The organism is Vibrio sp. 10N.286.51.B11 (assembly GCF_041469245.1).
GTDB classification, from domain to species: Bacteria; Pseudomonadota; Gammaproteobacteria; order Enterobacterales; family Vibrionaceae; genus Vibrio; species Vibrio crassostreae_C.
Genome location: NZ_JBFRKI010000007.1, coordinates 1 through 57671 on the forward strand (window position 1 = coordinate 1; position 57671 = coordinate 57671).

Here is a 57671-nt window from a genome sequence, read left to right on the forward strand (position 1 = left end):
CAGCGGAAGCGACGGTGACCCTGAAAGAGAGCAACGTGAACGAGGGCCCAGTAGCGATTGATGACACATATGAAACTCATAGTGAGACGCTGCTCTTCTCTGAGTCCTTTGAAAACATGACAAACACAGGTCGTTGGACAGTAGTAACTGGCGACGAACTGGGTGATTGGGAAGCAACAAATGGTCTAGAGATTCAGCGTGACGGTCTCATAGCTGAAGCGACAGACGGTGACTACCTCGCTGAGCTTGATGCTCATCAAAACACCGCGATCACAACAAGTATTAATACGTCAGACCAAGATAGCGTTCGTGTTGAATTTGATTACAACCCTCGACGAGACGGTAATTCATCTTCTGACATGACGTTTAAAGTCGGTGACACGTTAGTTACTGTTCACGCAGATGGATCTCTATCGGGTGCCGACGGACTTAATGTCCAAATAGGGCAACCTGACGCAAATGGTTGGTATAAGATCACGGCTGAGTTCGAAGTCCAAGGGGACGTTACGGACCTTACATTTGCAGGCGCTGGAGCTTCAGATAGCTACGGTGCGTTGTTAGATAACATTACAGTGACAGGTATTAATCAATCTAAACTTGTTACTGCTGAAGACACGTCTATCACGATTTCTTTTGATGAATTGTTAGCGAATGATACTGACATTGATGGTGATGAGCTCTCAATTGTTGTGGGTTCAATTACCTCCGCGACTAATGGTGAGCTGTTTGTCGACTACACAAACAATACAATTATATTCACACCGGATACCGACTATAACGGGGAGGCAACTTTTAAATATAAAGTGACCGATGGGAACGGTGGGGAAGATGAAGCAGAAGTTACGCTTAATATCACTCCTGTGAACGATGCACCAGTGCTGACAGGCGATCTGTTGGGTGAAGTGGATGAAGAAGGCAGCTATACCATTACGGCTGAGGATCTGGGCTACACGGACGTTGATGATACTGTCACAGGTGTGAACTTCACTGTCGGCAACGCGAGCAACGGCACAATTTTAGTCGGCGGTGTTCCGTCGAACCATTTCACTGTGGCGCAGTTGGCGGCGGGTGAAGTGACGTTCAAACATGACGGCAGCGAAACCAAGTCGGCGTCGTTCGATGTGAATGTTGAAGACGGCAACGAAGATGGTAGCACACCGGTAGACAGCACTTTCAACTTGACGGTGACGCCAGTGAATGATGCGCCGGAGCTGACAGGCGATCTGGCGGCGGAAGTGGACGAGGCAGGCAGCTACACGATCTCGGCAGCTGACTTGGGTTATACAGACGTTGACGATACAGACACAGGCGTGACCTTCACGGTCGGCAACGCGAGCAACGGCACAATCTTAGTGAACGGCGTCGCGTCAAGCAGCTTCACGGTGGCGCAGTTGGCGGCGGGTAAAGTGACGTTTAAACATGACGGCAGCGAAACCACGTCGGCGTCTTTCGATATTAACGTTGAAGACGGCAACGAAGATGGCAGCACACCGGTAGATAGCACGTTCAACTTGACGGTGACGCCAGTGAATGATGCGCCGGAGCTGACAGGCGATCTGTTGGGTGAAATGGATGAAGCAGGCAGCTACACCATCACGGCGGCAGATCTTGGCTACACGGACGTTGACGATACGGACACAGGCGTGAGCTTCACGGTCAGCAACGTGAGTAACGGCACAATCTTAGTGAACGGCGTCGCGTCGAGCAGCTTTACGGTGGCGCAGTTGGCGGCGGGTAAAGTGACGTTTAAACATGACGGCAGCGAAACCACGTCGGCGTCTTTCGATATTAACGTTGAAGACGGCAACGAAGATGGCAGCACACCGGTAGACAGCACGTTCAACTTGACGGTGACGCCAGTCAACGATGCGCCTGTAGCCATCAGTGATTCTTACAAAAACGTTCAAGAAACCATATTGCTCACTGAGTCATTCGAAAATATGGCAAACCCAGCGGGTTGGACGGTTGTTTCTAAAGACCCATCAGAGGTATGGGACTTTACTAATGGTATAGAGATTGAGCGAGACGGCTTAATTGTTGATGCTACCGACGGTGATTTTTACGCAGAGCTAGACCCACATAAAAACACGGTGATGACGACATCAATTGATACGTCGGATCAAGATTCTTTGAGGGTAGAGTTCGATTATAACCCTCGCCAAGACGGCAACTCGTCGTCTGATATGACTTTTACTGTTGGGAATACAACTATTACGCTGCATGCGGATGGAACAGTGACTGCACCAGAAGGCATTTCTGTAACACTAGATGGTCCGGATAACAAAGGTTGGTATCAAGTAAATGCAGAGTTTGATGTTAGTAGTGATGCTACTTTAATCGCTTTTGCTGGTGCGGGTAAATCTGATTCGCTTGGTGCGTTCATCGATAACATTACAGTTACCGGAATAGATGCACCCAAACTCATAACGGAAGAAGATCAGGCTCTTACTATTAGTGGTAGTGAGCTGCTAGCCAATGATTTCGATGTTGATGGGGATGACATAACCATATTTTCTGTCAACGCAACCGATGCTACAAACGGTTCTGTTCAGCTGATAGATGGCAATGTCGTGTTTGAACCTAACCAAGACTTCAATGGTGAAGCGACTTTCGAATACACCATTGTTGATACTCATGGTGAAAAAAGCACTACGACAGTGACCGTTAATGTCACACCAGTAAATGATGACCCTATCGCGAACGATGATTCAAGAGCGTTAGGTGATAACCTGATCGTCAATGGTAGCTTTGAAGACTATGAATCGGTATCAAATGCCGGATGGGGTTCTCGAATCGACCAACTAGATGGTTGGTCCTACGATGCAAGAACTGGTGCTTTAGATTCAGTTCAAGAAGGCTATGCTGTTGATGAAACAGACGGCGATCGTATGATTGATATGGAAGGTAACGGTGACAATGTAACCCTTACCCAACAAATTCAAGGTGTGGAAAGCGGTACCCTATACCAACTGTCTTTTGATACGGCAATGTACGAACGACTGCCGAGTGCTGAGCTTGAGGTTATTTGGAACGGTGAAGTTGTTGCTACGATCACCCCTGAAAGCAACATAATGCAAACTCAGTCATTGGAATTATTAGGTGGTAGTGGCGATGGTTCAAATACCCTTTCATTTAGAGAAGTTGGCACTGAAGGCGACAAGAGTGGGACTTATCTAGATAATATCAAATTTCAAGAAGTGATTAAAAACCTTCAGACACAAGAAGATATAACTCTCGATATTCCTAGTAGCGAGTTACTTTCGAATGATTCTGACGTTGATGGTGATACGTTAATTATTTTAGATAGTTTAGTGATTGATCCAACATACGGTCAGGTTGAGTTAGTTGAACTACAAGATGGTTCTCAAACCGTTCGTTACACTCCTGCGGATGACTTCAATGGTATCGCTACGTTTACTTACACAGTTTCTGACGGTAAAGGTGGTACTGATACCGCAGTGGTTACGATTAATGTCACTCCAGAAAATGATGCTCCAATATTTGTCAAAGATGGAGTGCCGATTGGCGATACTGATCAAATAAGTGTATCGACTAAAGAGGATAACTCTGTATCTGGTAAGGTTACTGCAACCGATATTGACGACACTGACCTGACTTACACGGTGAGCCAACCTACAAACGGTAGTGTTGAGATCGACCCTGAAACCGGCGAGTGGAAGTACACTCCGAACAACGAGTTTGATGGAGATGATTCATTTGTTGTTACCGTGTCAGACGGCAACGGTGGTACAGATACCGTTACAGTTAATGTCGATGTATTACCTGTAGCAGAACTGACTGTGACAGCTGGTCTACCAGTAACTGAAGGTGATGAGGCTTATCTATCATTTGACATCAATCTCGATGAGCTTGTCTCAGAGAACGTTGGTCTTGTTCTTACACTAGGGTCGGCAGGGGACTCTGCAACTAAAGGTGTCGATTACGAAGACACGATCTACGTTAAAGATGGACAAGATTATAAAGCGCTTTCAGAGCAAGAGCTTGCCGATCTTATTATTGCTAGCGGCTCTGATAGCTTAGAAGTCTTCATCAAGGTTCTTGATGATAAATTGCTAGAGGGTGAAGAAACTGTAACTCTAAAAGCTAGCTCAACTAGCGAGTTTGTTGAAAATGACAAACAGGACTCAGATATAGCTAGCATTGTCGATGAGGCAGACACAAACAAGGATACCGTTACAGTTGGCCTGACTGGTCCCGATTCAGTTATTGAAGGTGATAAGACAAGCCCATTTACGATTACGCTAAGTGAGCAAGTGCCTGAAGATAGTGTGGTTACTCTTCAGTACTCTTACACAAACGCGAGCAATGAAGATATTGTTGAAGTTATAACTGTAAACGTAGACGCAAATACAAATACAGCGACCTTTGAGATTCAAACTGAAGAAGACAACGAATACGAAGTTGGACAAGAGTTTAACGTTAGTGTTGTATCCGTAACCCAAGATGGTACCGATGTATTTGAGAAGCTAGATACGTCTAGTGCTGATAAAAATGTAGCTATTGACGATAGCCATGATAACCCGCCACAAGCTGAAGACTTCTCTATTTCTCTCAATGCAGATGGCTCTTCGCAAGTTATTTTCGATACCGGGATGGGGACTATCGAAGGTGATGGTACAGACCATATTTCTGATAATGAAGATGATAACGATAATGACGCAGATACAAATCTCGGCGTGATCATCACAGAGCTGCCTGATTCAGGAACTCTTTACTATGTCGATGGTAATAACAAGGTTGAAGTGGTAGTTGGGCAGACGTATGCAGATCCTAACAACATCGTTTATGAAGATGACCAAGAATCAACGGGCTTCTTCTTAGGTGTTGATGATACATCCACATTAGATAAAGGCCCTCATAGCACTGCAGAGTTCCATAACTGGGGTGATGAAGTAGATGCGTATACTCGCGAACTGAAGTTTGATAATGGTGATGTCGTCACCATTACCTCGGAAGGTCGAAATAACGTTGACGCTAAGCCTTTAGTGCAAAACAACAGTCAGCAAGGCCATATGGGTTTCGGTATTGCATCGACTAATCGCGGTATTCACCAAGACGAGGCGATCAACATTGATTTCTCTTCTCGTCCAGCGGACTCAGTAACGGTTGGTCTAAGTGGTTTGGGTGGTTGGTTTGCCCCAAATGCTGATGATAGTGTTCAATCAAGAGCTGAGATTACAGTCACCTTTGATTATGGTAATGGTGTCACAGAAGACAAAACCTTCCTTTATGATGACACCCACAATAATCAAAATGTCACGATTGTCGCTCCTGAAGGTGCTGAGATTGTTTCGGTGGAAGCAAGCACACAAGGACCAGGTAACTGGGAGCTGACTTCTCTTGAAGCTAAGGCGTCAGATTCATTCGAATATAAAGCGGTAGACAGTGATGGTAACGAAAGTGAAGTTAAGACAGTTACTATCGATAAGTCTGGTGACCTGAATGCGAATAACGATCCGCAAGGCTTCGAAGTTAAACTGGGTGAGTTCAGTGAAGACAACGACTCTCCATGGTCAGCCGAAGGCGCTGAGCTAAATGCTAGCTTCAATGGCCAAGATAAAGACTTCGCATACAGCGGCATTAAGATTGGTGTTGCCGGCAAAGTAGGTGGATTGGGTGCTCAGATTGAATATGATCGTGCAGAGCAGCAATCTGAGAAGTTTGAAATCAACTTAGATAGCCCTGCTACTCAGTTTACATTTTCAGTATCTAACTTGTTTAAAAACGAAGGTAATGACGGTGATTTCACTGATAACCATGAACAAGGCAGTTGGGTAGCGTACCTCAATGGCGTAGCGGTTGCAGGTGATACGTTTATTGCTGAAGACGGTAACAATAAAGGTACTTACGAAATAACACCGCTTGGTCCTGATGGTACTCCAATCGCGTTTGATACTGTGGTATTTGAAGCAACTGAGTATTCCAACCAAGCAACGAATGATAATGATGCGTCAGATTACTTCCTAACTGGTTTTAAAGCCTCTAGTGAAGGCGCGTATGCAGTGAATCAAGGCGGCATTCTTGAGATTCCAACATCGAAGCTTGCTGGCATTATCGGTTCTGAGCTTCTAAATAACGATATCGATTCAGATGGCGACAATCTACGTATTACCTATGTATACGGTGAAACGGAAGGTAATGCGTATATCAAAGACGGCATCGTATACTTTGATTTAACTGGCGATGATTTTGTCGGTGAAACAACGTTTAAATATCAGGTTACTGATGATAATGGCCAAATCGCGAGTGCTGAAGTTAATGTTATCGTCAACCCTTTACCGACTCCTTCTAGTGTTGCATCTGTAGACCTGCTAGCAGACTCAGTAGTTGAAGGTGATGATCTTGGCTTTAAAGTAATTCTGGATTCAAGTGCACTTGTTGAGTCTGTATTGGACGTTACTTTTGGTAAGAACACGGATGCTGCGAATGATTCGGGTGAAGAAAAAGATCTCGACTTGAGTCAGGTTCGTTTTACTAATGGCGTCACCTATGATCAGCAAAGTGGAAAACTGATTGTCCCAATTGGAGTGAAGGACTTTGCAATCTTGATTCCGACAATTGATGACAGTCTCCATGAGATCGCTGAAACCTACACCGTGACTGTTGATGGTGAATCTACAGTGGGCAGCATTACTGATAACGATGAAGCTCCAACTATCGATACAGTGAGCAACGCGGTTAATCCAAATAATGAACAAGTAATTGAAGGCGATGTAGCTGTCTTCACCGTGAACCTAGTTAACACAAGCAGTCAAGAGACTCAATTCGACTGGTCGTTAAACTCCGGTTCTGCCGAGCTCGGTGATAACAAAGATTTCACCGACAACGTAGAGTTCACTGAGGGAGTGACGCTTGTTAATGGTCAGCTTGTTGTGCCTGCGGGAGTAACGTCGTTTGACATCAAGGTACCAACTAACGAAGACGGCATTGATGAGTTAAATGAGAACTTCACGCTCGAAGTGGGTGGTAAGCAAGGTATTGCGACGATCATTGATAACGATGAAGCACCGCAAGCACAGGACTCACATGTCATTGGCGATGAGGCACAAGCCCAAGGTTCATCGATTACGTTTAAGTGGGCCGATTTCAATGTTTCTGACGCAGATTCTAGTGAATTGTCGATTGTTATCACTAGTGCTCCAGGTGCGGGTGATATGTATCTGTACAACGAATCTACTGATGAATGGGTTCTGTTAAATACTGAAACGATTGGTACAGGAGTATCAGTAAGCCAAGAGCAGATTGAACAAGGTTTCTTGATATTCAACCCAGTAAGCTATGAATCAAGTACATTAATGTCTGATGAAGAGAATGTAGCAACTGGCAATAATCAGCAAGATTATGCGGAGTTTAACTACCACAGTTCTGACGGCATCAACATCAGCTCTAGTACGACGATGTCGATTGATATTCGCCCTGATACGACACTTGCCAAGTTAGTTGTAGAAACACCAAATGTAGATTTAGATGAAGGTTTTAAGTTAGAGCAATGGGAAAACCTAGACTTTGATTACAACAATGGTAGCGGAGTGGCTCCAGACCTTGTTGAACAAGCAATCGAGTCTGCAGGTGTTGCCAACTCTTCAGAAGTTACACAGGCGCCAGACTTTGGCACTCAGAACTCTCCAGCTATCGAAAACATTTCGAGCAAACTTACTGGTTTAGTATTCCTAGTTGCTGGTGAGTCATACGTGTTTAGCGGTCATGCGGATGATTCATTTAGACTTGAAGTCGGTGGTGAAACCATGGCCTCTCAAACTTGGGGCGGAGGCGGTACCTATGAGTCTTCAGCCTTTGTACCATCGGCATCTGGTTGGTACACAATTACTGCATTCCACGACAACGAGGCTGGTCCAGGTAATGCCACTATCAGTGTCGCAGTTGGTGGTAATGAACCCGTAGACTTTAACACGGACAACTTCGATATTGTTCCGGATGTAAGTTCGCTTGAGGATAAAGTTAATATCGGGGCACAGGTTGAACATGAATCCTTAGAGGGTGGTTATTACCCAGCGTTCGATATTAATGAAGGGCTGGAAGATACCTTTATCAATGTCTCTAAGATAACTACGCAGCTTGTTGATACCGATGGTTCAGAGACGTTGAGACTCGTCGTGTCCGGTTTGCCTGAAGGTTCAATTGTTAAACTTGGAGATCAGGAGCTTGTTGTTAATGCTGATGGTGAAGTTGATATATCTGCTTGGTTAACATCAAATGGTACTGCCGAAACAGTGCTCGCTGATCTGATGATTCAGGTTGATGAGCCAGGCACTTATAACGTTAAGATTGAAGCGATTTCAGACGAAATTGTCGGAGATACCAGTGAGATTTCGAACGGGGCCTTCGACTTGATTGTTCATCCAGTGTCTGTTGGACCGGATGCTGAGAGTAAGGAAGCCTTTGGACAAGAAGATACTATTTTAGTGCTATCGATTGATGATTTTGGGATTGAGTCTGGCAACGATATAGTGATAACTCATCAACCACTCGATGGAGCGTTGGTGATTAACCTTGGTACTGTTCAAGAGCCAAATTGGCAGCCACTAAACTCGAGTCAGATTACATCGGCTCAATTAATTTCAGGCGTGATCGGCTTTAATCCAGATGCTAACGAATCTGGTTATGACGGCTTTAATGTTGATGGTTTAGGCAATAAATCGAATGACTACGCTGAAATTAAGTTCAAGGCTGTAAACGAGAATGGTACGTCAGAAGAGCATACGCTTACGGTAGATATTACGCCTGTGGCTGATGCCCCATTAGTAGCTGTTTCCATTGGGGATATTACCTTTTCCAACGGTATCGACGTATATCAAGAACTTGTTGGGTTCTCCCAGTTGACTACTACAGAGAAAAACACACTACTTACAGAACTTAAATTAGATGGTTTTGAGGAAGGCAGAGTACTTAACGCGGATATTCATGAGCACTTACATCAAGGCGGATCTAAGGACAAGCTTTATGTTGGTGACCAAAGTCAGGACTCGGACCACTATATAGGTGGTGCGGGCAACGATTGGTTCGTATCAGGCGCTGGAAATGACAAAATTGAAGGTGATGAAACTACCAGTGATATAGGTGTCGATGGGTATGACACTGTAATTTACTCAGGTCCAGTTTCTCAGTACATAATCACAGATCTAGGCGATCATGGTGGAGGTGTCGGCCACTGGCTAGTGCGAGATACGAAGGGGACCGATACACCTAATGATCAATATACTCCTTCTGATGAAAATGGAGACCACTTATATGAAATTGAACGATTGATTTTCTCTGATGCTATCGTTGAACTAAACAACATAGATGGAAGCTATCGTATTGTTCAACAACAGGAAATCCCTGTCGATATAACGGTTTCTTTGCAAGATACGGATGGCAGTGAAATCATTAAAGGTGATTCGGTTACGGTGAGTGGTATTCCGTCAGGGGCGAAACTGTATGTAGATGGAGTACTGCAAACGCCAGTCAATGGTACAAGTAATTACATACTTGCACTTGCTGTTGATGCAGCTGGAGTTGTGGGGACGGTAAGTGCTCAATTAGTATTCCCGGCGGATTATACTGGAAATCGTGATTTTGGTATTACAGTTGAAGCAGTTAGTGAAGAGCAATATGTTACGGGAGCGGACAAATTTGCAAGCTCTACGGCAACTGCAGAAATTGAGGTTCCTGAGCCCGTAACACCAACCACGATTAGTTCTTCTGGAGATGTCACCGACACGATTACCGTAGATGGAGCTGACCTTCAATGGCAGAAGCATCAATTCTCTGCTGGGAGTACAGAAAATGAGAGAACATCAACGTTTGATAATACAAACACCGATTACCTTGTTGATGTTGGCAAAGGTGGTGATTACGTTCAACTAGGAGGTGGAAACGACACGGTTTACCTTGGGGGGAGTGAGTCATTAGCCAAGAACCCTAAAGACGGTGCGGCTGAGCGTGATGATTTTGTATCGGAAGGCGATAGTTATAGACCAAGTATGAATAAGAATGACAGCATCGATATTGCTTTCACTGGTGACGGTAACGATACAGTTTACGGACAAGCAGGTATCGACGCTATCGATGGTGGTACTGGTAATGACTACTTAGATGGTGGGAGTGGTGATGACGCACTTAAAGGTGGAGTTGGTCAAGATACGCTGATTGGTGGTCTCGGAAACGATATCCTTATTGGTGGTGATGACGCTGATATATTCAAGTGGGTTGATGGTGATTTAGATGGAAGTACCGATCGAATCTCCGATTTTAGCATCGCGGAAGGAGATAAGGTTGATTTGTCTGACTTATTTGCTGATGCGCCAACTCAACAACAAGTCACTGAGTTGTTAGACAACATCGAGGTTGAAGGAGGCGAAGTTAACTCCGCCATGGTTGTAGAAAAAGATGGGCAGCAAGTTAAAATTGAATTTGATGGCCTCTCCGCTGCAGACTTGACGAATAGTTTGTCTGACATCCTAGTTATTAAAGACGATTGAGTTTGCTGATACTAATAAAAAACCGAGATTGAAGAATCTCGGTTTTTTATGAACTGTAACGCTGTTTCTTAGACTGGTAATTTGTATTTAAAGAACCTTACAAGCAAAACCTTTCAGGTAGAAACCTTCTGGGTAGGCTGTGTCTGTTAGATGATCGGCTGCTTGCTCGAAGCGCTCGACGAACTTAACCGTTCGGCCTGCATCTAATGCTGCATCAGCGATGATTTTTTGGAACAAATCAGTACCCATTAAGCCAGAGCAAGAGTAGGTGAGTAGAGTGCCGCCTGGTTTCAGGATTTGCATTGCAAGCATGTTAACGTCTTTATAGCCGTTGGCGCCTGAAGTTAGGTTATTCTTGCTTGAAACAAATTTTGGCGGATCCATAATCACTACGTCAAACTTAGTGCCTTGATCACGGTACTCACGAAGCAGTTTGAAAACGTCAGCGTTTAGGAATACAGCGCGCTTTTTCGAGATATCAAACTCATTAAGTTCAGCGTTGAATTTAGCGGTATCAAGAGCAAGTTGAGATACGTCAGCGTTGATAACACGCTTCGCGTCGCCTTTAAGTGCGTAAAGGCCAAAGCCACCTGTATATGAGAAACAGTTAAGGACATCTTTGCCTTTAACGTACTTCATCGATTCTTTGCGGCTATCACGTTGGTCCATGTAGAAGCCTGTTTTGTGGCCTTCCATAATGTTCACGCTGATTTTAACGCCATTTTCTTCAATCACGATAGATTTTGGTGGCTCTTCACCATGAAGAACGCCGACAACTTGTTCTAGGCCTTCTTTCTTACGAACTGCCACGTCTGAACGCTCGTAGATGTTGCAGTCAGGGAAGCACTCGATTAACGCTTCAACCAATACGCTTTTGTTAAACTCAGCGCCAGCACTTAGCAGTTGGCAAACAAGAAAGTCTTGGTATTTGTCGATTGTGATACCTGGTAAGCCATCAGACTCTGCGGCCGTTAGGCGGTAGCCCGTTAGACCATCACGTTCGATAATGTCTTCTCGTAAAGACTGTGCGTCTTGAATTCGTTTTACGAAGAACGCCTTGTTGATCTCTTCTTTTTCAAATGTCCAAACACGAGCTCGAATTTGAGATTCTGGTGAGTAAGCCGCTTTTGCAAGCCACTGACCATTTTGAGCATATACGTCTACAGTTTCACCTTGTTTTGGTTCGCCTTCGACCTTATCGATACCGCGTGAAAATACCCAAGGGTGTTTGCGGCGTAGTGATTTATCTCGGCCTTTAGCTAGATGAATTGAAGGAGTCATAATTTACTCTGTTTGTTGAATTTGAAGGAGGGGTATTGTCGGGGAAGTGCAGGTGAAAAGCAAATAAGAAAGGGCTGCAGAAGCAGCCCTAGTAATGATTAATCAACACATTGTGGTGGATATCAGTATTAAGCTTTAAGACCTGTCAGCAAACCTTCCATCGTATCGCTTTGTTTACGAAGTTGGTCAACATTGGAATTACTCTTACTGATCATCTCGCAGATACTGTCTGACTGATGACGAATCTCTTCAACACTCTGTGCAATGTTGTCAGCGACTACGCCTTGTTCTTCAGCCGCGGTAGCAATTTGAGTGCTGCTATCTGAAATAGACTGGTTTTTTTCCGCTAATGAACCGATCTCGACGTTCACTTCTGACATCAGTGTTTGGCCTTCGTTAGCATTGTTCACCGTGACTTCCATCAGCTTGGTCAGTGATTGACTGTTACGTTGTAATGATTCAATCATGCTTTGGATTTCAACCGTTGCTTGCTGAGTACGACCGGCAAGGGCACGAACTTCATCGGCAACAACAGCAAATCCACGACCTTGCTCGCCAGCACGTGCGGCTTCGATAGCGGCGTTCAACGCCAACAGGTTAGTCTGTTCAGAAATACCGTTGATGGTTGTGACTACTTCATCGATCTGCGCTGCGTTGGCATCCAGTTCTTCTACTGCTTGTGAAGCGGACTGGATCTCTTGAGATAGGCTAGAGATAGACTCCAGTGTATTTGAAACCTTGACTTGACCGCTCTGAGCAACGCCGCGAGCGTCCATCGTTTGTGAACTAGACTCATGAGCAAGGGTAGCGACTTCGCGAATGGTAGCCGCCATTTGTTCCGTTGCACTTGCCAAGCTATTCAGGTGTTCCTGTTGGTTACCTGAGATGTCTGAACTTTGTTGTGTTGACTGGTTCAAGTCCGAGCTGATTTGCTGCATGAGAGCGACAGACTCTTGGATTGATAGAACCATGTTTTGTTCACGCTCCGCAACTTTATCGATTGTAATCGCGATTTCACTGAACTCGTCACGAACTAAGAAGTAGTTCATGCGGCAAGTTAAGTCGCCATTCGCAAGCGTGTTCAGAGCTTTGTTCATAGAGAACATCGCACCGCCAATAAAGGTCATGATGTAGTAAACACCTAGTGCGATAAGCGTTAGGGTTACAGCGATGATAGAAACCTGAGTCGTCGATAGAGCAGACCAAAGGTTTTGGTCATGGTTAGCAACTAGGCTGAACGCTCCATTCATCACTGAAACAGAACCAGCACCGTAGCCTAAAGAGATGGTTTCAGAGCTGCTGACAAGCTGAGCTACTTGATCTTTAGTGAGTTGACCCGCTTCGATAAGCCCTTTCATCAAGAGCATTTCTTCTTGATAAAGGTGAGCAAGTAAAGAGTCCGCGGCACTATCTAAAACGAGAGTTAATATAACCAGGGCGAGAAGAGGCAATAAGAAGAGTAGATAGAACTTTTCTTGGATTTTTAGGTGAATGAGATATTTGTCAATCCAACGAAATGGGATTTCTTTCATAATCGTTATACTCGAAGTAAGTCCACCAATAAGCGGTGAATGAATAGAAACTCGACTATATCATTCATATAATTTATGAGGCAACGTTATGGAAAGTTCACAATATATTTTTGTCGTGTCAGGCGTAGTTCAATGTGTTGGGTTCCGTTACCACACCAGTAGGCAGGCGCAAGCTATGGGTCTCTCAGGTTATGCAAAGAACTTAAATGATGGTCGAGTTGAAGTGTTAGTTGTCGGAGAGAGTCAGCAAATTGAGAAGTTACATGCTTGGCTCTATATTGGCCCTTCGAGCGCAACAGTAGACAACGTTGTGATGCATCAAGTTAAAGATAGTGAGCGCCAAGACGTACGCATAGGGGCGTTTAAAATACTGTAGTTGTAGCACTACAGTATTTTATATTGAACGTAACTTAATGACCTAAAGCGGGTTAGGTTTTACAAGCACTTTGCTGGTTTAGGTAAACCGGCGAGCTTGGTCGCTTGTTTTGCAGGGCCTTTTTTGAATAACTTGAAAAGGTACTTACTATTGCCTTTTTCTGGGCCGTGAGCTTTTTCCATTGCTTTAACGAGCATGCGAACCGCTGGTGAGGTGTTGAACTCTTCGTAAAAGCTCCTTACAAAATGTACGACTTCTAAGTGTGCATCTGTAAGTTCAATCGCCTCGTCTTGAGCAAGAATTTCAATCATGCCTTCTTCCCATTGCGTGTAATCCAATAGGTAGCCTTGAGCGTCGGTTTCGATTTGCTTGCCGTTATATTCAAACATGTTTAATCCAGAATCCAATTAACTATGCGGATAGGGTACATGACCAAGTTTGTCTTTCTCAACAGAAATTGTAGCTATCCAATGAAATATCGTACTTATAGATACAAAAAAGCCCAAGAGGTAGGCTCTTGGGCTAGATATTCTTCAATGATGGGAACGATTAGTCGTCGCTGCCCATGATGCCTAGGATGCTTAGTAGGCTGATGAAGATGTTGTAGATCGATACGTACAAGCTGATCGTTGCAGAGATGTAGTTTGTTTCACCGCCACGAATGATGTTTTGCGTTGTAAGCAAGATAACACCAGTCGAGAACAGGATGAACATACCGCTCATTGCCAATGATAGTAGAGGCATTTGTAGGAAGATGTTTGCAACCATACCTACAAGTAGTACTACGAAACCCGCTAATAGCATGCCATTAAGGAACGACAGGTCACGCTTAGTTGTTAGTGCGTAAGCTGATGCGCCCATAAACGCCAGTGCTGTACCGCCAAGTGCAGTTAGGATGACATCACCCATGCCTGCGCCAACGTACATGTTTAAGATTGGACCGATGGTGTAGCCTAAGAAACCTGTAAATAGGAATGTGAAGACTAGACCCATGCTGTTGTCACGGTTCTTTTCTGTTAGGAAAAGTAGGCCGTAGAAGCCAACTAGCATGATAATAAGACCCGGGCGAGGAAGGTTCATCGCCATGGATACGCCTGCTACAACAGCAGACCAAAGTAGTGTCATAGACAGTAATGCGTAGGTGTTACGCAACACTTTATTGGTTTGCAGAGCACTTTCTTGAGATGCTGTGCGTGAAAACATAGGGCTGTTCATAATCTTCCTCGTAAGGTGACTTCAATAGTTATTAGTACATTTATGGGGGTGAAAGTTCGAAAAATCAAGTCTCTCATTCCTCTTGTATACGTAAAATAATAATCAAAATAGTCGGTTAAGTGTTTCTGAAGGTGTAACAAAGTATTTCTTAAAGTGCAGTTAAGGTTCGTTGTTCAATTTTAATCGCACTGAATCGCTGTTTATAATCTTGAAAAACTAATTATAACACTGAAAACAAAGAGGCGACCTAAGCCGCCTCTGTAGTTTATGCATCATAACACATTAGTGGTGTAAGATTTGGCTTAAGAAGTTCTGCGTTCTGTCTGATTGTGGGTTTTCAAAGAAATCGACAGGGTTGTTCTCTTCTATGATTTCACCGGCATCCATGAAGATAACGCGATCCGCGACCTCTTTAGCAAAGCCCATCTCGTGCGTTACACAAAGCATCGTCATGCCTTCTTCTGCAAGCTCAACCATTACGTCTAACACCTCACGAACCATTTCTGGATCGAGCGCCGACGTTGGCTCATCAAACAGCATCACTTGAGGGTTCATACACAAAGAGCGAGCGATAGCTACACGCTGCTGTTGACCACCTGAAAGCTGACCTGGGAACTTGTCCGCTTGCTCAGGGATTTTTACGCGCTCTAGGTACTTCATTGCAATCGCTTCGGCTTCTTCTTTTGGCATCTTTTTGACCCAGATTGGAGCCAGAGTACAGTTCTCTAATACCGTCAGATGTGGAAACAGATTGAAGTGTTGGAAACACATGCCGACATCTCTACGCACGGCTTCGATGTTCTTTAGGTCTTCCGTTAATTCATTACCTGAAACGAAGATATGACCTTTTTGGTGCTCTTCTAATCGGTTGATGCAGCGGATCATCGTTGATTTACCAGAGCCTGAAGGGCCACAGATAACGATTTTCTCGCCTTTTTTAACTTCTAAATTGATGTTCTTAAGTACGTGGAATTCACCGTACCACTTGTTCATGTCTTTCAACTCGATCATAAGACCTTGAGAGTTGTTTTCTGTCTGCTGCGTCATAATACGTCCTTGATCTTGTTAATTATCGTTTGTGACCGGTGTGAAGTCTGTTTTCTAGCCATATCGAATATCTCGACATGCCAAAACAAAACACCCAGAACACTAACGCGACAAATACATAACTTTCTGTTGAATACCCAAGCCATTCAGGGTCGGTATTCGCGGCTTGGCCAATTCCTAGTACATCAAACATACCAATAATCAAAACAAGACTGGTATCTTTAAACAAACCAATGAAGGTGTTCACAATTGAAGGAATCGTGATTTTAAGAGCTTGAGGTAGAATGATAAGCCCGGTCTTTTTCCAGTAGCTTAACCCCAGAGCATCAGCTGCTTCGTATTGGCCTTTTGGTATTGCTTGTAGACCACCTCGAATTACTTCGGCCATGTAGGCTGCACTGAATAGAACTACCCCTACAAGTGCTCGAATGAGCTTATCGGTTTCTGTCCCTTCTGATAAAAAGAGTGGCAGCATTACTGAAGCCATGAATAGAACTGTAATGAGCGGTACGCCACGCCAAATTTCGATGTATACGGTACACATACTGCGAATGATCGGCATCTCTGAGCGGCGCCCAAGAGCAAGTGCAACACCAATAGGGAGTGACACTACAATACCAACAAGTGCGATGACCAGTGTAACCAGTAGGCCGCCCCATTTATGGGTATCAACAACTTCTAACCCAAAGACGCCACCGTATAGCAAGCCAGCAATGATAAATGGGTAGATGTTGACGAAGAACAACCAAATCCACGTACGTTTAGGTGTTTTTTCATAAGCCAGTAAGGCTACAAAAATGGCCAACGTTGCATAGAAGAGGCGAGGTCGCCACAGTTCAGCTTCTGGGTAGAAGCCATACATGAATTGGTCCCAACGAACGCTGATAAAAACCCAACAAGCGCCTTCGCTAGTACAGGCATCACGTGTGGTTCCTATCCAGTCGGCACTGATGAATGCCCAATCCGCTATTGCCCATAATAGGGTGAAAGCAAAGTAAGCAAGAATCACAGTGACGACGCTGTTAACAGGTCCATTAAATAGATTTTTTCTTAACCAACCGACTGGCCCAACGGTATTCGCTGGAGGCGGAAGATCAGGTTGAAATTGATGTGTACTCATCTTATCTCTCCACCAATGCTACTTTGCGGTTGTATATGTTCATTAGAGCGGACGTTAATAGGCTCAAGGTTAGGTAGACGCCCATTGTCATCGCGATTACTTCGATAGCTTGTCCAGTTTGGTTAAGTGTTGTTCCTGCAAATACAGAGACAAGATCAGGATAACCAATGGCCATCGCAAGTGATGAGTTTTTGGTCAGGTTTAGATACTGACTGGTTAGTGGTGGGATAATGATTCTTAATGCTTGTGGAATGATGACAAGCTTTAGAGTTCTAGAACGTGGGATGCCTAGAGACATCGCAGCCTCAGTTTGCCCATGGTTTACCGCGTTAATACCTGAACGAACAATCTCAGCAATGAACGCTGCTGTATAGATACTTAAAGCGAGCATCAATGCAGCAAGCTCAGGGATTATCGTAACACCACCCTTGAAGTTAAACCCTTTCAACACAGGGTAATCTGCAGAGATAGGCATGCCCATAACAAAGTAAGTTATCAACGGTAAGCCTAAAATCAACGCAGCGGCAATTCGCAACATCGGTGTTTGTTGGCCGGTCAGTTTCTGTCTGTTCTTAGCCCAGATGTTGATAATAAACGTAGCGATAATACCGACAATCAATGATGCGATGACAATGCTACTGCCTTGCTCAAAGACTGGAGCAGGGAAGTACAACCCGCGTACGTTCAAGAAAATTGCTTCACCTAGACTCATACTTTGACGAGCAGAAGGCAAGGCTTGTAGAACGGCGAAATACCAGAAAAAGATTTGTAATAGCAGAGGGATATTTCGGAATATCTCAATGTAGACAGCTGCAAATCGGCTAACTAGCCAGTTTGAAGAGAGTCTAGCGATACCCATACTAAAGCCCAGCACTGTCGCTAGCATGATGCCGAGTACTGAAACCAAAGCGGTATTGAGAAGACCGATAAAGAATGTACGACCGTATGAGTAGGTCTCGTCGTATTCAATCAGTGTTAAGCCGATACCAAAACCAGCTTCTTGTGAGAGAAAATCAAAACCAGTGGTGATACCACGGGAATCTAAGTTTGTGAGTGCATTATTTACAATCGTGTAAAAGAAAGCACAAAGCGCCCCGACGGCGATAATTTGGAAAATGATGGAGCGAAAAGTGGGGTTGTAAAATAAGTTGGCACTTTTGGGCTGTGGCTTTGCCTGAGCTGGAGAAATAGTTTCATTAGGTTTCATACTACTATAACCTCAAATCCATTTAATAAATAGGGCGGAAAACTCCGCCCTAATTGATGCTTGAAAATTTATTAACGGATTGGTGGAGCGTACATAAAGCCGCCCGCATTCCATAATGCATTTACACCACGAGAGATTTGAAGTGGAGAACCTGTACCAACAGTACGCTCAAAACTCTCACCGTAGTTACCAACTTGCTTAATTACTTGGTAACCCCAGTCGTCGCGAATGCCAAGGCCTTTACCTTTAGGACCGTCTACACCAAGAATACGTTTGATGTTTGGATCTTTTGACTTAAGCATTTCGTCTGCATTTTTAGAAGAGATGCCGTATTCTTCCGCGTTAATCATTGCTGAAAGTGTCCACTTAGCAACGTTAAACCATTGATCATCATCCTGACGAACAACAGGGCCTAGAGGCTCTTTAGAGATGATTTCAGGAAGTACTTCTGCAGATTTAGGATCAGCTAGGTTTAGGCGAAGTGCGTATAGACCAGATTGGTCAGTCGTTAGCACGTCACAACGACCTGCGTCGAAACCTTTCGATGTTTGTGCTGCCGTATCGAATACCACTGGCTTGTAAGACATGCCACTGTTACGGAAGTAATCGGCTAGGTTAAGTTCAGTTGTTGTACCTGATTGAACACATACAGAAGCGCCATCAAGCTCTTGAGCACTTGTTAGGCCAAGTTCTTTTTTAACCATGAAGCCTTGACCATCGTAGTAGTTAACGCCTACGAAGTTCAGACCTAGAGCAGTGTCACGATGTAATGTCCATGTTGTGTTACGAGATAGTACGTCGATTTCGCCAGATTGAAGCGCAGTAAAACGCTCTTTTGCTGTTAGAGGTACATACTTAACTTTAGTCTTGTCACCGAGTACAGCCGCTGCAAGAGCTTGACAATACTCAACATCAATTCCTTCCCATTCACCTTTTGAGTTAGGGTTAGAGAACCCTGGAAGACCGGTACTTACACCACAAGTTAGAAATCCTTGAGATGTGACTTTGTCCAGAGTGCTTTCTGCCGCTGATGCCGATGTTGCCATCATCGCAGTTGATGCAGCTACTACTGAAGCAAGAAGTGTTAGTTTATTTGTCATTTGTATCCTTCCTTGTTAACCAGGTGACACCTGATACTCGTGCTCGTTTGAGTTTCTCTTATGTGTTGCGTTTTCTATGACCTTGTTGTTCAAATTAAACGAGTTGCATTTTGCAAATGAAACTGTGTGCGATTTAAACAACTGTTTATAAGGTTAGGAAAGGATCCGTAGTTTCACAAATGTATAATTTAAAAAGAATTTTGAATGAAATCACAAATCCGAACACAATTAGAATGACCAAATGTTAAGTGAATGTAAATAGTGCAACGGTTCACACTGTTGGTGCAACGAGATTTAGATTTTTATATTGATAATCGACTAGATAAATATTCTGAATAAACATCACAATGATGAAATATTAAACTTAAGAAATGTTGAAATTTGGTCAATAAATATTTTTATTACACTTCGATAGTTATGAATATGCTCCAAATTTGGTAGCATGGCTGAATAGTTATTGAAGTAGTCTCAAGGAAGAACATGCGTTATTTCCCAATGTTTTTGGATGTAGAAAATAAGCCAATCTTAGTGGTTGGTGGGGGTGAGGTTGCTTGCCGTAAAGTCGATAGCTTACTACGAGCGGGAGCGGATGTGACTTTGGTGTCTCCCAAGGTAGCGCCTTACTTAAAGCAGCTTGTGGACGAGAACAAGCTTCACTGGGTTCAAAACTTTTACTCGTCACAGATCATATCGAAAAATTACTTGCAGGTTTGGGCCACAACAGACAACCCAAGCTTGAATCACCAAGTGTATAATGATGCGAAAAAACTGGGCATTTTAGTCAATGTGGTTGACGATCTTCCTTACTGCGACTTCATCACACCTTCGATGATAAATCGCGGCAGAATCCAAATTGCCATCTCTAGTGGCGGGGCATCACCTGTTTTAGTAAGAAATATCAGAGAAAAACTCGAAACGGTATTGCCACAAAACATAGGTTTGATAGCAGACTTCGGTGCATCAAAACGCAATTCAATCAAAGAGTCATTCCCAACCGTCGACGAGCGTCGTAAATTTTGGGAGCGTTTCTTGTCATCCAGCTTTATCGAGCAGGTGAATGACAGAGAGCAGTTAGAGTCTTACTACCAGCAAGCGCTAACCGAAGGCATTGATAGCGAAGGGCAGGTCACTTGGATTGAATTCGAGCAAGATGTCGAGCTGTTGTCTATGAAGGCTTTACGTTTGATGCAGGAGGCAGAGCTCGTACTTTCACCGAGCGATTGTCCATTTGAATTTATCGACCTGTGCCGCCGAGATGCAGAAAGAGAGAACTACGCCAACAGCGGAGAGCTATCAACAAAGCTTGAGCAAGCAAGAGCAGAGAAATTACGAGTGTGTGTGTTTATTCCACCAGCAAGCGTAGAGTTTAATCTGTTGGTCGGCAAAGACCTAAAATTGTCAGCAGCCCAAGTACTCAGTTGAGGTAATTGCTTCTAGTTGAAATGAGAGCTTTCTGGTTGTTTGAAATCGGCTAGAGGCTCGGAATAAAACTAAAGCTGGACCAGATAAATAAAAAGCCACTTCAAAAGAAGTGGCTTTTTGCTATTTCAAACACGACATTGTGCTGATGAATGAGCAACCCAAATAGGCGGTCACTCAAACTCAAAAATTAGTCGCGGAAGTTGTCAAACTGGAAAGGTTGACCAAGTTCACCGCCGCGAACTAGAGCCATAACAGCTTGTAGGTCATCACGCTTCTTACCAGTAACACGAACTTTGTCGCCTTGGATAGAAGCTTGAACTTTAACTTTGTTGTCTTTGATTAGCTTAACGATCTTCTTAGCGACATCAGTTTCAATGCCTTGCTTAAAGATAACCGTTTGGTGCCAAGTGCGACCTGTTTGGTCTGCCGCTTTCGCTTCCATCGCGTTAGGATCAACATTACGCTTCGTTAGGTTGCTGCGAAGGATATCGCGCATTTGCTTCAGTTGAAAATCGTCTTGAGCAGTCAATTTTACTGATTCATCTTTGTAATCAAAGCTTGCGTCAACGCCGCGGAAATCGAAACGAGTCGATAGTTCACGGTTTGCGTTGTCTACTGCGTTACGCAGTTCTACTGCTTCTACTTCAGAGATAATGTCAAATGATGGCATTGTGTTGTTTCCTTAAGCTAAGTTTCTATCTTTAATTGCTGTTGCAAGCATGTCTAGCATTGTTGCAGTATCTTCCCAGCTTAGGCATGGGTCAGTAATCGACTTGCCATATTCTAGGTTGTTAATGTCTGTCATTGGCTGGTTGCCTTCAATAATGAAGCTCTCTGCCATAATGCCTGCAATTTGGTTCTTGTTAGATTTAATTTGCTCACAAATGTCTTGTGCAACTTCTAACTGCTTACGGTGTTGCTTCTGACAGTTAGCGTGGCTAAAGTCTACAACCAAACGTTGAGGTAGATCGAATTCAGCCAGTTGCTTACATGCAGTATCTACAGATTCAGCGTCGAAGTTAGGGCCTTTATCACCACCACGTAGAATAACGTGACCGTATGGGTTGCCAGAAGTACGGTAAACCGTCATGCGGCCGTTCTTATCTGGAGAGTAGAAGTAGTGTGAAGCATGTGCTGCACGAATTGCATCGATAGCAATCTTGATGTTGCCGTTGGTCGCGTTCTTGAAGCCAACAGGGCAAGACAGTGCAGAAGCCATTTCACGGTGAATCTGAGATTCAGTTGTACGAGCGCCAATCGCACCCCAAGTGATAAGGTCTGCAATGTACTGACCTGTGATCATATCAAGGAATTCAGTCGCGGTAGCTAGGCCAAGCTTGTTGATATCTAGCAGAAGCTTACGAGCTTTGTTCAAGCCTGTTTCAAGTGCGTATGAACCATCAAGGTTAGGATCTGTAATCAAACCCTTCCAACCTACAACAGTACGAGGCTTCTCGAAGTAGGTTCTCATTACAACGAACAGTTCATCTTTGTACTGGTCTTGAATTTTGCTTAGGCGCTCAGCGTAATCAAGTGCCGCATCTGTATCGTGAACAGAGCAAGGGCCTACGATAACTAATAGGCGGTTATCACGACCAGTTAGGATATCTTCGATTTGGCGGCGAGAATTTTTAATGCGCTCAGCAACGTCGTCAGTAATAGGGTGTGCATTGCCTAGTTCGGCAGGAGTTGGCATAGGACCCAGAGCTTGGGTTCTCAACTCATCAGTTTTTAATGGCATGTGATAGCTTTTTTATTCTATTGCGAAGTGGTTAAGATAACGGAATTGAACAGAGGAATAAACTCTATTGAGTCAAAGTTATCTCAGTTATTGCTAATATTCTTATTTTTATCAGCAGGCCAGCGTCAAATAAGGGATTTTCACTTGTATTAACAGGCAGCTATCGGTATTTTCGTTTGAACACAACATAAAAATGCTGGAGCAGCAATGACTCAAGAAAATCAAAGCACTTTGCACCCAGAACTTGTCTTAGGTGATGTGCTGCCTTCTTATAACGATAATAATAATTCCAACCACTTATACGTTTCACTATCAGAATTGGTGATGGATCGTGTCTTTTATCACCCAAGTATCGAGAGTCACTTAGATACTTTGACTGATATTGAAAAAACGTCTTTAGATGCGATCCTTGGCGATAAAACTGTCGATGAGCATTTTGTTTCGACCTTAGTGATTGCCATTCAAGCTGCCGTTCAGCCAAATCACACTTCTGTTCGTATCGCATTAAGTAGTGCAGACAGCTATGGCTTCCGTTCGCTACTTGGCGGGAACTGTGAAGCTGAAGAGATTAACCCAGCACTAGGCGTTCGTGGCGTTGCTCGCTATGCAACACCAGAATACAGCAAGGCTTTCGCTTTAGAGTGTCAGGTCATTAAAACATTGCGTGAGCAGGGTATTAACGTTGAAGTGGTTGTGCCTTATGTACGAACATTAAGCGATGCCGCTAAGATTATTGACCTGCTTGCCGAGCAAGGGCTACCACGCGGCCTTAACGGTTTGAAAGTACTGTTCTCGTGCGATGTGCCGTCTGCAGTGCTACTGAGCGAACGTTTACTGCATTACTTCGATGGTGTAGTGGTAAACGTTGATAGCTTAGCGTCTTTCACTTTAGGCGTAGACAAACACAATGAAGCTCAGCAACACGCTTTTGATCCACAAAACGAAGCGGTTATTACCTTGTTGGATATGATTGTTAAAGCAACCCTGAACGCGAAGAAGCCAGTGCTGCTAGTTACGCAAGGTTTAGTCGATTATCCACGTCTACAAGGTTACATTGCTGACCTTGAAGGTGTTGAAACGGTCGTGACTGCGTAAATCGATTAGCTTGCCTGATAAGCCGACTTAAGGCGCTAATGCTTTGAGAATGAAAGAGATATCATTGTGCGATGATATCTCTTTTTTGTAACATTTTTTTGACATTCTTATCGCTAGTCGATTAACTGGTCTGATGACTAACTTGGCTAGGTAATTCGAATGTTGACCCCTCTACAAAAAGCAAATTTCTACTTAAGCATGTTTGGCTTTTTCAAAGTCCCACTTATCTGGTTGTGCCGACCAAAACTACTCGCGTTGGACAACCAACATGTTGAAGTGAAAATCCCGCTTAGAAGGCGTACTAAGAATCACCTTAACAGTATGTACTTTGGCGTTTTGGCTGTAGGTGCGGATGTCGCGGGTGGATTTCTTGCGATGAGCAAATCTCAGCAGCAAGGTGAAAAGATCTCGTTGGCTTTTAAAGAGGTGACGGGTAACTTTTTGAAGCGCCCTGAAGGTGATGTGCATTTCACTTGTAACGACGGTGAGCTGATCAACACTATGCTGGCAGAAACCATGTCGACCGGAGAACGGGTCAATCAACCCGTAACCATTATCGCGACTTGCCCATCTTTACATGGTGACGAGCCGATGGCGGAGTTCACGCTTACGCTTTCAATTAAGAAAGTCCCTTCAAGAAAATAGCGATTAAATAATAGATTTTGGTTTAGAAGTCATGGGTAACGTTGAAGAGATAAAACAACGGTATGTGAATGGTTTCCACATACCGTTATAGAGAACTTTATAACGGCTCTATGACTCTTGAGTGATCTGCTCAATATCAACTATTTTTGAACGGTTCATAACGATCTTCCAACGGTAGTAGGTTGGTTCGTTATCATGGTTGTTCTCTTTAATGATCAGGTTGAGAAGATGACGCTTTTCTACTGATTCGCGGCTCACTTGTCCTTCATTCAAGCGGTAGATCTTGTTTGAGCCTTTATCCATCAACCGTGTCAGCGCTCTGAGGCTGATCGATAACGTTTCACGAGTCTCCTCATAACCACTCATAAAGGTCGATGTCGACATCTCAGTATGAGAGCGGTAATGCAAGATTTGCTCTTCACGTTGTACCACACGCTTTTTACGGATCGACTGAATGCGATCTGCAAGCTTAGAAAAATTTGCGTAGTCCAACCATTCCAGTTTATGGCCTACTGACTTGTTGGTCGTTGGATCATAGTAACGACGCTTCCATTTTGGCTTGCCTTTACGTAGCCAGCGCCAAAGGATGTCTCTCAAGTCATCTTTAAAGATCTCACGCAGTGCGTAAATGAAAGACATTGCCACGATGAAAGAGGCGGTAATCTCACCAAGAAAGTCACGAGCCAAGATCACAGTAGTGGTCACGACAACCATCACCAAACCGGTCGCGATGCCTTTCACGGCACGCTTAACGTTCTTACCCATCGACGTTGTCTTTTCTTTAAGCACGATAGGGTGTTCAATCAAACGACGCAGCAAACGCATCTTGTTACTCAAGCGGGTAACGTCCTCTCGAACTCTTGCTGAGTTGTAGCGGTTCAGTTTACGGTGCGCGGTCTCTTTATCACAAAGCGTTAAGAGTCGTTCTTTAATCGTTGAATACTCACTACCTCGTGGCATGTGTGAAACTAGCGATAGGAACTTTTGCTCGGTATACCAAGATAGGTAGTTATCGATATTAGCGTAGTAGCGCTTGAGATTTTCTTCGTAAGGGATGCTTCGGCGTAGCTTCTTCAAGATATCTAAAGCCAATTCAATGACTTCATCTACTTCATCAGCCGTTACGTCGTCACTATCAGTTTTATTTAAGCTGCTGACTGCTTTATCTAACGCGATAACATATTGGTAGGCAAACAGACTCAAACTGACACGATACTGTGTTGTAGATAAGCGTCCACGTTTTGCCAAGCGACTGTGTACCAAAGGTAAAAGTGTTTTGTCACTATAGTAGGCACGTTTTTGAGTGATTGAGCTGTAGAAAAAGGCACTTTCAGAAAGCACTTCAGGAGTCAGTCCAAGTTCACCGGGAATGAATAGATAAACGTCCATGTCGAGCTTTTTGGTCTTAGCCATGGCATGGTTAATTTTAAGTGTTATCGCATCTTGTTTATCAACGGTGATCAACGATGTCTCCTAGAATGTAAAAATATGAATGAAACTAGCGAAAGCATATCAGAGATCACGTATAATCTCCGCCAAATTTAAAGTAGAGACAATCTTGATGATTAATATTGGTCAAATAAACAACTTAGAAGTAGTAAAACAAGCAGACTTCGGTGTATTCCTTGACGCGAGCGACTATGGAACCGTGTTGCTGCCGAAACGATTTACTCCTGAAGGTGTTGAAATTGGTCAAAAGCTAGATGTTTTCTTATACATAGATTCTGACAACCAGATCGCTGCAACGACTGAAAAACCAATAGCTCAAGTAGGCCAGTTTGGTTTGATGACGGTTGAAGGTGTTAACAGCACTGGTGCATTCATGAGCTGGGGCGTGAAAGGTAAAGACCTTCTTGTTCCTTTCAGCGAGCAGCGTGGCCGTTTAAACGAAGGTCAGTCAATCTTAGTATATGTGTATATCGATAAAGCATCGAGCCGTATCGTTGGTACAACGAAGTTCAACAAATGGTTAGACAACACGCCTGCGACTTATAAGCAAAATGAGCAAGTCGATCTCATTATCGCTGAGCGCAGCCAGTTAGGTTACAAAGCGATCGTGAACGGTGAACACTGGGGTATGATTTTCCCATCTGACATCATCGGTAAGCTGTTCATTGGTAAAACACTAAAAGGCTACATTAAAAACGTTCGTGAAGAAGACGGTAAGATTGATTTGTCTCTTCAGAAGGTTGGTGTGGCTAAGATGGATGACCTAAGCACTAAGGTTCTTGACCTGCTTGAGAAGAAAGGCGGTTACCTGCCTTTGAATGATAAGTCTTCTCCTGAAGTTATTTTCTCTGCATTCAGAACCAGCAAAGGTACGTTCAAGAAGACAATTGGTGGTCTATACAAATCTGGCAAGATCACTATCGACAAAGAAGGTATCAGCTTAGTTAAGTAAGCGGTCCTTTCGGTCAAAAAAAGCCCAAACCTTCCTGTTTGGGCTTAGGGGAAAGGGCTCCGAAGAGCCTACGCTAATCGTTTTAATCTTTTGACTGTTAGATTGAAGTCTAGTTTAGATTCTCTAAAATGCGATTTTTCTTTTTGGAAATAGTGACTTGAATTGATATTTATATAATTAGCTGTTTATTTACAAGCGCTCGCACACTGACTTATATGGCCGATAGAATAGAAAAAGCCCAAACAATTAACGTTGTTTGGGCTTTTTGTTTATTAAGGTGTACTCAGTGCGAACGCTTTTAGAAAAGGTTCTTATCGCGCACGAGTTCGCGTGGTAAACCGTTCTTCACTCGGTTGCCAACCCACTTACCAAGGCCGATGATTGCACCATTGTACTTCACTAGTACTTCACCTTTTCCTGACAAGTTTTCAGGGCGAACATCGCGGCCCATGAACCATTCACGAGCATCTTCAATACTAAGCTCTACAACATTAGCTTCATTACCTGTTGCGAGCGTTGTCGCTACTTGGTGCTGCCAGCGGTAACCTTTTTTATGGGTTTCAGCGATCTTGATTCCCATGCGAGAAAAACGGAACTCACCGATCATCGGCTCTAGCGCTTCTGGGAATAGCCAAACGTCTTTGTCGCGAATCCAAACCTGAGTATCGCTTGGCAATTCGATATCGAGAGTACTCATTAGTTGTTCAGCGACTTCTTGCTGAGTTTTCTTTGATGCTTTTTCAAATGGGAATTTACCCATACGTTTTTTAACTTCTGGTGGAGTAACAGACGCTAGTTTACGGATACGTGCAACAAAGAAACCTTCAGAGTCATAGACCTGTGGGAAGATGTGAAGAAAGCCTTCTTCTGTCGTGGTTGCTTTTGCGTTGTCGAATAGTGATTCCAGAGATTCGAATTCAACCGCATCACCAAAGGTTTCTTTTAGGTGATGACACACTTGTTGGTTCTCTTCGGTGCTAAGCGTACACGTTGAGTAAACCAAAACACCATTAGGTTTAAGAGCATGGAATGCACTTTCAATCAGATCTTTTTGCGTGTCGGCAATGTCGACCACTGATTGATACGTCCAGTTCTTCATCGCATCGGCATCTTTACGAATGGTGCCTTCGCCAGAGCAGGGTGCGTCTAGCAACACAGCATCAAACTGTTCTGGTAACCAACCACCAAAAACTCGACCGTCAAAGTTACTTAGAGCGGCATTACGAACGCCACAACGTTCGATGTTAGCGTGAAGGACTTTCACACGGCTTGCTGCATACTCATTGGCAACCAATACACCGCGATTATTCATTAGCGCAGCGATTTGCGTTGTTTTAGAGCCGGGTGCAGCCGCAGTGTCTAGCACCGCTTGGTAATCAGCTTCGCCTTGGAAAAGTGCCGAGGGTGGCATCATCGAGCTGGCTTCTTGGATGTAGAAAAGACCAGACATGTGTTCTGCCGTATTACCTAGTGGCGCTTCACTTTCGTCCGCTGTAATCCAAAAGCCCGTTTCACACCAAGGTACAGGTTCCAGTTCCCAGCCTTTCTCTTTTGCTCGTACTAGGAAGTCTTCAACACTGATTTTCAATGTGTTGATTCGAATACTTTTACGAAGTGGTTTTTGGCATGACGCAACAAAAGAAGCCATATCTAGATGACTAGGCATGATTGCTTCGATGTGCGTTAGGAATTCTTCAGGAATATATACGTTAGCGTGCAAAAGAGTATCTCGATTTATTGCATTAATGCGGGGAGTTTAAAGCAAAATGAGGCCGTCCTAAACCATATTTGCAGCAAACAACAAAAATGCAGCCTAATGGCTGCATTTTGATGAAGAATTAATCTTCCAGAAACGTCAGAGAGTTCACTCTATGGACGAGGAATTGCGGTTCTCCATGATTTCCACTCATCTTCGGCTTGAGGATAGAGGTAGAAAGACTGATCTTCGCTTGCTACTGGTTGAAGTTCATTTGTCGGTGGCGTTGAGAATGTAATACCACCTCTTAACAAGCTGTCTACCGTTCCGGCTTTGATGTTTGCGCCTGACAGGCCGATAGAGACATCGACGCCCGACACGTTCCAGAACACGGTGTTTGCGCGGATTAGATACGCGTAGTCAGGTTCTATTTGAATCGTAGATATGATGCGATCAGCAAACTCGCCCAGCTGAACATCTATAACACTGCCAATTTCTAGTTCACGGAATAGGATAGGTGTACCTTCAGATACTGAGCCGCGCGTTTCGCTTTGCAGTTGGAATATCTTGCCTTCAGGCTGCACAGGTCCTTTGCTAAGCTCAAATTTCGTGTTTCTTTCACCTTTGCCCGGGTCTACGTTGATGTGTTTAGAGAGCAGCGCAGAGACGTTTTTGATGCCATTAAGGCCAATCTCAGGTTCTGCCAACCAGAAGTGACTGTTCGTTACGGCAATCTTGTCGACGTACTCAGGTAAAATACGCGCAGTAATTTCAATGCCGCCCTTGTTGAAGTTCGGAATCACCAAAGTAACCTCACCAACAGTGACACCTTGATATTTGATCGCCATGCCCTTGCTGACTTCTTGATCGCCAGAAGAGGTGATAGTAATCGCGCGGCCAAATTTTCGAGCGGATTTCGAATCTTTATAAAGCTTCCACACATCGCCGAGTTTGTTGTCGATTCCTGGCAGAGAGTCAAAAGCAATACCGCCTTGGATAAGGGTTTTAACTGGTGCCGCTTTAATGCTGATACCCGATAGAGACGCATCAACCTCAACGCCTGAACGGTTCCAGAAAACAGTGTGCTTGTTGAGTAAGTGCGTGTAACGATTTTCGATTGTGACTTTGATTCTTACGCCACCGTCGGCAAGCTGAAAATCAGAAATATTACCCACTTGTAGGTTGCGGTAGAGGAGTGGGCTGCCTTTAGAAATTGAAGGTAACTCACTGGCAAACAAAGAAAGTGTCTTTGAACCAGACTGATTAAACTTAGCAATTTCTGCTAACGACTTACTTTGGAAAAGTTGGTAGTCCGTTCGAGCTTCAGATTTACCTTCACTCACAAAGCTAATCGAGCCGGTAAGAAGCTGTTTTGCTGGTGGGACCGTAACACTCAAGCCTGATTCGGTTAGCTCTGCAGTCGCACTACCTGTCACAAAGAAACGGTTGTGGCTTTTGATAAGGTGCGCGTACTCATTATCGATAAGTGCATCCATGAAGACTTCGTGTTTTTCAGAGCCCGTACCAACACCATCAACTAATCCCACATGGATGATAGAGCCAACGGCAATGCCTTTGTAGAGAAGTTGTGTACCGACATCTAACCCGAACGAATTGTTCGACGTTAAGCGAATCGCAACGGATTTCTCTTGTTCCTGACTGAATTCATTTTTGCGGATTGCAGTAAATCGACGCGCCTTTTCACCTTCACCCGGTACCAAGGTTAAAAAGTTACCTGTCACTAAATTGGCAATGTTTTTCATGCCAGTAAGCGACAGTTCAGCCTCTTCTAGAACGAATTTACTGCCGCTGTTTAAAAAGTCACTGAATGCCGGTTGGATAGCAGCAGATGCAACGACGTTTTCACGCCCTTCACTTAGCGATAAATCAGTGATTTGACCGATTTCAATGCCGCGATACATGATCGGAGCACCCGTTGCACTGATTTTATTATCATCGGGAACGGCGATCTTGATAGAGATACCTCGACCCGCTGTCTTCAAATCTGGGTAGAGTTTGAACTTGGTATTCATCTCTACGGGTTGGCCTTCTCCCGGAGAGTCGACCGCAATTGAACCGCCAAGCAATGCACTTAGGCTCTCTAAGCGAACATCAACACCAGAAAAACCAATACTGGCACCTAAACCACTGACATTCCAAAAACGGCTTTGGTCGGTAATGATATGGCTGTATTCATCTTTAATTGACGCTTGAATCGTAACGGATTTCGCGTTGTCGTTTAACTGGTAGTTGTAAACCTCACCAATTGGGATTTTACGGTAAACGATTTGAGAACCAACAGACACGCCACCCAGATCTTTGGTCGTCAGTGAAATATTCAAACCTTCAGAAGCCAGTAAATCAGAAGGGGAGGATTCTAACGCTTGGAAAATGGTTTCTGGGTCTTGTTTGGTTTCGCTCGGGTGGATAGCAATATAGTTACCTGAAACAAGTGCGTCTAATCCTGAGATACCCGACAAACTTGCTGTCGGTTTTACAAGCCAGAAACGAGTGCCTTTTGAGAGTAGCTTCTTCGCTTCAGGGTAGATGTCTGCATCGACATAGATGCTCGATAGATCTTTGGATAAAGTGATGTCGCGCACCATACCCACTTCTAAGCCTTGGTAACGAATCGTTGTTCGACCTGCGACTAAACCTGCGGCATCTGAGAAGTATATTTGCACACGTTGCCCAGCATCGTGTATCGATTTCATGACCAACCAACCGGCTAAGGCGACGGTTAATATCGGCAGAATCCACAAAGGGGAGATGCCTTTGTTTTTCCTTACTTCTGGTGAATATGACGTTTGTGATTGGTTATCGTTGTTCATACACTGACTCATCTTTAGAGGTGTAGTTATCCCAAATTAGCCTAGGATCTAAGCTTTCCGCTGCTAGCATCGTGAGAACAACTACGACGCCAAAAGCGACTGCACCATAACCTGGTGTAAAGTTTAAAATTTGTCCGCGGTCGACCAAGGTCATCATGATCGAAATAACGAACAGATCCATTACCGACCATTTCCCCACCCATTTCACGATGAAATAGATGGTCATACGTTGCCTGTGGTAAACGGCGCGCTTCATCTTGATACAGATTAAGATGTACGCGAGGCCCAGTATTTTCGCGACTGGCACGACGATACTGGCAATGAAAATGATCGCAGCGATGCCATACATATCGCTATTAATCAGCGAAGCGACACCGGAAATGATGGTGTCTTCTAGCCTTTGACCGTTGGTAATAAGAATAGAAATAGGAATGACATTGGCTGGCACGATAGCCACGGATGCGGCAAATAGCAGAGCCCAAGTTTTCTGTATAGAGTAGGGCTTGCGGTGGTATAAGTCATGGTGACAACGCACACAAGTATGACCGTCAGGCTGAGATAGGTGACAGTTGTGACAGTGTACGTTCTTACTCTCAGCAAAAGAGTATTCGGATTCTTTTGCCCAAGCTTCCCAGTAGCGACGTACACTGATACGGCTTACTAGTAATACGCTGAAAAGCTGCAGAAGAATCAGGCCAATCAAACCAGGGCCGACGAAAATGTCAGAGTAATCTTGCAGTTTGAAACATGAGACCGCCAAACTTACCAGAAACACATCCAACATCATCCAATGTTTGAGAGTCTGAATAATGGCTAATGCATAACGAAAGGGTGTGAAGATCTTAAAACTCAGTGATACATGGGTGATGAGCACCGAGCTACATACAAGCAACGGAGCGATCGAACTGCAGAACAGAATCAGCAAACCAAGCAAAGGGAAACCTTCGCCCATTAAGGTAAAGACGCCGGATGGTAAAGTCGCGGGTATCATGACACCAATCAAGCGAATACTGATGAATTCGAAAAAGTGCGATGGGATAAATAGCAATAAACAAGTGACAGCGATTGCTAGGTTTCCAGACAGGCTAGGGGTGCCGCCTCTATAAAGCTGAGTGCCACATCTTGGGCAGTAAGCGGATTTCCCTAAAGGGATGTCCATTTTATCAACGGGGAGTTCGCAGCCCTGACAAAGGCGCACTGAGCTACTATCGCATTGATGCTGAGTTGATAAAGGGTTGGTTGGGAATGGGGAGGTCACGCGACCTCCCAAGTTGAAACGTCAGTTAGGCTCGATGCCCGACTTAAATACTTAGGACTACAAACATCAGGCGTGCGATTGCACACTGCCGTAGAGTGTTTGATAAAGTCCTTGTTGTTCAACCAATTCACCATGTGTTCCCGTTTGTGTGACTTGCCCATCTTCTAAAACATAGATTAGATCGGCTTGTTTCACCGCTGATAATCGATGAGCCACTATCAAAGTTGTGCGATCTTTCAAAAACTCGCTCAACGCTTTATGCAGTGCTGACTCTGTTGCTGTATCGAGTGCAGATGTCGCTTCATCAAGAATAACAAACTTAGGATTGCTCAGCACCATACGAGCTATTGCTAAGCGTTGTCGTTGACCACCAGACAGTCGAACGCCATTCCTACCAATTTGTGTATCTAAGCCATTGCTCAGTTGCTTGATGACATCTTGCATTTGAGCGACTTCAAGCGCACGCCACAACGACATTTCGTCGTATTCAGCACCAAGGGTCAGATTATGCCTTAATGTATCGTTAAAGAGTATAGGTTGTTGTAAAACAACGGCAATTTGATTGCGTATTACATCAAAGCTGATGTCATCGGTTGTTTCACCGTTATAGCGAATGCAACCTGAGTCTGCTTGGTAAACCCCAATCAGCAACTGGATTAACGTAGATTTACCCCCTCCACTCGCACCGACCAAAGCGACTTTTTTACCTGCAGGGATGTGCAGCGATAGCCTATTTAAAACAGTGTTTTCTAATGTGTAAGAGAATGTAACGTCTTCGATGTCAACTGTCACTTCTTGATCTTCAGTAAATGGGTTCACTTTACTGATAGGGCGCTTCTCTTCTTCTAACTGAAGAAGATCGTTGATGCGTTGTAGTGCCGCTTTCGCGCTATACCAAGAGAATTGAATCCCTAGTAGCTCTTGGACCGGGCCTAACATGAACCACAAGTAGCCAAATACCGCGAAAATCTGACCAATGGTTAAGTCACTGAATAACACCATTAGCATAGCGACGGCACGGAAAAGCTCGAAACCTAGTAAGAACAGCAGAAACGAAACACGGCCAGCAGCTTCAGATTGCCAAGCGTATTTGTCTGCATCGATTCTTACTTGGTTTGCTTGAACCTTAAGTTCATCGAGAAAGATACGTTCTTTATTCGCCGCACGCAGTTGGTAAATGCCGTCTAAGGTTTCCACCAAACGGTTTTGAAAGCGCTCGAAAGATTGGTTTTCGTATTTCTTAAGGTGTTTGACCCTGCTGCCTAGTTTACGGGAGAAATAAATTACAACAGGATTGACCAATAAAATGAACAATCCTAAACGCCACTCTAACCACAACAGCACGATCGCTGTCCCGAACACGGTCAGGAAGCTGATGATAAATTTAGAAAGAGTCGAGCCAATGAACTTATCTATTGTCTCTATGTCTGTTATTAGGTGGGCGTTAATACCGCCACTGCCTTTGGTTTCGTATTGTCGAATACTGATGCGGCCAAGCTTATCTATCATCTTGCTGCGCATTTGATAGGTAATTGTTTTGGACACAAGCGTAAACTGGCGCCCTTGCAGAATGTTCAGCGCTTGGCTAACGGAGCGCATGATAATCACTAACAACAAAGTTAGTGCTATATAGCCAGTCGGTGTTTGTAATGAAGATGGAAGTAGGTGGTTCATCATCTCTAAGCCTGAAGCGGGCTTATCAAGTAATACTTCATCAACCATTAATGGCATGAGCAACGGGATAGGGACACTAATGAGAGTTGCAAATATGGCAATAATGTTAGCAAACAGTAATTTGGACTTGTGTTTTTTTACTTGAGTTATTAACCAAGAACGGCTAATAGTGTCTTCTGAATTGTTCATTGTAATGAGAATAAGTCCTATTTAGTTTGATGGCCGCATTCTACTGCGTTCTCTTGATAATGGAAGTCTCAATTTAATTGGAAGTTAATATGAAAATAGAACATTACCAACGCTTAACCAAACAAGCCGTTGCATTAATTGAATCAGAAACCGATCTAACTGCTAATCTTGCTAATATCAGTTCATTATTATTCATGGAATTGGATGACTTGAATTGGGCGGGTTTCTATTTAATGAAGCAGGATTTAGCTAAGGAAAAAGACGAACTTGTACTGGGCCCTTTCCAAGGTCAACCTGCTTGTGTTCGAATTCCGGTCGGGCGTGGTGTGTGTGGAACTGCGGTTGCGACGAATACAGTTCAGCGCATTCATGATGTTCATGAGTTCGAAGGTCACATCGCTTGTGACGCTGCAAGTAACTCAGAAATCGTTATTCCGTTCTCGATTGGCGGAAAAATCGCGGGCGTTCTTGATATTGATAGCCCAAATGTTGGTCGTTTTTCTCAAATTGACGAGGACGGATTGACATTTTTCATGGCAGAAGTGGAAAAGCTGCTTAATTCGCACGCGAACAAGGCATAAATTATTCTCTTACTGTGGTTTTTCCCAAGCATCTCTCTATAATACGTAAAAATATTTTCTTAATGCTCGCGGAAAACCGCAAAAACCAGGAACCCACATGGAAAACACTGAAAAGTTAAAAAACAGCAAAGAAGTTATCGCATATATTGCTGAATGTTTCCCTAAATGCTTTACTCTAGAAGGTGAAGCGAAGCCACTTAAAATTGGTATTTTTCAAGATCTTGCTGAACGTCTAAATGAAGACGAAAAAGTAAGTAAGACTCAGCTTCGTGCAGCGTTAAGACAGTACACATCATCATGGCGTTACCTGCACGGCGTAAAAGCTGGCGCAGAACGTGTTGACCTAGACGGCAACGCGTGTGGCACACTAGAAGAAGAGCACGTTGAACACGCTAAAGCTACACTTGCTGAAAGCAAAGCGAAAGTTCAGGCTCGTCGTAAAGAACAAGCACAAAAAGCTCGTGAAGAAGGCAAAGCGAAACCTAAGGCGAAGAAAGCTCAACAGCCTCGTCGTCAAGCGCCTAAAGCACCAAAAGTAGAAAAGCCTGTAGAAACACGCGCTTTGAACGCTGACGAATTCATCGCTGGCAAAGAAGTAAATGTGAACATGGGTAAAGGAAACATGGCTGCGACCATTGTTGAAATCAATAAGGAAGATGTGCGTGTTCAGTTAGCAAACGGCCTACAAATGGTTGTTAAAGCGGAGCACTTGCGCGCTTAAAGGAGATACTCCTACGCATGAAATGCCGTTCAAAATTGACACTGATTGCTGCTAGCTTTTGGCTAGCAGCTTCAGCTCAGGCTCTTGAAGCCAAATTAGATCAGGACGATTTACCTCTACTCGCTCCTGAGGTCCAACACGAAACTGCTAGTAAACGTGTTACTTCTCGATTTACTCGTTCTCACTATAAACACTTCAATCTCAACGATGATTTCTCTCAAGCTATCTTTAATCGTTACTTAGAGATGCTGGATTATAATCGTAATATCTTCACTCAAGCTGATATTGACTCTTTCGCTGCGTCATCTACACAAATTGATGATCAACTGAAAGCAGGCAATAACCAGATTGCATTCGATGTTTATAATTTGTCTATGCAGAAGCGTTTTGAACGTTTTCAATATGCATTGTCTTTGCTAGATACAGAGATTAAGTTTGATACCGATGAAAGTATTGAGCTCAATCGTAGTGAAGCTGAGTGGCCAAAAGATATCGCTGAAGTGAATGAGCTTTGGAGAAAACGCGTTAAATACGATGCGTTGAATCTAAAACTTACTGGTAAAGAGTGGCCAGAGATTCAAGAAGTTTTGGAAAAGCGTTACAACAATGCGATGAAGCGTATTACGCAATCGCATAATGAAGATGCTTTCCAGATCTACATGAACGCATTTGCGCGTGAAGTTGATCCTCACACAAGTTACCTTTCTCCAAGAAATGCAGAACAATTCCAATCTGAGATGAACCTATCTCTAGAAGGTATTGGTGCTGTGCTTCAGATGACAGACGACTACACCGTTATTCGCTCTTTAGTTGCTGGTGGCCCTGCGTCAAACAGCAAACAATTGAGTGATGGAGACCGCATTGTTGGTGTTGGTCAAGATGGCGAAGAAATTGTTGATGTTATCGGGTGGCGTTTAGACGATGTAGTACAACTTATTAAAGGCCCTAAAGGGACCAAAGTTAAGCTACAGATCTTGCCAGATGGTAAAGATGCAAAAAGTCACGTTGTCACAATTGTTCGCGATAAGATTCGTTTAGAAGACCGCGCTGTTAAATCAGAAGTGATCGAGAAAGACGGCAAGAAAATTGGTGTATTAGAAGTACCAAGTTTCTACGTTGGCCTTTCTAAAGATACCGATAAACTGATCACCGAGCTTAAAGAGCAAGGTGTTGAAGGTATTATTGTTGATCTGCGAAACAATGGCGGTGGTGCACTGACTGAAGCAACTGAACTCTCTGGTTTGTTTATCAAAGAAGGACCTGTTGTTCAGGTTCGTGATAGCTACGGTCGTGTCAAAGTGAACAGTGATACTGATGGTCAAATCAGTTACCAAGGCCCGTTAACGGTATTGGTGAATCGCTACAGTGCTTCAGCGTCTGAAATCTTTGCAGCAGCGATGCAAGATTATGGCCGTGCAATCATCCTAGGTGAAAACTCTTTCGGTAAAGGTACGGTGCAACAGCATCGCTCTTTGAATCATATTTATGATTTGTTCGATAAAGAGTTAGGCTACGTTCAATACACAATCCAAAAATTCTACCGAATCAATGGTGGTAGTACGCAAAACAAGGGTGTAGTACCTGATATTGCTTACCCAACGCCAATTGATCCTGCAGATACTGGTGAAAGTGTTGAAGACAACGCTCTTCCTTGGGACAGCATCGACAAAGCGAAGTACTCAGTGTTACAGCGTAACGATGAGCAGATCGCAGCGTTGACGGCTAAACACGAAGCTCGTATCGCAACAGACATGGAATTTGGCTTTATCGCGCAAGATATTGAAAAATATAAGGCAGATAAAGACGACAATGACCTTTCTCTGAATGAAAAGGTTCGTCAACAAGAGAGTGATGATGCGGATGCGCTTCGTCTAGAGCGTATTAACCAACGTCAAAAAGCCGCTAAGTTAGAGGCATTTAAAACGTTGGATGATATTCCAAAAGACTACGAAGCCCCGGATGCTTATCTTGATGAATCAGTTGCTATCATGCTGGATATGATCAAGAAATAAACAAAATACCTGTTATAAGGTGATTGTTTAAAGACGTACTATTTGAAAAGCGAGCTTAGGCTCGCTTTTTTTGTACCTGTGTTCTTGCCTCGAATAATGTCATGTTAACGGCATGCTTCCTCGCTTTTTAACTTGCTGCAGAACCACTGTTATTTGATTTTCGGCTGTGAAGTACACTGTAAAAATAACTAAACTTAAGTATTATTTTTCGAGTGATAATGACATTTAAGTTACTTCGCACTTAAAATTTAGTGACTTAGATCATATTTTTTCGCTTTCTATTCATTACGTGCCTAAGCTTAAAGAAAACGAGGGGACGCTTATGAAATGGATTCTACTATTTTTATCTTGTTTAAGTTTTGTGGCTTTTGGGAGCGAGGTCGCTTCGAGTAGCCAACAATCAAAAAGTGATAGTAATCTATCTCATTTTGACCTTCCTTTGCTGCTTGGTGATTGGTATTTGATGAATCCTGATCCTGAGCAAGGCACTGAAAACTTTAGAGCGATCAAGCTCACTCTTGATTCAAACTACTCATTCACTATCGATATCCAAAAGAAAGACTACAGTGTCGATCATTGGGAAGGTTTGTATAACGCCAATGAAGACACGATTATTTTGGGTTTGAATACCTCAGAACCTCAGGTTTACGCGTACAGCAGTAATCACAACATGCTGAATCTTAACGGTGTTATGTTCACCAAGGCCTTGCCAAATGCATTGGCGGGAATCTGGTCCAGTGCCCAACTGTCTGGAAGCGATCTACGTGCGAGTAACATTCAAAAAATGGATTTAGTCCTTCAGCCGGACTTTATATTCATGTTCCGAGTATCAGATGAAGAAGGTGGTGAAGTCATTCGTCGCGGGGTGTATTACACAGAAGGCGATCAACTAGTGTTACTTTATGAGAACGGTGAACACGGCACTCGATATACACTGAACAGCGATGTGTTAACGCTGCAAGGTGAAGAGGGAGATATGTTTGCGGTACTCAATCGCATTCGATAATCGTGAGTTTTAGCAGTAACGGCGTACTCGTTGATAATATTGTGCACAGTTCATTTCTTAGGCGTTCCTGTCTGATTTGATTGATAAAATAGCAAAACATGGAGGCATTTTCTTACAATGCCTCCTTTTTTTAATATTCCCCTTGTTTTATTGGCGCTCAACCTTTAGATATATACAGTTAAAAAATAATTACGTATAACGATCAAAAGGAACCCGTCATGGCACATACACCTCAAGCCAAGTATCGTAAAGATTATCAATCACCATCTCACACGATTTCTGAAATCGATCTTACTTTCGATTTGTACGACTCAGCATCCATTGTTACGGCTGTTTCTAGTGTTAAGCAGGAGAAAGACAGCACGACATTAGTACTTGATGGTGAAGGCTTGAAGTTGGTTTCTGTTTTGGTAGAAGGTAAAGAGTGGACTCAATATGAACAGTCTGAAACTCAACTTACGCTGAATGACCTTCCAAAAGAATTTACTCTAACCATCGTTACCGAAGTTAACCCTGAAGGGAACAGTGCACTTGAAGGCTTGTACAAGTCGGGTGGCGCGTTCTGTACTCAATGTGAAGCTGAAGGTTTCCGCCGTATCACTTACTACATGGATCGCCCAGATGTGTTGGCGAAATTCACTACAACGGTAATTGCAGACAAAGCAGAGAACCCATTCTTATTAAGTAATGGTAACCGTGTAGATGAAGGTGAAGCTGAAAACGGTCGTCATTGGGTGAAGTGGCAAGACCCACATCCAAAACCAGCGTACTTGTTTGCTTTAGTAGCGGGTGACTTTGATGTACTTCGTGACGCATACACTACACAATCGGGTCGTAAAGTTGACCTAGAAATCTTTGTTGATAAAGGCAATCTAGACCGTGCGAGCCACGCGATGGTTTCTTTGATTAACTCAATGAAGTGGGACGAAGAACGTTTCAATCTTGAATACGACTTAGACATCTACATGATCGTAGCCGTTGATTTCTTCAACATGGGTGCGATGGAAAACAAAGGCTTGAACGTATTCAATTCGAAGTTCGTTCTAGCAAACGACCAAACTGCAACGGATACAGATTACCTAGGTATTGAAGCAGTAATCGGCCATGAATATTTCCACAACTGGACAGGTAACCGAGTGACGTGTCGCGATTGGTTCCAGTTAAGTCTGAAAGAAGGCTTAACGGTATTCCGTGACCAAGAATTCTCATCTGATCTTGGTTCTCGCGCAGTAAACCGTATTAACAATGTACGTATCATTCGCGGTCCACAATTTGCAGAAGATGCTAGCCCAATGTCTCATCCAATTCGTCCAGAAAAAGTGATAGAAATGAATAACTTCTATACTTTGACCGTGTACGAAAAGGGCAGTGAAGTGATCCGTATGATCCACACATTGTTGGGCGAAGATGGTTTCCAAAAAGGCATGAAGCTGTACTTCGAACGTCACGATGGTACGGCTGCAACATGTGAAGACTTCGTCGCGGCAATGGAAGATGCGTCGGGCATCGACCTATCTCAGTTCCGTTTATGGTACAGCCAATCTGGTACGCCGACGCTGTCTGTTGAAAGTAAGTACGACGCAGAGAAGAAACAGTACACGTTAACAACTCGCCAAGTAACAGCGCCAACTCATGAGCAAACGGAAAAGCAGGCTCTGCATATTCCTCTTGATATCGAGCTGTACACAGCTGCGGGTGAAGTTGTTGAGTTACAATGTAACGGTAAGCCAGTTCATAATGTATTAGATGTGAAAGAAGCAGAGCAAACGTTCGTGTTTGAAAACGTTTCTGAGCAACCGATCCCATCATTACTTCGTGAATTTTCTGCGCCAGTGAAACTGGAGTACAACTATTCAGATGAAGAACTGATCTTCCTAATGGTAAATGCACGCAATGAGTTCTCTCGTTGGGATGCGGGTCAAATGCTATTAGCGAAGTACATCCGCAGTAACGTTGAGAAGGTTCAACAGGGTCAAGCGTTTGAGCTTTCTGATTCTGTTGTTGATGCATTCCGTGGCGTACTGCTGAGTGATTCACTAGAGCCTGCGTTTATTGCAGAAATGCTTTCTCTACCAAGCCACAATGAAGTATCGGGTTGGTACGAGCGCGTTGATATTGATGCGGTCGCATCGGTTCTTAACTCAATGAAAGTCACACTAGCTGCAGAACTTGAAGACGAGTTAGCGGCGGTTTATCACAGCCACGCACTAACAGAATACACGGTCGATCACGATTCGATTGGTAAGCGTACTCTACGTAAAGTTTGCTTAAGTTACTTAGCTCATACTGGGCAGGGTAATGACTTGGTTGTTGCGATGTATCAACAAGCGAATAACATGACAGATACGATGGCAGCAATGGGCGCGGCAAACAGTGCACAACTACCATGTCGTGAAACCTTGATGGTGGATTACAGTGACAAGTGGAAACACGATGGTCTTGTTATGGATAAGTGGTTTGCATTGCAAGGTACAAACCCAAGTTCAAACGCACTTGAAGTGATCAAAGCGTCGATGTCGCACCAGGCGTTCAGTTTGAAGAACCCGAACCGTACCCGTAACTTGGTCGGTTCATTCTTAAACATGAACCCGGTTCAATTCCACGACAAGTCTGGTCAAGGCTATGCATTTGCTGGCGAGATCTTACGTGAGCTAAACAGCAGCAACCCACAAGTGGCTTCACGTCTGATTGACCCGCTACTTAAGTTCCGTAAGTACGATGATGAACGTCAAGCTCTTATCAAAAAAGAACTAGAGACGTTAAAGAACATGGACAACCTAGCAAAAGACTTGTTTGAGAAAGTGACGAAAGCACTAGAGGCTTAAGTCAGCGCGCATTCAGGTAACTGTTTGCTAATAAGCGGTTTACTAATAAACTGTTTGCTACAACGAAAGGTCGTCAGTGGTAGAGAATATCTGCCACTGATTTTTTGTTTCTGGTTCATCGAATTTTCGATAAGCTAGAGCAGCTTCAAGTTCAGTTTCACCGTCAGACATCTAAAAGTGCCAAAAAACACTGGCACTGTATATTTATACAGGTATCGTATGAATCGCTATATTTTCCAACTTAACATCTCATATCAGCAGTTTTTGGCCAGCTATTCTGGCGCCGCAAGTAAAGTTCAAGTGATAACAACAACAGGTTTACGCTTACAGTTACCTGCAACTCGGTTAAGACCATTTCTTACACAAATAGGGGTTAGAGGGCAGTTTAGGCTGACAACTGACCAAAAAAATAAGTTTATTAAGTTAGAAGCTCTGTAAACCTTGGCGTGCCTAGTGAGTTAAAAGGAATCTTAATCACATAATCAAACATTTCACCTCTTACCACCTCCAAAACAATTAACTATTTTTCAATAATGCTTTTACAATAAATGAATGCATTACCTTTGCTTAACTCGTTAGTAGAAAAGAGCTCAACGGCACGTTTCAAACACCAGATTAAGTGATCCCCCTAATAATAAAATATAATTCTAATTGTGGAGTGTGACTATGACCGCACGTGAAACTGTGGTTCCAGTTTTACTTGAAAAAGTTTACAAGCTGATTCAAGACAAACTTGACCTTGCTCATCGACCTCTCGTAACTCAACTTGCTCAACACTTGTTTAGTAACGTTTCTCACGACGATCTGACTCAGAGAAACGAATCCGATTTATACGGTGCTGTAGTTAGCTTATGGCATCACATCAATGAAAAGAAAGCCGACGAAATCTCTGTACGCGTTTTCAACCCGACGGTAAGTCGTCAAGGTTGGCAGTCTACTCATACTATCGTTGAGATAGTCGTTCCAGACAGCCCATTCCTTGTTGATTCCGTAAAAATGGCACTTACTCGCCTAGACCTTTCTTCTCACCTTATGCTTCATAACCCAACACAAATCTCTCGCTCAGATAAGGGCAGTGTTGTCGGTGTAAGCAATAACGAAGGTGCATTCCAATCGCTTTTCCATATTGAGGTTGACCGTCTTAGCAGTAAAGCTGAAATGACAGCTCTTAAAACGGAGCTACTGGATATCTTTACCGATACTAGCTTAGTTGTGAACGATTGGTTGAAGATGGTAGAACGACTTGAAGAAGTAACCAATCAAGTAGAAAAGCAGAAAGAGAGCATTCCTGTAGATGGCCAACGTTTTGATGAAACGTTGGCGTTTCTTCGTTGGTTAGGTGAACACAACTTTACATTCATGGGTTATAAGGAATATGACCTAGTTTCAGTTAACGGCGACACTGAACTGCAACCGACCAAGGAGCAAGGTCTTGGTTTGTTTGCGAACTCAGATCGTGTACGTAACGTTAAGCTATCTGAGTTTTCTGATTCGGCACGCCTTGAAGCGAAAAAGCCTTATGTGCTTATCGTAACCAAGGGCAACACGGCTTCACGCATTCACCGCCCAGCTTACAACGATTACATTGGTATTAAGAAGTTCGATAAGAACGGTAAGGTCATTGGTGAGCACCGCTTTACTGGTCTTTACACATCTGCCGTTTATAACCAAACCGTTGAAACGATTCCTCTTGTTCGCGAGAAAGTAGAACGTATTTTGGATGCGAGTGGTTACCGTGAAGGTTCATACTCTTACAAAGCGCTGCACAACATTCTTGAAAACTACCCACGTGATGAACTGCTGCAAGCTCGAGAAGAAGAGCTACTAGAAGTCGGTACGGGCGTAGTACAAATGCAAGATCGCGATCTCCTGCGTTTGTTTGTTCGCAAAGACCCGTTTGGTCGTTTCTTTAGCTGCATGGTTTACGTAACAAAAGATCGTTACAACACTGAGCTTCGTCGCCAAACACAGCGCATCTTGAAACAGTACTTTGGTTGTGAAGAAGAGGTTGAATTTACAACGTACTTCTCTGAAAGCCCGCTAGCAAGAACGCACTATATTGTTCGTGTTGATAACAACAACATGGATGTGGACGTGAAAACAATTGAGCAAAATTTAATGGAAGTATCGTCTACGTGGGATGACCGTCTGTCTGAATCTATCATTGCAAACTTCGGTGAAAGCAAAGGTCTTCCATTGTCGAAAGAGTACATGCGTGCATTCCCACGTTCGTACAAAGAAGACATGATGCCAGGTTCTGCTGTTGCCGACATTGAACGTTTAGAAGCGCTAAGTGAAGACAACAAACTGGGTATGCTTTTCTACCGTCCTCAAGAAGAAGCGGCAGATTCAAAAGCCGTTCGTTTGAAGTTGTTCTATCACAGCGATGAGCCAATTCACCTTTCTGATGTTATGCCAATGCTTGAAAACTTTGGCCTACGCGTTATCGGTGAATCTCCATATGAAGTGCGTAAAACCAACGGTGTGACCTATTGGATCCTTGATTTCTCTATGCTGCACAAGAGCGATAAGACCATTGATCTTCGTGAAGCTCGCGATCTTTTCCAACAAGCCTTTGCGGCAATCTGGGCGGGTGAGTTAGACAGCGATGGTTTCAACCGCTTAGTACTTGGCGCTGGTCTTTCTGGCCGTGAAATCTCAATCTTACGTGCTTATGCTCGTTACATGCGTCAAGTTGGTTTCCCATTCAGCCAACAATACATTGAAGACACATTGTCTCATTACCCAGAATTAGCGAAAGGGCTAGTGAGCCTATTCGGCAAGCGTTTTAACCCGAAACTGAAGGGCAGCGTAAAAGGCCAACAAGATCTTATTAAGAAGATCACTGAACAGTTGGATCATGTAGAAAGCTTGGATGATGATCGTATCATTCGTCGCTACATGGAAATGATCACTGCAACGCTTCGTACTAACTACTACCAAGTAGACGAGAATAAGCAGTCTAAACCTTGGTTGGCTCTGAAAATGAGACCAAGCGAGATTCCAGATATCCCTGCGCCGGTTCCTGCGTTTGAGATCTTCGTTTACGCACCAGACATTGAAGGTGTGCATTTACGTGGCGGTAAAGTAGCACGCGGTGGTTTACGTTGGTCAGACCGTCAAGAGGACTTCCGTACTGAGATTCTAGGCCTAGTTAAAGCGCAACAAGTTAAGAACACGGTTATCGTACCGGTTGGTGCTAAAGGTGGTTTCGTTTGTAAGCGTCAACACATGATGTCTGGCCGAGACGAGATCTTTGCTGAAGGTCAACGTTGTTACAAGCGCTTCATCCGTGCATTGCTAGACGTTTCAGACAACATCATTGAAGGTGAGGTTATCCCACCTAAGAGCGTTGTTCGTCACGATGAAGATGACCCATACTTGGTTGTTGCAGCCGATAAAGGCACCGCGACATTCTCAGATCTAGCGAACTCAGTAGCTGAAGAGTACAACTTCTGGCTAGGTGATGCGTTTGCATCGGGTGGCTCTAACGGTTACGACCACAAAGCCATGGGTATCACGGCGAAAGGTGGCTGGGAATCGGTTAAACGTCACTTCCGCGAAATGGGTATTAACTGTCAAAGCACAGACTTCACTGCCATTGGTGTGGGTGATATGGCGGGTGACGTATTTGGTAACGGTATGCTGCTATCTAAGCACATTCGCTTGCAAGCTGCGTTTAACCACATGCACATCTTCATTGACCCGAATCCAGAATCAGCATCAAGCTGGGTAGAGCGTGACCGTCTGTTTAATCTGCCTCGTTCAAGTTGGGAAGATTACAATAAAGACCTGATTTCTCAAGGTGGTGGCATCTTCTCTCGCCGAGCGAAGTCTATCTCTTTGACACCTGAAATTCAGAAAATGCTGGGTACCAAGAAAGCATCAATGGCACCAAACGACTTGATCAAAGCGATCTTGTCTATGAAAGTTGATCTACTTTGGAACGGCGGTATTGGTACTTACGTTAAGTCTTCTAGTGAGACTCATACCGATGTGGGTGACCGTGCAAATGACGTGCTACGTATCGATGGCCGTGACCTGAAAGCTAAGGTTGTTGGTGAAGGCGGTAACTTGGGTATGACCCAATTGGGTCGTATTGAATACGCTCTAACGGGCGGTCGAGTTAATACTGACTTTGTCGATAACGTTGGTGGTGTAGATTGCTCGGATAACGAAGTTAACATTAAGATCTTCTTGAATGGCTTGGTGTCTAATGGTGATCTTACCGTTAAGCAACGTAACCAAGTTCTTGAATCTATGGAAGATGAAGTAGGTGAAATCGTACTAGACGACGCTTACTGCCAAGCTGAGTCTATCTCTGTTACTGAGCATCAAGGTGTAGGCTTAGTGAAAGAGCAAATCCGCTTTATCCACACAATGGAAAAAGCCGGGTACTTAGACCGTGGTTTGGAATACATCCCAGATGACGAAACGCTGCTAGAACGTGAGAAGCAGGGCCAAGCACTAACAAGACCAGAGCTATCAGTATTGATCGCTTACGGTAAAATGGTTCTAAAAGAAGATCTTGTGAGTGATGACATTGCGAATGATGAGTTCCATGCTCAACAACTGATGCAATACTTCCCAACAGAGTTACGCCGTAACTACTCTCAGCACATGGATAACCATCCACTTCGTGCAGAGATCATTGCGACTGCGCTTGCTAACCAAATGGTTAACGAGATGGGCTGTAACTTCGTGACTCGCTTGCAAGAAGAGACGGGCGCGAACATTGTTGATATTGCGAATGCTTACGCGGCATCACGTGAAATCTACGGCCTGGGTAAGGTATTGAAGAGCATCCGTGAACTGGACAACATCTCAAGTTCTGAAGCTCAATACGAATTGCTTTACCATGTACGTCGTACGCTTCGTCGTCTAGCACGCTGGTTGCTAAGAAACCGTACCGGTAAACAGTCAGTGAATGCATTGATTGAGCTTTACCAAGGTGATGTCGTCGCAATTACTGAGAAGCTGGATGAAAACCTAGTGGCTTCAGAAGTAGAAGAGCATCAAGCAATGGCTCAAGTATGGATTGACCAAGGTGTAAACGCTGAGCTGGCTAATTCAGTGGCTCGTTTGTCTAGCCTGTACTCAGCACTGGATATATCTACAGTGGCTCGTGAAACAGGTAAAACAGTACAGCAAGCGTCTAAGCTTTACTTCAACCTAGGCGACCGTTTGTCACTGCACTGGTTCTTGAAGCAAATCAATGGCCAAGCTATAGACAACAACTGGCAAGCACTGGCGCGTGCAGCATTCAGAGAAGATCTGGATTGGCAGCAACGCCAGTTAACTGGTCAAGTACTTAACTGTGGTTGTGCTTCAGATATCGATGTGATTAAAGCGCTTGATGACTGGATGGAAAGTAACTCTGTTTCTCTACATCGTTGGGAAAGCATCCTAAACGAATTCAAAGTAGGTTCTGTTCATGAGTTTGCTAAGTTCTCAGTAGCACTGCGTGAATTAATGCTGTTGAATCTAAACTGCATGTCAAAAGACTAGTTACTAGATAAGACGAAAAAGTATAAGGGCAGGCCAAAAGGTCTGCCTTTTTCGTTTCGGTAAAGTGGAAACAATAGGCCTAACGACTTTTGAAGAACAAACTTCGACGCAAACGTTGTTTGTTGTTAAGTGACCTGATGGCTGTACTAAGGTTGAGATTAGAAATGGCTTAATAACTTGAAGAAACGATAACGTTTGCTTAATAATGAACCTCATTCGTTAGCAAACTTGATTATCTTACCCTTACAGACAGTAATAGATTGAATAGTTGGGTAAATAAGTAAATAATAGCGCCCCGTTTACACGGGGCTTTTTTCTATCGGAGGCACAATGCTTTACCGTCTAGCCAGAACTGGCTTTTTCCAACTTGATGCCGAAAAGGCACATGATCTTGCAATTCAAAATTTCAAGCGCTTCACAGGCACACCTATTGATCTTTTGTATCGCCAACAATTACCTCACCGACCTGTAGAGTGCATGGGTCTTACTTTTAAAAACCCAGTTGGCCTTGCTGCTGGCCTAGATAAAAACGGCGAATGTATTGATGCATTTGGCGCAATGGGTTTTGGTTTCGTAGAAGTAGGAACAGTGACTCCACGTCCGCAAGCGGGTAACGACAAACCTCGTTTATTCCGTCTTGTTGAAGCTGAAGGTATCATCAACCGCATGGGTTTTAACAACCTAGGCGTCGACAACCTTGTTGAGAATGTTAAGAAGTCGAACTACGATGGCATCTTAGGCATTAACATTGGTAAGAATAAAGACACACCAATTGAAAAGGGCGCTGAAGATTACTTGATCTGTATGGAGAAGGTATATCAATACGCTGGTTACATTGCTGTGAACATCTCTTCACCAAACACTCCAGGACTTCGTTCTCTACAATACGGCGAAGCTCTAGACGATCTATTGTCTGAACTTAAAACGAAACAATCTGAACTGGAAGAGAAGCATGGTAAATATGTTCCTCTTGCTCTTAAGATTGCTCCGGATCTAAGCGACGACGAAATTCGCCAAATTTGTGAATCATTGATCAAAAATAAGATCGATGGTGTGATCGCAACAAACACAACATTGGATCGTTCAATCGTTGAAGGTATGAAACATTGTGATGAAGCGGGTGGCCTAAGTGGACGTCCTGTTCAATCTCGTAGTACTGAAGTAGTTCGTAAACTTCACGAAGAGCTGGGTGACAAACTGCCGATCATTGGAGTAGGTGGTGTTGACTCGTATGTTGCTGCAAAAGAGAAAATGATGGCAGGCGCTAAGCTTGTACAAGTTTACTCTGGTTTCATTTACAAAGGTCCAGGCCTTGTAGGTGACATCGTTAAAAATCTTTAAACGGCAAGACGCTTTTATTTCTGAAAAGCGACAATCTGGCATCGTCTTAATAAAAGAGACACTGTAACTCACTGAGTTGTAGAGAAAAGCGACAAGAAAGAGGAATTCATTTCCTCTTTTTTTTTGCCTATTGCTCAGTAAAATTACTGTAATTGAAGGTAATTTTGCGTTTTACCTAATGGAATGGTTCAACAGTGTGAGACGAAATGATGCTTAAACCTAGCGATACATGGAGTTGGTATTACGATGAGCAGCAATGTTCATTAATGCTAAACCTCGGAGAGGATATGATTTTCAAAACGAATCTGGTCCGCAATAAGCTGGTGGACTGCGCGTTTCGAGATAATGAATTCACCGTTGATGACGCATCTTCATACCAAACCTTCAAAGAACAAATTTCTGGCTTAGAACTGTCTGAGCCTCGTCAAGCTGAATTAGCACTCTATTGTGTGGCAGCAAAGCGTTTCCATAAGCCTGTACAGCCTAAGAGTTGGTTCTTCGACTCACAAGGTACTGGCCATGAAAATCCTCAAGAAGGGGATATTGTACAAATGAATAACGAGCATAGCTTAGGGTATTTCATTGTATTAGAAGTGGGAGAGTGTGCGAGCCTATGTGCATTTGTTGACCTAGAAGAGTTCCTGTTAACGCCTTCAAAAGGACTGCGATTTGGAGACTCAATCAAGGTGATGCACGATAGAATGGTAGACGCGAACGCTATCCTTCATCAGACACACATAGCGATGGTAGGTTAACCTCTAATCTAGCACATCATTTCAACCACGCATCGCAGCACACAAACGTATAAACCTTCCTCAGAATCGGCTCATTAGCCGATTTTTTTGTGCCTAAAAAACCTCATCCTGATAAATACATCACGGCTTAACCATTTAAATAGTGAACTTACGACTATTTTTTCACCTTAATTTCTGCCCGTTTTCATCGCCAGAAGAGTAAATCTACCGTCTTTATTCCCTGTTTTTGGTCTTTTGTAGTTAAATTTCATCCATAAATCTCATTTGGTATATACCAGTTTTGAGGTGAATATAAATTCACATTGCTACTTTGGTCAATAAGTGGTCAGAAATGAAGTTGGTTTGATAGGTCTTATGTTCTAAGGGGATGTGGGTAAGCGATCGCTTCAAGACTGTGCATTTGCTAGCCAGTTAGTCGAAAGATTCAATGAAAAGACGTGTTTAGTGTGATGCTCTAGTTACAAATTCAGGTATAATCGAACTCATTTTTATCAATAAAAGAACACTATGAATCAATATCTAGCGGTTACCTCAAACGGCCTTGAGAATTTATTAGTTGAAGAACTAACCCAACTAGGGATTACAAACGCAAAACCTGTTCAAGCAGGTGTTAAATTCAAAGCGACCAATGAGCAAATTTATCGTTGTTGTTTGTGGAGCCGTTTGGCTTCTCGATTTGTACGTGTCCTTTCTGAATTCACTTGTATGGACGACATGGATTTGTACCTATCAACCACTGCGGTTAACTGGGTAAATCAATTCCATAGCTCTAAGCGTTTTGTTGTTGACTTCAATGGTACGAACAACGAAATCCGTAATAGCCAATACGGTGCGATGAAAGTAAAAGATGCCGTTGTTGATTGCTTTGAGAAGAAGTCTTTACCTCGTCCTTCTATTAGCAAAGAGAACCCAGACATTCGTATCCACGTTCGTTTACACCGTGATAAAGCGATTCTTGGTGTTGATATGGTAGGTAGCGGTCTTCACCAACGTGGTTACCGTCCTGAATCAGGTCGAGCACCACTACGTGAAACTCTTGCTGCCGCGATTCTTCTTCGTAGTGGTTGGGACGCAACTAAGCCTTTCCTAGATCCAATGTGTGGTTCAGGTACGTTAGTGATTGAAGCGGCGATGATGGCTGCAAACATGGCTCCAGGTGTTAAACGTCAGAAGTGGTGTTTTGAATCACTAGAAGATTTCGAACCAGAGCTATGGGCTGAAGTGAAAGCTGAAGCGAACGTTCAAGGTCGTCGTGGTGTTAAGAAAGTGGAATGTAAGTTCTATGGCTACGACAATGATGAACGTATGATCAAAACTGCGCGTGACAATGCTCGTCGTGCCGGTGTTGAAGAGTTGATTGAATTCGAAGTAGGCGATGCTGCAAAGCTTAAGCGTCCTACAGAGTTTACTGATGGTGTGATTGTTTCTAACCCGCCTTACGGTGAACGTCTTGGTACCGAGCCGGGTCTTATTGCACTTTACACAGCATTCGGTGCACAGCTCAAAGCTGAATTTGGTGGCTGTAACGCATCTATCTTCTCTAGCTCAGACGAGCTACTAAGCTGCTTACGCATGCGTGCAGACAAACAGTTCAAATTGAATAACGGTGCGTTACCGTGTCACCAAAAGAACTACTCAATTTCAGATCGTCCGATGTCAGAACGTCCAACGGGCGAGCAAGAACAGTTAATTGCTCCTGACTTCGCAAACCGTCTTAAAAAGAACATCGGTAAAATTGGCAAGTGGGCTAAGAAAGAGCAATTAGATTGTTACCGTATCTACGATGCGGACTTACCAGAATACAATGTAGCGATTGATGTATACCCAGGTCATCTTGTGATTCAAGAATACGCAGCGCCTAAAGATGTACCGGAAGAGAAGGCTAAACGTCGCTTAACCGATATCATCCGTGCTTCTATTCAAGTAACAGGCGTAGAAGCAAACAACGTTGTGCTTAAAGTTCGTCAGAAACAGAAAGGCCGTTCTCAATACCAGAAATTGGCTCAAGACTCATCGAACTTAGAAGTGAACGAGTATGGCGTTAAGCTGATTGTTAATCTTCATGATTACCTAGATACCGGGTTGTTCCTAGATCATAAGATCACTCGTCGTCGTATCGGTGAGATGGCCGCAGGTAAGGATTTCCTAAACTTGTTTGCTTATACAGGAAGTGCATCTGTTCATGCTGCTGTGGGTGGTGCTCGTTCTACAACTACTGTTGATATGTCTAATACCTACCTAGAGTGGGCGAAAGAGAACATGGAGCTTAACGGTCGTGTTGGTCGTCAACATCAGTTTGTTCAAGCTGACTGTCTACAATGGCTAGCTAAAGAGCAGGGTTCTTATGATCTGATCTTTATCGATCCACCTACGTTCTCTAACTCAAAGCGTATGGATCAATCTTTCGATGTTCAACGTGATCACATTCAGCTGATGGAAAACCTTAAACGTCTTCTTCGTGAAGAAGGCACGATTGTGTTCTCTAACAACAAGCGTCACTTCAAAATGGACTTGGAAGCTCTAGATGAGTTAGGTCTTAAGGCTCAGAATATCTCAGCGAAGACACTTCCATTGGACTTCTCTCGCAATAAGCACATTCATAACTGCTGGTTGATTACACATAAGTAGTTAAGAGATCGTATAAGGATATATAGTGCTGACTCTCTACAGTACAGAAGGGTGCCATCTATGTGAGATGGCATTCCAACTCACGGAACAGTTAAACATTAGCCATCACGTCAACGTTGTTGACATTGCATTTGATGATGAGCTCTTTTCCCGTTACGGGGTCACTATTCCGGTGCTCAAATTTGAAAGCTCTGACCTTTCTCAAAGCTCAGAGCTTAACTGGCCATTTGGCTTGTTAGAACTTAATGATTGGTTAAAGAAGAATGGCATTACTTACAATTCATAATGGGCAATTAGCGTTTGGCGATCACCCGTTATTAGATCGTGCGGACTTCGCACTGCAAGAAAACGAACGTGTGTGTTTAGTAGGGCGCAATGGCGCTGGTAAGTCTACGTTGATGAAAATCCTGTCTGGGAACATCATCATGGACGACGGCAAGATGCAAATCACACAAGATGTGGTTGTGTCGCGCCTTGAGCAAGATCCACCGCGCAATGAGCAAGGTACCGTTTATGATTACGTTGCTGGTGGCCTAGCTGAAATCGGTGAACAGCTGAAGATCTATCATGATCTTCTGGATCTCATCGGTACTGACCCTAGTGAAAAGAACCTAAATCGTCTTACTCGTGTTCAAGAGCAATTGGATCATGCGAATGCATGGCGCTTTGAAGATCGCGTAAGCAACGTATTGGCGGCGCTTAAGCTAACTGCAGAAACCAAACTGACGGATTTGTCTGGTGGTTGGCAACGTAAAGCAGCACTTGCTCGTGCGCTTGTATGTGACCCTGACGTGCTTCTACTTGACGAACCGACTAACCACTTAGATGTTGCGACCATTGAATGGTTAGAGGGCTTCCTGAAAGACTTCCGCGGTTCAATCATCTTTATCTCGCATGACCGTGCGTTCATTAAATCGATGGCAACACGTATTGTCGATCTTGATCGCGGTAAATTGAGCTCTTTCCCGGGCGATTACGAAAATTACCTTGTTGAGAAAGAAGAGGCGCTTCGTGTTGAAGAAATGCAAAACGCTGAATTCGATAAGAAGCTTGCTCAAGAGGAAGTTTGGATTCGTCAGGGTATTAAAGCTCGTCGTACTCGTAACGAAGGCCGTGTACGTGCGCTTAAGAAGCTACGTGAAGAACGTTTGAACCGTCGTGAAGTGCAGGGCAAAGCGATTATCCAAATCGACGATGGCCAGCGTTCAGGCAAGATTGTATTTGAAGCTGAGAATCTTAACTTTGGCTTTGAAGGCAAAGAAATTGTTAAGGACTTCAGCTTCAACATCATGCGTGGCGATCGTATCGCTCTGATTGGTCCTAACGGTTGTGGTAAGAGTACGGTACTTAAGCTGCTTCTTGACCAGCTTAAGCCTGATTCAGGTCGTTTGCATTGTGGTACTAAGCTTGAAGTCGCTTACTTTGACCAATACCGCGAAATTCTAGACCCTGAGAAGTCTGTAATTGATAACCTCGCGGATGGTAAGCAAGAAGTGACCGTAGGTGGCCGTGAGCGTCATGCTCTAAGCTACTTACAAGATTTCTTATTCTCTCCAAAACGTGCTCGCACTCCTGTTAAAGCACTATCTGGTGGTGAGAAAAACCGTCTGTTATTGGCGCGTATTTTCCTTAAGTCGAACAACTTGTTGATTCTCGATGAGCCAACCAACGATCTAGATATCGAAACTTTGGAACTTTTAGAAGATTTGCTTGCCAACTATCAGGGTACGCTGCTTTTAGTGAGTCACGATCGTCAGTTTGTTGATAACACAGTGATGACAAGTTGGATCTTTGAGGGTAATGGCGTTATTGAAGAATTTGTTGGTGGTTACCACGATGCTCAGCAGCAAAGAAAGCAAGCATTAGAGTACCGACAGGTTGAAAAGCCATCAAAGCCTGAGAAAGTAGTTGAGGAAACTCCCAAAACTGCGCCAGTTAAGGCTAAACCTAAGAAGTTATCGTATAAGCTACAACGAGAACTAGAAGCGCTACCAATGCGTTTGGAAGAATTGGAAACTCAAATTGAAACTCTTCAGGAAGAAGTCAACGATCCAAGCTTCTTTTCAAAATCTGTAGAGCAGACACAACCAGTATTAGATAAGCTATCTGCAGCAGAGCAGGAGCTTGAAGTTGCTTTTGAGCGCTGGGAAGAGCTCGAGGCACTACAACAGGAAAGTTAAGAAGTAATAATGACTTGTACTAAATTCAAATTAACAACTGTTGCAGCCCTAGTTTTGGCTGCAACTAATGCCAACGCTGCGCTTTACAAGGTAGTTGAAGTAACGCCTTCAATTACTGGTGCGTCAGAGATATTTGGTGTCGCGATTCAGCCTGGTGTTGCAAAGGATGCTGGTGGTGTAGTACTTGCGAAAGGGTGTTTTGCGTCAAATGCGGAAAATTGTGGTGACAGCTCATTTAAACTCGCCGGCGAAACACGCGATACTGTTGAAGCTGTTAGCTATCGTGAAGAAGTACCATTCGCGATGGACGCTCCGTTTCAATATATTCAAGAGTTTGATGATTTTGAAAACTACTGCTATCGAGAGCTAAGATATTCTACTTGTGAGAGTTGGGCTCAAAATCGTTGGAATGATACGTGGAGCAAGGAAAGAAATGACCTTACGTACGTTAATGCGAGAGCATTCGTTGAAGGTGGGGAGACATTTGAAAACCGTAATACGGTAATCAATTCTTTAGATGACGATGCTAAACCTGTTGGGGTTAAATCTGAAGGTGGTATCCGTAATAATGCGTTGTTTACGACGACAGCTGCGCCTACTGGCACTTCAGAAACTCGAGCATGGAAAGCGATAACTGCAAGCAACGGTACTGTTTATAATGTAGGTAGCGTATCTGAGGAGTTTGAGCCGACAGATACTTCTAAACCAGATAAGGCGTTTGCTTCTAAAGCTGCCATTTGGGACGCCTCTTACACTAAGAAACTTGATTGGGGAAATAGTGTTTCTGCTAGAGAAGATCAGTATTTTTCACAGGGCAGCATGAGAGGGATAACAGAAGTAAACAATCATTTCTATGGCGTTGGTTATAATACAGTTAACGGAAATGGTGATTTGCGTGATATGAATGCGAACATTTTTGTTAGTAGCCAGATTGATTTTACGAACGATGTCGATTTATCGACCGTAACCTGGGATAACAAGTTTATCAGCGGTGCAGAGGTTAAGTCTGGTTCATCTAACGATGATGCGAGATACAGTAACTCCGTTGCTACTGACATCAACGATAACTTGTTTGCTGTGGGTTATTCTAAGCGTAATGGTTATGTACCAGAGAGCGGTAGTGCAGGTAACAAGATTTTCGTTGTTACGGATGCATCTGCAGTGACTCCGACGGCAACATACCTGTCTGGTGGTATCTTCTTTGGTGGCTCAAGTGGTGAAGCTAAAGCCGTTAACAACTTCAATGAGTTTGTCGGTCAAATAGATGCAGAAACCACTCGTGAGGTTGATGGTAGTGAGCGTAGACATAGAGGCTTTATCTACCCATACAATGTCGACTCCTCGAAAGATGAGCGTCGTGTAGACATCTTTAATGGCCAAGCTTGGTGGTTAGATGATCTAACAAATGACGGCAACGCGTCTAGTCACAATAACCAATTTAGAATCATTGATGCGACGGATATCAATGATGCTGGCGTGATTTCAGCAACGGCTATCAAATGTACAGTCGACGGTAATGATAAGCCTTATGACACAACATCACACAACTCATACTGTGGTGGTGCCTCATCTAACGCAGTCGAAAAGGTTGTAGCTGTTAAGCTTATCCCAATCAAGGGAGCAAGGTATGACACTGGCTCTGACATTGATAGCGTAGTAACTCGTAGCACCGACACCGAGAAAGTTGAGCGCCAAGGTGGTAGCCTAGGTTGGTTAACTTTGACTGTGCTTGGTCTATTAGGGTTCCGCAGAAAATTTAAATAATTTTATCTCCTGAGCCCGAGTTCACAATTCTGAACTCGGGCTTTTTTTCGCCTTGAGAAAAGTGAAAATTTGACCGATTCTTAAAGTTGGAGTCACAAAAACTCCGTAAAGTTGTAATCATTGTATGTTAGTAAATGGAACACCCGTATGAGGACTGCACTATGAAGAGACAAAAGCGTGATCGACTAGAACGAGCACAATCTCAAGGCTACAAGGCTGGTTTAAATGGACGGTCGCAAGAAGCTTGCCCATATAGCCAAATGGATTCTCGGTCTTATTGGTTAGGTGGATGGCGTGACGCCAAAGATGACAAGCAATCAGGTCTCTATAAGTAGATAGGGCGTAAAGAATTCAAGGTCAGGGCTCCATTGTCTGTTGATTACAACGGCTGGAGCCTTGTTAGTTTCAGAACAACACAAAGACTCCCAGAGCTATGTAGCATTCTAGTTTCGCTATCATAAGCGTATCGCTGGTGGATTTATCCTGTTTCAAGCTTAATACGGGATACCTTAATGCACTATAACTAAATTTATTGGAACAAAAATAAAACAGCCATGGGCTGCTTTACTAAAAATCTAACTATTAGATTAGAATGCTGACGTATCTTGGAAAAGGCCAACTTTCAAATCTTTAGCAACGTAGATCTCTTTACCATCAACAAGTACGCGACCATCCGCAAGGCCCATAACTAGACGACGGTTAACAACACGCTTCATGTGGATCTCGTAAGTTACTTTTTTCGCTGTAGGCAGAATTTGACCAGTGAATTTCACTTCGCCAACCCCTAGAGCACGACCTTTACCTTCGCCGCCAACCCAACCAAGGTAGAAACCAACCAGCTGCCACATTGCGTCAAGGCCTAGACAACCAGGCATTACAGGGTCACCTGGGAAGTGACAATCGAAGAACCATAGGTCAGGAGTAATATCCAGCTCAGCAAGAACTAAACCTTTACCGTAATCACCTTCAGTTTCAGACATCTTAGTGATGCGATCCATCATTAGCATGTTCGGTGCTGGTAGTTGAGGGCCTTGTGGCCATAGTTCGCCTTGGCTTGATGCTAGAAGCTCTTCGCGAGTGTAAGAATCACGTTTGTTTTGCATTATCAATTACTCCGATTTTTGATAGGTGCATATTAGTGAACAGGTGTACGCTAAACAAGTCCGATCAGTACTAGACAAACCAGTTTTTAATGCGTCCAACGATTCCAATAGGGTGCTCATGTCTTTCAAAGTTTTCAATACGTTCCGCGATTTTACTCAGAACGCTTTCTTGTTCATCGTCTCTAAATGGCTTGTTCATAATGAGAGGAATTGCTTCGTCTACATTAGACACAGACCAAATATGGAATTCTTCATTCTTAATGCTTTCAATAAGGTCAGGCTTTAGTGCAAGATGCCTTAAGTTCGATCTTGGAAGGATCACACCTTGTTCGCCTGTTAAGCCGTTGTGCTTACACACATGGTAGAAGCCTTCGATTTTCTCGTTTAGCCCGCCAACAGCTTGCACACGTCCAAATTGGTCAACTGCACCTGTAACCGCAATTTGTTGATTGATAGGGTATTCAGACAAAGCACTAACCAGAGAACACAACTCCGCAAGAGAAGCACTATCGCCATCTACTTCGCAGTAAGACTGCTCAAATACTACGGAAGCTGCGTATGGTAATGGATCTTCAAGGTTTAGTGCGCTGCTCACAAATGCTTGCATGATCATCATGCCTTTAGCATGAAGATTACCACCCAGCTCGGCTTTGCGCTCAACATCGGCAATATCACCATCACCAAAGTGAATAACACAGGAAATTCGTGCAGGTTCACCATACGATATTGGGTGTCCCGGTACATCGATGACCGTCAATCCATTAACTTGACCAACTTGTTCACCTTCAGTTTCGATAATGACTTGGCCATCACGAATATCATCAAGGGCGCGTTCTGGTAGATAAGATTCACGGTTGTATTTGTGCTGTTGAGCTTGCTGGATATGGTGAATATCAATCTCACCATTGTCGGCTT

Annotated in this window: 37 protein-coding genes (1 of these 37 running past the window's edge); 20 read left to right on the plus strand and 17 right to left on the minus strand. The window is 43.7% G+C overall.

Features of this window, described 5'->3' with window-relative positions:
• The first annotated feature begins 35 nt into the window (after positions 1-35).
• Entirely contained in the window at positions 36-10502 is a 10467-nt protein-coding gene (locus tag AB4154_RS02735) for a tandem-95 repeat protein (RefSeq protein WP_372122126.1), read from the plus strand.
• Positions 10503-10589: 87 nt separating this feature from the next.
• On the opposite strand, the gene AB4154_RS02740 is transcribed toward AB4154_RS02735, so the two are convergent.
• Together AB4154_RS02740 and AB4154_RS02745 are read right to left on the minus strand one after the other, a co-directional pair.
• The gene (locus AB4154_RS02740; protein ID WP_017059708.1) at positions 10590-11783 is read right to left on the minus strand and encodes a class I SAM-dependent methyltransferase; all 1194 of its coding nucleotides are present in this window, start codon (positions 11781-11783) and stop codon (positions 10590-10592) included.
• 128 nt (positions 11784-11911) lie between these two features.
• On the minus strand, positions 11912-13315 hold the full coding sequence (locus AB4154_RS02745; protein ID WP_017068925.1) for a methyl-accepting chemotaxis protein: 1404 nt from the start codon (positions 13313-13315) through the stop codon (positions 11912-11914).
• 88 nt (positions 13316-13403) lie between these two features.
• Between AB4154_RS02745 and yccX the strand changes: the two genes are divergently transcribed.
• Positions 13404-13691, plus strand: coding sequence for an acylphosphatase (gene yccX / locus AB4154_RS02750; RefSeq protein WP_017059706.1), 288 nt, complete (start codon positions 13404-13406; stop codon positions 13689-13691).
• A gap of 59 nt (positions 13692-13750) precedes the next feature.
• On the opposite strand, the gene AB4154_RS02755 is transcribed toward yccX, so the two are convergent.
• From AB4154_RS02755 to AB4154_RS02780, 6 genes are all read right to left on the minus strand, one after another.
• Positions 13751-14080 carry a TusE/DsrC/DsvC family sulfur relay protein gene (locus AB4154_RS02755; RefSeq protein ID WP_017057205.1) on the minus strand — a complete coding sequence of 110 codons (330 nt, stop codon included), beginning with the start codon at positions 14078-14080 and terminating at the stop codon, positions 13751-13753.
• Between the two features lie 160 nt (positions 14081-14240).
• Positions 14241-14906: a Bax inhibitor-1/YccA family protein gene (locus tag AB4154_RS02760; protein WP_017057206.1), complete on the minus strand. Its 666-nt coding sequence runs from the start codon at positions 14904-14906 to the stop codon at positions 14241-14243.
• Between the two features lie 282 nt (positions 14907-15188).
• On the minus strand, positions 15189-15953 hold the full coding sequence (locus AB4154_RS02765; protein WP_017059704.1) for an amino acid ABC transporter ATP-binding protein: 765 nt from the start codon (positions 15951-15953) through the stop codon (positions 15189-15191).
• Positions 15954-15975: 22 nt separating this feature from the next.
• Positions 15976-17073 carry an amino acid ABC transporter permease gene (locus AB4154_RS02770; protein ID WP_017066317.1) on the minus strand — a complete coding sequence of 366 codons (1098 nt, stop codon included), beginning with the start codon at positions 17071-17073 and terminating at the stop codon, positions 15976-15978.
• 1 nt (position 17074) lies between these two features.
• On the minus strand, positions 17075-18280 hold the full coding sequence (locus AB4154_RS02775; RefSeq protein ID WP_017063829.1) for an amino acid ABC transporter permease: 1206 nt from the start codon (positions 18278-18280) through the stop codon (positions 17075-17077).
• Between the two features lie 71 nt (positions 18281-18351).
• Positions 18352-19380, minus strand: coding sequence for an amino acid ABC transporter substrate-binding protein (locus AB4154_RS02780; RefSeq protein WP_017059701.1), 1029 nt, complete (start codon positions 19378-19380; stop codon positions 18352-18354).
• Between the two features lie 480 nt (positions 19381-19860).
• Here AB4154_RS02780 and AB4154_RS02785 point away from each other — a divergent pair, with 480 nt between their 5' ends.
• Positions 19861-20802: a bifunctional precorrin-2 dehydrogenase/sirohydrochlorin ferrochelatase gene (locus AB4154_RS02785; RefSeq protein ID WP_136974301.1), complete on the plus strand. Its 942-nt coding sequence runs from the start codon at positions 19861-19863 to the stop codon at positions 20800-20802.
• Positions 20803-20989: 187 nt separating this feature from the next.
• Here the strand turns inward: AB4154_RS02785 and AB4154_RS02790 are convergent, their stop codons facing one another.
• Positions 20990-21472, minus strand: coding sequence for a YajQ family cyclic di-GMP-binding protein (locus AB4154_RS02790; protein WP_017063832.1), 483 nt, complete (start codon positions 21470-21472; stop codon positions 20990-20992).
• A 12-nt stretch (positions 21473-21484) separates the two neighbouring features.
• A complete protein-coding gene (locus AB4154_RS02795) occupies positions 21485-22543 on the minus strand; it encodes a 3-deoxy-7-phosphoheptulonate synthase (RefSeq protein ID WP_017059698.1) in 1059 nt (352 codons plus the stop codon).
• A gap of 207 nt (positions 22544-22750) precedes the next feature.
• Here AB4154_RS02795 and AB4154_RS02800 point away from each other — a divergent pair, with 207 nt between their 5' ends.
• Both AB4154_RS02800 and AB4154_RS02805 read left to right on the plus strand, forming a co-directional pair.
• The gene (locus tag AB4154_RS02800) at positions 22751-23638 is read left to right on the plus strand and encodes a putative PEP-binding protein (protein ID WP_136974300.1); all 888 of its coding nucleotides are present in this window, start codon (positions 22751-22753) and stop codon (positions 23636-23638) included.
• Between the two features lie 159 nt (positions 23639-23797).
• Positions 23798-24283, plus strand: a complete 486-nt coding sequence (locus AB4154_RS02805) for a PaaI family thioesterase (protein WP_017059696.1) — start codon at positions 23798-23800, stop codon at positions 24281-24283.
• 108 nt (positions 24284-24391) lie between these two features.
• Here AB4154_RS02805 and AB4154_RS02810 read toward each other — a convergent pair whose 3' ends face one another.
• The gene (locus tag AB4154_RS02810) at positions 24392-25747 is read right to left on the minus strand and encodes a hypothetical protein (protein ID WP_017063834.1); all 1356 of its coding nucleotides are present in this window, start codon (positions 25745-25747) and stop codon (positions 24392-24394) included.
• A 28-nt stretch (positions 25748-25775) separates the two neighbouring features.
• Between AB4154_RS02810 and AB4154_RS02815 the strand changes: the two genes are divergently transcribed.
• The gene (locus tag AB4154_RS02815; RefSeq protein ID WP_174214340.1) at positions 25776-26684 is read left to right on the plus strand and encodes a S1 RNA-binding domain-containing protein; all 909 of its coding nucleotides are present in this window, start codon (positions 25776-25778) and stop codon (positions 26682-26684) included.
• A gap of 298 nt (positions 26685-26982) precedes the next feature.
• Here AB4154_RS02815 and rsmF read toward each other — a convergent pair whose 3' ends face one another.
• From rsmF to AB4154_RS02835, 4 genes are all read right to left on the minus strand, one after another.
• Positions 26983-28404, minus strand: a complete 1422-nt coding sequence (gene rsmF / locus AB4154_RS02820; RefSeq protein WP_017063836.1) for a 16S rRNA (cytosine(1407)-C(5))-methyltransferase RsmF — start codon at positions 28402-28404, stop codon at positions 26983-26985.
• Between the two features lie 149 nt (positions 28405-28553).
• Positions 28554-31211: an MlaD family protein gene (locus tag AB4154_RS02825; RefSeq protein WP_372122128.1), complete on the minus strand. Its 2658-nt coding sequence runs from the start codon at positions 31209-31211 to the stop codon at positions 28554-28556.
• Positions 31198-32481, minus strand: a complete 1284-nt coding sequence (locus tag AB4154_RS02830; RefSeq protein WP_372122130.1) for a PqiA/YebS family transporter subunit — start codon at positions 32479-32481, stop codon at positions 31198-31200. Before AB4154_RS02830 ends, AB4154_RS02825 begins: the two co-directional genes overlap by 14 nt.
• Before the next feature lie 54 nt (positions 32482-32535).
• Positions 32536-34332 (minus strand): ABC transporter ATP-binding protein, encoded by a 1797-nt coding sequence (locus AB4154_RS02835; RefSeq protein ID WP_017059690.1) that lies wholly within the window; start codon positions 34330-34332, stop codon positions 32536-32538.
• Between the two features lie 89 nt (positions 34333-34421).
• Here AB4154_RS02835 and AB4154_RS02840 point away from each other — a divergent pair, with 89 nt between their 5' ends.
• The 14 genes from AB4154_RS02840 to rmf all read left to right on the plus strand — a co-directional run bounded on the left by AB4154_RS02840 (position 34422) and on the right by rmf (position 55988).
• Complete coding sequence (locus AB4154_RS02840; RefSeq protein ID WP_017059689.1) at positions 34422-34913, plus strand: GAF domain-containing protein; 492 nt, start codon at positions 34422-34424, stop codon at positions 34911-34913.
• Between the two features lie 97 nt (positions 34914-35010).
• Positions 35011-35634, plus strand: a complete 624-nt coding sequence (proQ, locus tag AB4154_RS02845) for an RNA chaperone ProQ (RefSeq protein WP_017057223.1) — start codon at positions 35011-35013, stop codon at positions 35632-35634.
• Positions 35635-35651: 17 nt separating this feature from the next.
• Positions 35652-37646 carry a carboxy terminal-processing peptidase gene (gene prc / locus AB4154_RS02850; RefSeq protein WP_017066965.1) on the plus strand — a complete coding sequence of 665 codons (1995 nt, stop codon included), beginning with the start codon at positions 35652-35654 and terminating at the stop codon, positions 37644-37646.
• 322 nt (positions 37647-37968) lie between these two features.
• Positions 37969-38652 carry a hypothetical protein gene (locus AB4154_RS02855; RefSeq protein WP_017059686.1) on the plus strand — a complete coding sequence of 228 codons (684 nt, stop codon included), beginning with the start codon at positions 37969-37971 and terminating at the stop codon, positions 38650-38652.
• 218 nt (positions 38653-38870) lie between these two features.
• A complete protein-coding gene (pepN, locus tag AB4154_RS02860) occupies positions 38871-41477 on the plus strand; it encodes an aminopeptidase N (protein WP_372122131.1) in 2607 nt (868 codons plus the stop codon).
• Between the two features lie 219 nt (positions 41478-41696).
• On the plus strand, positions 41697-41915 hold the full coding sequence (locus AB4154_RS02865) for a DUF2835 domain-containing protein (protein WP_372122133.1): 219 nt from the start codon (positions 41697-41699) through the stop codon (positions 41913-41915).
• Positions 41916-42143: 228 nt separating this feature from the next.
• Positions 42144-46985 (plus strand): NAD-glutamate dehydrogenase, encoded by a 4842-nt coding sequence (locus tag AB4154_RS02870; RefSeq protein WP_372122134.1) that lies wholly within the window; start codon positions 42144-42146, stop codon positions 46983-46985.
• 330 nt (positions 46986-47315) lie between these two features.
• Entirely contained in the window at positions 47316-48326 is a 1011-nt protein-coding gene (gene pyrD / locus AB4154_RS02875; RefSeq protein ID WP_017063847.1) for a quinone-dependent dihydroorotate dehydrogenase, read from the plus strand.
• 206 nt (positions 48327-48532) lie between these two features.
• Positions 48533-49081: a cell division protein ZapC gene (locus AB4154_RS02880; protein WP_372122135.1), complete on the plus strand. Its 549-nt coding sequence runs from the start codon at positions 48533-48535 to the stop codon at positions 49079-49081.
• Between the two features lie 507 nt (positions 49082-49588).
• Positions 49589-51709 carry a bifunctional 23S rRNA (guanine(2069)-N(7))-methyltransferase RlmK/23S rRNA (guanine(2445)-N(2))-methyltransferase RlmL gene (gene rlmKL / locus AB4154_RS02885; protein WP_372122137.1) on the plus strand — a complete coding sequence of 707 codons (2121 nt, stop codon included), beginning with the start codon at positions 49589-49591 and terminating at the stop codon, positions 51707-51709.
• 25 nt (positions 51710-51734) lie between these two features.
• Positions 51735-51995 (plus strand): glutaredoxin family protein, encoded by a 261-nt coding sequence (locus AB4154_RS02890; protein WP_019823251.1) that lies wholly within the window; start codon positions 51735-51737, stop codon positions 51993-51995.
• Entirely contained in the window at positions 51973-53889 is a 1917-nt protein-coding gene (locus tag AB4154_RS02895; protein WP_017063849.1) for an ABC transporter ATP-binding protein, read from the plus strand. The genes AB4154_RS02890 and AB4154_RS02895 overlap by 23 nt, the downstream gene beginning before the upstream one ends.
• A 9-nt stretch (positions 53890-53898) precedes the next feature.
• On the plus strand, positions 53899-55653 hold the full coding sequence (locus tag AB4154_RS02900; RefSeq protein ID WP_372122139.1) for a DUF3466 family protein: 1755 nt from the start codon (positions 53899-53901) through the stop codon (positions 55651-55653).
• A 161-nt stretch (positions 55654-55814) separates the two neighbouring features.
• On the plus strand, positions 55815-55988 hold the full coding sequence (gene rmf, locus AB4154_RS02905; RefSeq protein ID WP_017059676.1) for a ribosome modulation factor: 174 nt from the start codon (positions 55815-55817) through the stop codon (positions 55986-55988).
• Positions 55989-56240: 252 nt separating this feature from the next.
• Here rmf and fabA read toward each other — a convergent pair whose 3' ends face one another.
• Positions 56241-56756 carry a bifunctional 3-hydroxydecanoyl-ACP dehydratase/trans-2-decenoyl-ACP isomerase gene (fabA, locus tag AB4154_RS02910; protein WP_017059675.1) on the minus strand — a complete coding sequence of 172 codons (516 nt, stop codon included), beginning with the start codon at positions 56754-56756 and terminating at the stop codon, positions 56241-56243.
• A 70-nt stretch (positions 56757-56826) separates the two neighbouring features.
• Positions 56827-57671 carry the 3' portion of a Lon protease family protein gene (locus AB4154_RS02915; RefSeq protein ID WP_017066880.1) on the minus strand. It continues 808 nt past the right edge of the window, so 845 of the gene's 1653 nt are visible here — the last part of the coding sequence; its start codon lies beyond the right edge, outside the window; its stop codon occupies positions 56827-56829.

Coding starts and splice junctions, on each gene's coding strand:
- AB4154_RS02765 (WP_017059704.1), bottom strand. CDS start 15,953: ATGACGCAGCAGACAGAAAACAACTCTCAAGGTCTTATGATCGAGTTG.
- AB4154_RS02880 (WP_372122135.1), top strand. CDS start 48,533: ATGATGCTTAAACCTAGCGATACATGGAGTTGGTATTACGATGAGCAG.
- AB4154_RS02805 (WP_017059696.1), top strand. CDS start 23,798: ATGTTGACCCCTCTACAAAAAGCAAATTTCTACTTAAGCATGTTTGGC.
- rlmKL (WP_372122137.1), top strand. CDS start 49,589: ATGAATCAATATCTAGCGGTTACCTCAAACGGCCTTGAGAATTTATTA.
- AB4154_RS02825 (WP_372122128.1), bottom strand. CDS start 31,211: ATGAACAACGATAACCAATCACAAACGTCATATTCACCAGAAGTAAGG.
- AB4154_RS02790 (WP_017063832.1), bottom strand. CDS start 21,472: ATGCCATCATTTGACATTATCTCTGAAGTAGAAGCAGTAGAACTGCGT.
- AB4154_RS02785 (WP_136974301.1), top strand. CDS start 19,861: ATGCGTTATTTCCCAATGTTTTTGGATGTAGAAAATAAGCCAATCTTA.
- proQ (WP_017057223.1), top strand. CDS start 35,011: ATGGAAAACACTGAAAAGTTAAAAAACAGCAAAGAAGTTATCGCATAT.
- AB4154_RS02755 (WP_017057205.1), bottom strand. CDS start 14,080: ATGTTTGAATATAACGGCAAGCAAATCGAAACCGACGCTCAAGGCTAC.
- AB4154_RS02745 (WP_017068925.1), bottom strand. CDS start 13,315: ATGAAAGAAATCCCATTTCGTTGGATTGACAAATATCTCATTCACCTA.
- AB4154_RS02900 (WP_372122139.1), top strand. CDS start 53,899: ATGACTTGTACTAAATTCAAATTAACAACTGTTGCAGCCCTAGTTTTG.
- AB4154_RS02855 (WP_017059686.1), top strand. CDS start 37,969: ATGAAATGGATTCTACTATTTTTATCTTGTTTAAGTTTTGTGGCTTTT.
- AB4154_RS02760 (WP_017057206.1), bottom strand. CDS start 14,906: ATGAACAGCCCTATGTTTTCACGCACAGCATCTCAAGAAAGTGCTCTG.
- AB4154_RS02740 (WP_017059708.1), bottom strand. CDS start 11,783: ATGACTCCTTCAATTCATCTAGCTAAAGGCCGAGATAAATCACTACGC.
- AB4154_RS02870 (WP_372122134.1), top strand. CDS start 42,144: ATGACCGCACGTGAAACTGTGGTTCCAGTTTTACTTGAAAAAGTTTAC.
- AB4154_RS02770 (WP_017066317.1), bottom strand. CDS start 17,073: ATGAGTACACATCAATTTCAACCTGATCTTCCGCCTCCAGCGAATACC.
- AB4154_RS02835 (WP_017059690.1), bottom strand. CDS start 34,332: ATGAACAATTCAGAAGACACTATTAGCCGTTCTTGGTTAATAACTCAA.
- AB4154_RS02815 (WP_174214340.1), top strand. CDS start 25,776: ATGAAACTAGCGAAAGCATATCAGAGATCACGTATAATCTCCGCCAAA.
- AB4154_RS02780 (WP_017059701.1), bottom strand. CDS start 19,380: ATGACAAATAAACTAACACTTCTTGCTTCAGTAGTAGCTGCATCAACT.
- yccX (WP_017059706.1), top strand. CDS start 13,404: ATGGAAAGTTCACAATATATTTTTGTCGTGTCAGGCGTAGTTCAATGT.
- AB4154_RS02795 (WP_017059698.1), bottom strand. CDS start 22,543: ATGCCATTAAAAACTGATGAGTTGAGAACCCAAGCTCTGGGTCCTATG.
- pepN (WP_372122131.1), top strand. CDS start 38,871: ATGGCACATACACCTCAAGCCAAGTATCGTAAAGATTATCAATCACCA.
- AB4154_RS02840 (WP_017059689.1), top strand. CDS start 34,422: ATGAAAATAGAACATTACCAACGCTTAACCAAACAAGCCGTTGCATTA.
- AB4154_RS02800 (WP_136974300.1), top strand. CDS start 22,751: ATGACTCAAGAAAATCAAAGCACTTTGCACCCAGAACTTGTCTTAGGT.
- prc (WP_017066965.1), top strand. CDS start 35,652: ATGAAATGCCGTTCAAAATTGACACTGATTGCTGCTAGCTTTTGGCTA.
- fabA (WP_017059675.1), bottom strand. CDS start 56,756: ATGCAAAACAAACGTGATTCTTACACTCGCGAAGAGCTTCTAGCATCA.
- AB4154_RS02865 (WP_372122133.1), top strand. CDS start 41,697: ATGAATCGCTATATTTTCCAACTTAACATCTCATATCAGCAGTTTTTG.
- AB4154_RS02775 (WP_017063829.1), bottom strand. CDS start 18,280: ATGAAACCTAATGAAACTATTTCTCCAGCTCAGGCAAAGCCACAGCCC.
- rmf (WP_017059676.1), top strand. CDS start 55,815: ATGAAGAGACAAAAGCGTGATCGACTAGAACGAGCACAATCTCAAGGC.
- pyrD (WP_017063847.1), top strand. CDS start 47,316: ATGCTTTACCGTCTAGCCAGAACTGGCTTTTTCCAACTTGATGCCGAA.
- AB4154_RS02895 (WP_017063849.1), top strand. CDS start 51,973: ATGGCATTACTTACAATTCATAATGGGCAATTAGCGTTTGGCGATCAC.